The sequence below is a fragment of the Arcicella sp. BE140 genome (assembly GCF_031456255.1).
GTDB lineage: Bacteria > Bacteroidota > Bacteroidia > Cytophagales > Spirosomataceae > Arcicella > Arcicella aquatica.
In genome coordinates this window covers 1-57,671 of the sequence record NZ_JAVDUE010000019.1, presented here as the reverse complement: position 1 = coordinate 57,671, position 57,671 = coordinate 1, and the positions used below count along the sequence as shown (strand labels likewise).

Annotated in this window: 53 protein-coding genes and 1 other RNA gene (1 of these 54 running past the window's edge); 25 read left to right on the top strand and 29 right to left on the bottom strand. The window is 36.7% G+C overall.

The window, feature by feature from the left end; all coding sequences use genetic code 11:
* Nucleotides 1-363, top strand: the end of a protein-coding gene (locus J2Y60_RS21110) for a histidine kinase (RefSeq protein WP_309923428.1). 1,512 nt of this gene lie to the left of the window's left edge; 363 of the gene's 1,875 nt are visible here — the last part of the coding sequence; its start codon lies off the left edge, out of view; the stop codon is at nucleotides 361-363.
* Between the two features lies 1 nt (nucleotide 364).
* Entirely contained in the window at nucleotides 365-1,129 is a 765-nt protein-coding gene (locus J2Y60_RS21105) for a LytTR family DNA-binding domain-containing protein (protein WP_309923426.1), read from the top strand.
* A gap of 285 nt (nucleotides 1,130-1,414) precedes the next feature.
* On the opposite strand, the gene J2Y60_RS21100 is transcribed toward J2Y60_RS21105, so the two are convergent.
* A complete protein-coding gene (locus J2Y60_RS21100; RefSeq protein WP_309923423.1) occupies nucleotides 1,415-2,290 on the bottom strand; it encodes an AraC family transcriptional regulator in 876 nt (291 codons plus the stop codon).
* A 413-nt stretch (nucleotides 2,291-2,703) separates the two neighbouring features.
* On the opposite strand from J2Y60_RS21100, the gene J2Y60_RS21095 reads away from it, so the two are divergent.
* Complete coding sequence (locus J2Y60_RS21095) at nucleotides 2,704-4,368, top strand: alpha-L-fucosidase (RefSeq protein WP_309923421.1); 1,665 nt, start codon at nucleotides 2,704-2,706, stop codon at nucleotides 4,366-4,368.
* A gap of 473 nt (nucleotides 4,369-4,841) precedes the next feature.
* Here the strand turns inward: J2Y60_RS21095 and J2Y60_RS21090 are convergent, their stop codons facing one another.
* Nucleotides 4,842-5,588, bottom strand: coding sequence for an MBL fold metallo-hydrolase (locus J2Y60_RS21090; protein ID WP_309923419.1), 747 nt, complete (start codon nucleotides 5,586-5,588; stop codon nucleotides 4,842-4,844).
* Between the two features lie 248 nt (nucleotides 5,589-5,836).
* Between J2Y60_RS21090 and J2Y60_RS21085 the strand changes: the two genes are divergently transcribed.
* The gene (locus J2Y60_RS21085) at nucleotides 5,837-7,867 is read left to right on the top strand and encodes a TonB-dependent receptor (RefSeq protein ID WP_309923417.1); all 2,031 of its coding nucleotides are present in this window, start codon (nucleotides 5,837-5,839) and stop codon (nucleotides 7,865-7,867) included.
* 219 nt (nucleotides 7,868-8,086) lie between these two features.
* Nucleotides 8,087-8,484: a transfer-messenger RNA gene (gene ssrA, locus J2Y60_RS21080) on the top strand.
* Nucleotides 8,485-8,631: 147 nt separating this feature from the next.
* Here ssrA and J2Y60_RS21075 read toward each other — a convergent pair.
* From J2Y60_RS21075 to J2Y60_RS21065, 3 genes are all read right to left on the bottom strand, one after another.
* Complete coding sequence (locus J2Y60_RS21075; protein WP_309923415.1) at nucleotides 8,632-9,591, bottom strand: alpha/beta hydrolase; 960 nt, start codon at nucleotides 9,589-9,591, stop codon at nucleotides 8,632-8,634.
* A gap of 102 nt (nucleotides 9,592-9,693) precedes the next feature.
* Nucleotides 9,694-10,293, bottom strand: coding sequence for a sugar O-acetyltransferase (locus J2Y60_RS21070; protein WP_309923413.1), 600 nt, complete (start codon nucleotides 10,291-10,293; stop codon nucleotides 9,694-9,696).
* 85 nt (nucleotides 10,294-10,378) lie between these two features.
* On the bottom strand, nucleotides 10,379-11,257 hold the full coding sequence (locus tag J2Y60_RS21065; RefSeq protein ID WP_309923411.1) for a helix-turn-helix domain-containing protein: 879 nt from the start codon (nucleotides 11,255-11,257) through the stop codon (nucleotides 10,379-10,381).
* Nucleotides 11,258-11,522: 265 nt separating this feature from the next.
* Here J2Y60_RS21065 and J2Y60_RS21060 point away from each other — a divergent pair, with 265 nt between their 5' ends.
* The 5 genes from J2Y60_RS21060 to J2Y60_RS21040 all read left to right on the top strand — a co-directional run bounded on the left by J2Y60_RS21060 (nucleotide 11,523) and on the right by J2Y60_RS21040 (nucleotide 15,522).
* A complete protein-coding gene (locus tag J2Y60_RS21060) occupies nucleotides 11,523-11,780 on the top strand; it encodes a helix-turn-helix transcriptional regulator (protein ID WP_309923409.1) in 258 nt (85 codons plus the stop codon).
* A gap of 5 nt (nucleotides 11,781-11,785) precedes the next feature.
* Complete coding sequence (locus tag J2Y60_RS21055) at nucleotides 11,786-13,054, top strand: type II toxin-antitoxin system HipA family toxin (RefSeq protein WP_309923407.1); 1,269 nt, start codon at nucleotides 11,786-11,788, stop codon at nucleotides 13,052-13,054.
* A gap of 350 nt (nucleotides 13,055-13,404) precedes the next feature.
* Complete coding sequence (locus tag J2Y60_RS21050) at nucleotides 13,405-13,971, top strand: dihydrofolate reductase family protein (protein WP_309923403.1); 567 nt, start codon at nucleotides 13,405-13,407, stop codon at nucleotides 13,969-13,971.
* Between the two features lie 185 nt (nucleotides 13,972-14,156).
* Nucleotides 14,157-14,996, top strand: coding sequence for a maleylpyruvate isomerase N-terminal domain-containing protein (locus tag J2Y60_RS21045; RefSeq protein WP_309923402.1), 840 nt, complete (start codon nucleotides 14,157-14,159; stop codon nucleotides 14,994-14,996).
* Between the two features lies 1 nt (nucleotide 14,997).
* Entirely contained in the window at nucleotides 14,998-15,522 is a 525-nt protein-coding gene (locus J2Y60_RS21040; RefSeq protein WP_309923401.1) for a DUF4269 domain-containing protein, read from the top strand.
* A 61-nt stretch (nucleotides 15,523-15,583) separates the two neighbouring features.
* On the opposite strand, the gene J2Y60_RS21035 is transcribed toward J2Y60_RS21040, so the two are convergent.
* From J2Y60_RS21035 to J2Y60_RS21010, 6 genes are all read right to left on the bottom strand, one after another.
* On the bottom strand, nucleotides 15,584-16,990 hold the full coding sequence (locus tag J2Y60_RS21035) for a S8 family serine peptidase (protein WP_309923399.1): 1,407 nt from the start codon (nucleotides 16,988-16,990) through the stop codon (nucleotides 15,584-15,586).
* Nucleotides 16,991-17,024: 34 nt separating this feature from the next.
* Nucleotides 17,025-17,738, bottom strand: a complete 714-nt coding sequence (locus tag J2Y60_RS21030; protein WP_309923397.1) for a hypothetical protein — start codon at nucleotides 17,736-17,738, stop codon at nucleotides 17,025-17,027.
* 78 nt (nucleotides 17,739-17,816) lie between these two features.
* On the bottom strand, nucleotides 17,817-18,401 hold the full coding sequence (locus J2Y60_RS21025) for a sigma-70 family RNA polymerase sigma factor (RefSeq protein ID WP_309923395.1): 585 nt from the start codon (nucleotides 18,399-18,401) through the stop codon (nucleotides 17,817-17,819).
* 219 nt (nucleotides 18,402-18,620) lie between these two features.
* On the bottom strand, nucleotides 18,621-19,676 hold the full coding sequence (locus tag J2Y60_RS21020) for a saccharopine dehydrogenase C-terminal domain-containing protein (protein WP_309923393.1): 1,056 nt from the start codon (nucleotides 19,674-19,676) through the stop codon (nucleotides 18,621-18,623).
* A gap of 381 nt (nucleotides 19,677-20,057) precedes the next feature.
* Nucleotides 20,058-20,975, bottom strand: a complete 918-nt coding sequence (locus J2Y60_RS21015) for a DUF1338 domain-containing protein (protein WP_309923391.1) — start codon at nucleotides 20,973-20,975, stop codon at nucleotides 20,058-20,060.
* Nucleotides 20,976-21,295: 320 nt separating this feature from the next.
* The gene (locus tag J2Y60_RS21010) at nucleotides 21,296-22,825 is read right to left on the bottom strand and encodes an aldehyde dehydrogenase family protein (RefSeq protein ID WP_309923389.1); all 1,530 of its coding nucleotides are present in this window, start codon (nucleotides 22,823-22,825) and stop codon (nucleotides 21,296-21,298) included.
* Between the two features lie 469 nt (nucleotides 22,826-23,294).
* On the opposite strand from J2Y60_RS21010, the gene J2Y60_RS21005 reads away from it, so the two are divergent.
* From J2Y60_RS21005 to J2Y60_RS20995, 3 genes are all read left to right on the top strand, one after another.
* Entirely contained in the window at nucleotides 23,295-23,528 is a 234-nt protein-coding gene (locus J2Y60_RS21005; protein ID WP_309923387.1) for a hypothetical protein, read from the top strand.
* 348 nt (nucleotides 23,529-23,876) lie between these two features.
* Nucleotides 23,877-24,110, top strand: a complete 234-nt coding sequence (locus J2Y60_RS21000) for a hypothetical protein (RefSeq protein WP_309923385.1) — start codon at nucleotides 23,877-23,879, stop codon at nucleotides 24,108-24,110.
* The gene (locus J2Y60_RS20995) at nucleotides 24,100-24,426 is read left to right on the top strand and encodes a type II toxin-antitoxin system RelE/ParE family toxin (protein ID WP_309923383.1); all 327 of its coding nucleotides are present in this window, start codon (nucleotides 24,100-24,102) and stop codon (nucleotides 24,424-24,426) included. Before J2Y60_RS21000 ends, J2Y60_RS20995 begins: the two co-directional genes overlap by 11 nt.
* A gap of 40 nt (nucleotides 24,427-24,466) precedes the next feature.
* Here the strand turns inward: J2Y60_RS20995 and miaA are convergent, their stop codons facing one another.
* From miaA to moaC, 3 genes are all read right to left on the bottom strand, one after another.
* Nucleotides 24,467-25,384 (bottom strand): tRNA (adenosine(37)-N6)-dimethylallyltransferase MiaA, encoded by a 918-nt coding sequence (gene miaA, locus J2Y60_RS20990; RefSeq protein ID WP_309923381.1) that lies wholly within the window; start codon nucleotides 25,382-25,384, stop codon nucleotides 24,467-24,469.
* A 209-nt stretch (nucleotides 25,385-25,593) separates the two neighbouring features.
* On the bottom strand, nucleotides 25,594-26,172 hold the full coding sequence (locus J2Y60_RS20985; RefSeq protein WP_309923379.1) for an NTP transferase domain-containing protein: 579 nt from the start codon (nucleotides 26,170-26,172) through the stop codon (nucleotides 25,594-25,596).
* Between the two features lie 166 nt (nucleotides 26,173-26,338).
* On the bottom strand, nucleotides 26,339-26,809 hold the full coding sequence (moaC, locus tag J2Y60_RS20980; RefSeq protein ID WP_309923377.1) for a cyclic pyranopterin monophosphate synthase MoaC: 471 nt from the start codon (nucleotides 26,807-26,809) through the stop codon (nucleotides 26,339-26,341).
* Nucleotides 26,810-26,962: 153 nt separating this feature from the next.
* On the opposite strand from moaC, the gene J2Y60_RS20975 reads away from it, so the two are divergent.
* Nucleotides 26,963-28,159, top strand: a complete 1,197-nt coding sequence (locus tag J2Y60_RS20975; protein WP_309923375.1) for a molybdopterin molybdotransferase MoeA — start codon at nucleotides 26,963-26,965, stop codon at nucleotides 28,157-28,159.
* A 125-nt stretch (nucleotides 28,160-28,284) separates the two neighbouring features.
* On the opposite strand, the gene J2Y60_RS20970 is transcribed toward J2Y60_RS20975, so the two are convergent.
* From J2Y60_RS20970 to J2Y60_RS20950, 5 genes are all read right to left on the bottom strand, one after another.
* The gene (locus J2Y60_RS20970) at nucleotides 28,285-29,319 is read right to left on the bottom strand and encodes an alpha/beta fold hydrolase (RefSeq protein WP_309923373.1); all 1,035 of its coding nucleotides are present in this window, start codon (nucleotides 29,317-29,319) and stop codon (nucleotides 28,285-28,287) included.
* Nucleotides 29,320-29,330: 11 nt separating this feature from the next.
* Entirely contained in the window at nucleotides 29,331-30,500 is a 1,170-nt protein-coding gene (locus tag J2Y60_RS20965) for a glutathionylspermidine synthase family protein (protein ID WP_309923371.1), read from the bottom strand.
* Nucleotides 30,501-30,982: 482 nt separating this feature from the next.
* Nucleotides 30,983-31,675: a hypothetical protein gene (locus tag J2Y60_RS20960; protein WP_309923369.1), complete on the bottom strand. Its 693-nt coding sequence runs from the start codon at nucleotides 31,673-31,675 to the stop codon at nucleotides 30,983-30,985.
* A gap of 215 nt (nucleotides 31,676-31,890) precedes the next feature.
* Entirely contained in the window at nucleotides 31,891-33,285 is a 1,395-nt protein-coding gene (locus J2Y60_RS20955; RefSeq protein WP_309923367.1) for a M56 family metallopeptidase, read from the bottom strand.
* 18 nt (nucleotides 33,286-33,303) lie between these two features.
* Entirely contained in the window at nucleotides 33,304-33,678 is a 375-nt protein-coding gene (locus J2Y60_RS20950; protein WP_309923365.1) for a BlaI/MecI/CopY family transcriptional regulator, read from the bottom strand.
* A gap of 137 nt (nucleotides 33,679-33,815) precedes the next feature.
* Between J2Y60_RS20950 and J2Y60_RS20945 the strand changes: the two genes are divergently transcribed.
* From J2Y60_RS20945 to J2Y60_RS20935, 3 genes are all read left to right on the top strand, one after another.
* Nucleotides 33,816-35,369, top strand: coding sequence for an NFACT RNA binding domain-containing protein (locus J2Y60_RS20945; protein WP_309923362.1), 1,554 nt, complete (start codon nucleotides 33,816-33,818; stop codon nucleotides 35,367-35,369).
* A 507-nt stretch (nucleotides 35,370-35,876) separates the two neighbouring features.
* The gene (locus J2Y60_RS20940; protein WP_309923360.1) at nucleotides 35,877-37,550 is read left to right on the top strand and encodes a sodium/sugar symporter; all 1,674 of its coding nucleotides are present in this window, start codon (nucleotides 35,877-35,879) and stop codon (nucleotides 37,548-37,550) included.
* A 100-nt stretch (nucleotides 37,551-37,650) separates the two neighbouring features.
* Nucleotides 37,651-38,364: a thiamine diphosphokinase gene (locus J2Y60_RS20935; RefSeq protein ID WP_309923357.1), complete on the top strand. Its 714-nt coding sequence runs from the start codon at nucleotides 37,651-37,653 to the stop codon at nucleotides 38,362-38,364.
* A 2-nt stretch (nucleotides 38,365-38,366) separates the two neighbouring features.
* On the opposite strand, the gene J2Y60_RS20930 is transcribed toward J2Y60_RS20935, so the two are convergent.
* The 4 genes from J2Y60_RS20930 to rsfS form a co-directional block, all read right to left on the bottom strand.
* The gene (locus tag J2Y60_RS20930; RefSeq protein ID WP_309923355.1) at nucleotides 38,367-38,939 is read right to left on the bottom strand and encodes a GH32 C-terminal domain-containing protein; all 573 of its coding nucleotides are present in this window, start codon (nucleotides 38,937-38,939) and stop codon (nucleotides 38,367-38,369) included.
* Entirely contained in the window at nucleotides 38,936-39,727 is a 792-nt protein-coding gene (locus J2Y60_RS20925) for a UDP-2,3-diacylglucosamine diphosphatase (protein WP_309923354.1), read from the bottom strand. Before J2Y60_RS20925 ends, J2Y60_RS20930 begins: the two co-directional genes overlap by 4 nt.
* Before the next feature lie 156 nt (nucleotides 39,728-39,883).
* Nucleotides 39,884-41,935 carry an ATP-dependent zinc metalloprotease FtsH gene (ftsH, locus tag J2Y60_RS20920; protein WP_309923352.1) on the bottom strand — a complete coding sequence of 684 codons (2,052 nt, stop codon included), beginning with the start codon at nucleotides 41,933-41,935 and terminating at the stop codon, nucleotides 39,884-39,886.
* A 186-nt stretch (nucleotides 41,936-42,121) separates the two neighbouring features.
* Nucleotides 42,122-42,508 carry a ribosome silencing factor gene (gene rsfS, locus J2Y60_RS20915; RefSeq protein WP_309923350.1) on the bottom strand — a complete coding sequence of 129 codons (387 nt, stop codon included), beginning with the start codon at nucleotides 42,506-42,508 and terminating at the stop codon, nucleotides 42,122-42,124.
* 165 nt (nucleotides 42,509-42,673) lie between these two features.
* Here rsfS and J2Y60_RS20910 point away from each other — a divergent pair, with 165 nt between their 5' ends.
* A complete protein-coding gene (locus tag J2Y60_RS20910; protein ID WP_309923347.1) occupies nucleotides 42,674-43,390 on the top strand; it encodes a biotin--[acetyl-CoA-carboxylase] ligase in 717 nt (238 codons plus the stop codon).
* Between the two features lie 354 nt (nucleotides 43,391-43,744).
* Here the strand turns inward: J2Y60_RS20910 and J2Y60_RS20905 are convergent, their stop codons facing one another.
* The gene (locus J2Y60_RS20905; protein ID WP_309923345.1) at nucleotides 43,745-44,887 is read right to left on the bottom strand and encodes a DEAD/DEAH box helicase; all 1,143 of its coding nucleotides are present in this window, start codon (nucleotides 44,885-44,887) and stop codon (nucleotides 43,745-43,747) included.
* Between the two features lie 118 nt (nucleotides 44,888-45,005).
* Here J2Y60_RS20905 and J2Y60_RS20900 point away from each other — a divergent pair, with 118 nt between their 5' ends.
* The gene (locus tag J2Y60_RS20900; RefSeq protein WP_309923343.1) at nucleotides 45,006-46,280 is read left to right on the top strand and encodes a replication-associated recombination protein A; all 1,275 of its coding nucleotides are present in this window, start codon (nucleotides 45,006-45,008) and stop codon (nucleotides 46,278-46,280) included.
* A gap of 2 nt (nucleotides 46,281-46,282) precedes the next feature.
* Here the strand turns inward: J2Y60_RS20900 and J2Y60_RS20895 are convergent, their stop codons facing one another.
* Nucleotides 46,283-46,726, bottom strand: a complete 444-nt coding sequence (locus J2Y60_RS20895) for an Lrp/AsnC family transcriptional regulator (protein WP_309923341.1) — start codon at nucleotides 46,724-46,726, stop codon at nucleotides 46,283-46,285.
* Nucleotides 46,727-46,871: 145 nt separating this feature from the next.
* Here J2Y60_RS20895 and J2Y60_RS20890 point away from each other — a divergent pair, with 145 nt between their 5' ends.
* Complete coding sequence (locus J2Y60_RS20890) at nucleotides 46,872-48,059, top strand: heparan-alpha-glucosaminide N-acetyltransferase domain-containing protein (protein WP_309923339.1); 1,188 nt, start codon at nucleotides 46,872-46,874, stop codon at nucleotides 48,057-48,059.
* A 90-nt stretch (nucleotides 48,060-48,149) separates the two neighbouring features.
* On the opposite strand, the gene J2Y60_RS20885 is transcribed toward J2Y60_RS20890, so the two are convergent.
* Both J2Y60_RS20885 and J2Y60_RS20880 read right to left on the bottom strand, forming a co-directional pair.
* Nucleotides 48,150-49,382 carry an S-adenosylmethionine:tRNA ribosyltransferase-isomerase gene (locus tag J2Y60_RS20885; RefSeq protein ID WP_309923337.1) on the bottom strand — a complete coding sequence of 411 codons (1,233 nt, stop codon included), beginning with the start codon at nucleotides 49,380-49,382 and terminating at the stop codon, nucleotides 48,150-48,152.
* A 3-nt stretch (nucleotides 49,383-49,385) separates the two neighbouring features.
* Complete coding sequence (locus J2Y60_RS20880; protein WP_309923335.1) at nucleotides 49,386-49,901, bottom strand: DUF1648 domain-containing protein; 516 nt, start codon at nucleotides 49,899-49,901, stop codon at nucleotides 49,386-49,388.
* A 238-nt stretch (nucleotides 49,902-50,139) separates the two neighbouring features.
* On the opposite strand from J2Y60_RS20880, the gene J2Y60_RS20875 reads away from it, so the two are divergent.
* Entirely contained in the window at nucleotides 50,140-50,694 is a 555-nt protein-coding gene (locus J2Y60_RS20875; protein ID WP_309923333.1) for a cob(I)yrinic acid a,c-diamide adenosyltransferase, read from the top strand.
* 231 nt (nucleotides 50,695-50,925) lie between these two features.
* A complete protein-coding gene (locus J2Y60_RS20870; protein WP_309923331.1) occupies nucleotides 50,926-51,990 on the top strand; it encodes a branched-chain amino acid aminotransferase in 1,065 nt (354 codons plus the stop codon).
* A gap of 71 nt (nucleotides 51,991-52,061) precedes the next feature.
* Here J2Y60_RS20870 and J2Y60_RS20865 read toward each other — a convergent pair whose 3' ends face one another.
* The gene (locus J2Y60_RS20865) at nucleotides 52,062-52,637 is read right to left on the bottom strand and encodes a hypothetical protein (protein WP_309923329.1); all 576 of its coding nucleotides are present in this window, start codon (nucleotides 52,635-52,637) and stop codon (nucleotides 52,062-52,064) included.
* Between the two features lie 203 nt (nucleotides 52,638-52,840).
* On the opposite strand from J2Y60_RS20865, the gene J2Y60_RS20860 reads away from it, so the two are divergent.
* Together J2Y60_RS20860 and J2Y60_RS20855 are read left to right on the top strand one after the other, a co-directional pair.
* Nucleotides 52,841-53,512 (top strand): response regulator transcription factor, encoded by a 672-nt coding sequence (locus J2Y60_RS20860; RefSeq protein WP_309923327.1) that lies wholly within the window; start codon nucleotides 52,841-52,843, stop codon nucleotides 53,510-53,512.
* A gap of 116 nt (nucleotides 53,513-53,628) precedes the next feature.
* Complete coding sequence (locus J2Y60_RS20855; protein ID WP_309923324.1) at nucleotides 53,629-54,069, top strand: LytTR family DNA-binding domain-containing protein; 441 nt, start codon at nucleotides 53,629-53,631, stop codon at nucleotides 54,067-54,069.
* A 261-nt stretch (nucleotides 54,070-54,330) separates the two neighbouring features.
* Here J2Y60_RS20855 and J2Y60_RS20850 read toward each other — a convergent pair whose 3' ends face one another.
* A complete protein-coding gene (locus J2Y60_RS20850; protein WP_309923322.1) occupies nucleotides 54,331-55,716 on the bottom strand; it encodes a BamA/TamA family outer membrane protein in 1,386 nt (461 codons plus the stop codon).
* 212 nt (nucleotides 55,717-55,928) lie between these two features.
* On the opposite strand from J2Y60_RS20850, the gene J2Y60_RS20845 reads away from it, so the two are divergent.
* Nucleotides 55,929-57,266, top strand: a complete 1,338-nt coding sequence (locus J2Y60_RS20845; protein ID WP_309923320.1) for an MFS transporter — start codon at nucleotides 55,929-55,931, stop codon at nucleotides 57,264-57,266.
* The last annotated feature ends 405 nt before the right edge of the window (nucleotides 57,267-57,671 follow it).

The window sequence follows — 57,671 nt, the reverse complement described above, 5'->3', positions numbered from 1 at the left end:
TTAGACATAGAGAAAATTCGTTTTGGTGAGCGTTTGCAATTTACTGTAGCAGTAGATAAAGATTTAGAAAACCATGAAATACCTTTATTTTTAATACAGCCATTAGTGGAGAATGCTGTCAAGCACGGTATTTCAAGAAATGAAGGTATGGGTAGAATTGATTTAAAAATTGCGAAAGAACAAAATGAGATTAAAATTTCGGTAAGTGATAATGGTCCTGGCTTTCCAGAAGGTTTATTAAGCGGTCATGGTTTACAAACGGTTTTTGATTTATTACGATTAACCTATGGAGACAAAGCCACTTTAAATTGGACAAATACACCCGAAAAAATGATTATTATTACAATTCCTGAATCTATATAATATGAACAAACGCTATTCTACCATCATTATTGACGATGAAGCACCTGCCAGATTAGGCTTGCAAAATTTACTAAAAGAATTCCCTGAAACTTTTGATGTAGTTGGCACAGCACAAAACGGAACGGAAGCACAACAAAAAATAGAAGCATTAAATCCTGATATTATTTTTTTAGACATTGAAATGCCTGGCTGTACTGGTTTTGAATTATTAGCACGTTTAAAAACTATTCCAATGGTTATTTTTTGTACGGCCTACGACCAATATTCTTTAGAGGCTTTTGAAACCAACAGTATCGATTATTTAGTTAAACCTGTTAAATTAGAACGTATTGAAAAAACCGTTCAGAAATTAAAAAGTTTTCATATCAAAAGTTCTTCCGATGAAATTTTAAGAGTTTTAAAAGAGATTACCAATAGAAAAGAACATAAAAAAATGACTTCTATCACGGTTAAAAAAAACGATAAAATTATTTTTATAAAACTGGAAGATGTATCTTTTTTTGAAGCTGATAGTAATTACACAGCCATCCATTCGGAACTAGGAACATTTTTAAGTACAGAAACTATTGCAAGCTTAGAAAACAAACTGCCAGATAATTTTTTACGCATTCATAGAGGAATAATTCTTAACAAAGATTATATCAAAGAAGCCCAGAAATATTTCAACAGTAAATACATCATTACCTTAAATGATACTAAAAACACAAATATTACTTCTGGAAGAAGTTACTCAGAAAGTATAAAAATTAATCTTGGGTTTTATTAATAATAAATACACCTGCTTGCGTACTGCGTCAGGTATTCTTAGAATGCAACTTTGCTATTCGAAATGTTCCGAAGGGCATTTCGAATAGCGAGTAGATGTTCGTAGCTGAGTACTAGTGACGCTTTGCTTGATACTTTCAAATCTCACATCTTTTTAACCCACAGATTTTCGCTGATTTGATACGCTGATTTACAGAGATTTTTAGATTAGCACAACTAAAATCTTGTGCCTTCCGTCTAAAGTCTTGTGTCTAGAGTCTTGTGTCTTCCGTCCTCTAGTCTAAATCTACAAAAACCCCATTCTCCAACTCTGATTTCTATATTCTCCGGGTGTCAGTCCTGTAATTCTTTTAAAAATCCTTGAGAAATATTGTAGGTTATCAAAGCCTGTATCCAACGCAATATCGCTCATTTGTTTATTGGTCGTAGTGATAAGGTATTGTGCCCGTTCAATGCGTTTTTCAAGAATATACTTGATAGGGCTTTTACCCAAACTCTGATGAAATATTCTTGAAAAATAATCTACGTTCAAATTGGCACGATTGGCTAGATGACTGACAGTAAGCGGTTGATTGATATTTAGTTGAATATAGCTGATAGCATCCATTACCACTGACGGAGTAACATCTATTTGATTGTATTTGAAAGCAGGCGGAGCAAGGAATCGTGCAATCAATTGAAACAAAATTCCTTGGGTTTCATAGCGAATTGAAATGCTTTGTAGGTTGTTCAATTGCTGATATTCCTTATAGAAAATATCCTTTTCATACACCTTCGGGTTGTCGGATCTGTTGATGCCTCGTCCGGGATTAATGGTTAGAATCCGATGAAAATTAGCAATATCTGTCGCAGTTACCTCTAGCTCCATCACTGTTCTGGAATGCGTAAAGAGCGACAAGCCATCTGGGGATTCTTCAAAAAATTGGATAAAATATTGGCTCAGAAAATTGTTACAAGTAAGGTTACATAATGTAAAACTAGGGATAAGGTATAGATGTCCCGCTTTTAAGTGAATAGTGGTCTCAGCGTTTGAAATCGTACCCTCTCCCCCATCGATATAATATAAACGATAATAGGGACTAATTACATTATTAAAGTTCCAGCTAGCATCTAGTTTAACATAGTCTACATTTAGTAAAGAAAAATAGTTTCTAATTAACATCTTCGCTTATACACTTTAGATTTAGAAGCTGTTTAAACTTTCCCTTTCGGGTTAAACTAAGTCTTTTAGAATAGCTTGTTCCAAAATTTTCTCAACGTAGCGATGCTATGCTTCGCAAATTTTGAAAAAATCAATTCAAAAATACAATACTTTAACCTCAGAAACGGAAAGCTTAAACAGCTTCTTAATGATGAATCGGCTACCCGATATGTTTATATGCTTATCTTGCCTTCAAGAATGTGAATAATTGGATGGCTTTACACACAAAGGTATGTCATACCCTATAAGGTTTTGAAAAACAATAGTCGGAATTGTGCAAAAATCTGTCAAATTTATGCAAAAAAATAACAATTCGTAGCTGATAAATTTGTAGGTGTCAAGTAAAACAAGATTAAACCGAAAAAACGTTTAACATGAATCGAAGAAAACTTCTCCAAGGTTTTGCCTTAGGGATACCTAGTCTTTTGGCATCCAAAAGCTTTGCTAACAATATCTTGCCTTTCGCTGAAAACCACAAAGGGTTAGAACCTATCATTTCTGGTCCATTTAAACCTACGTGGGAATCTCTTCAAAGTTACCAAACACCCGATTGGTTCCGTGATGCAAAATTTGGAATGTGGGCACACTGGGGGCCGCAATGTCAGCCAGAAGCAGGCGATTGGTATGCTAGAGAAATGTACATGGAAGGTAACCGAAAATATAAGTACCATCTTGAAAAATATGGTCACCCTTCGGTTTTCGGATTCAAAGACGTTATCAATGTTTGGAAAGCCGAGCAGTGGAATCCTGAAGAATTGGTGTCGCTTTATAAAAACTGTGGTGCGCAGTATTTTATGGCTTTGGCGAATCACCACGATAACCTTGACCTATATAATAGCAAATATCAGAAAAACTGGAATTCTACTAAGGTAGGTCCCAAGAAAGATATCATTGGTGGCTGGGCAAAAGCAGCCAAGAAAAATGGTTTGCCCTTCGGAGTAAGCGTACACGCCGCCCATGCTTGGAGTTGGTTTGAAACTGCCCAAAGGGCTGATAAAAACGGGCCTTATGCTGGTGTACCTTACGACGGTAAACTTACTAAGCAGGATGGCAAGGGAAAATGGTGGGAAGGGTTAGACCCACAGGAACTCTATGCACAAAACCATCCATTGAGCGAAAATAGTCTGGACAATGGCATGATACACAGACAATGGAATTGGGGTAATGGTGTCGCTGTTCCTACCCAAGCTTATATCGAGAAGTTTTATAACAGAACGATAGATTTAATCAATAAATACAGTCCAGACCTTGTCTATTTTGATGATTCACAATTGCCAATGTGGCCTATTAGTGATGTTGGCTTACGAATTACTGCTCACTTATATAATAAAAGTATTAAAGATAAGGGTAAACTGACAGGAGTAATTAATGGTAAAATCTTGGATGAAAATCAGCGTAAGGCCATCATCTGGGACATAGAAAGAGGGCAAAGCAACAATATCGAACCATTTACGTGGCAAACCGATACTTGTATTGGCGACTGGCACTATAATCGTGAACTTTACGACCGCAAGGGCTATAAAACTGCCAAAACGGTTATCCATACATTGATTGATGTAGTCAGTAAAAATGGTAACCTTATGCTTAATATTCCTTTGCGTGGAGATGGTTCTATTGATGAGTTAGAACGTAAAGTAGTGGAGGACGTAGGCATATGGATGAGAGCGAACGGAGAAAGTATCTATGGTACACGCCCTTGGAAAATCTTTGGCGAAGGCCCTGCACAAGAAGGAGCGGCGGCATTAAGTGCTCAGGGTTTTAATGAAGGCAAAGGCAAGCCGTTTACTGATAAGGATATTCGCTTTGTAGTGAAGGGTGAAAACCTATTTGCTACGGTAATGGGATGGCCAACGACAGGAGAAGTGCTTATTAAAAGTCTTGGAGCAAATAGCCCGTATCGTTCCTCAAAAATTAATCAGGTAGTATTATTATCGACCAAGCAAGCATTAAAGTTTGAACAAACTAACGAGGGACTTAAAGTATTTTTCCCAACATCAATGCCTGAGGAATCGTATGCTAATGCTTTAAAGATTAGTTGATTTCTAAAATTATTCATGGCATGACTTTATAAGTTTTATCCTTAGTCTTTGTTAGTGTTTTTTGTCAACAACTTAAGCATCAGTAGCTTATCAACTTCATAGTTTGATTTTATTGTTTCTTTGAAGTATTGCTGACGCTTGAATTTGTTGGTCTAGGCGACCCCGTAAAAACACCAACAAAGGCGAAAATTCCTTTCTATTAGCAGGTGACTTAAGTCCTATCGATTACCCACAAGTATATAAATAACTGATAATCAAGGCATTTATTCCTAGCGAGGGACTTAAGTCCCTCGCTAGGAATAAGAGTTTCAGGTAGTCAGACTGTGACATTAGGCGACCAAAGCTCGGTTTGAAAGGCGATTTAAGCACATTTTAACCAATTTTTCAATAATTATATCCTCATTTTAAATTTTTAAAAGATGTGGGTAATCAGTAGGACTTAAGTCACCTGCTAATAGAAAAGGAAATACACTTTAAAACTTCAAAATATTATTTTCAATATCATGATAAAGCAATACTGACCAATGCTTTTCTTTGGCTTGCTCTTCCCAATGTTGCCTTAATTCTTTCGCTTTTTTACCGTCAAAGTCACTTTTATATGCGAGGTGAAATTTGAGATAATTCTCCTGTGGTAGGTCGTCTGAACCATAAAAAACAATGTCCGAGGCTTCGTCTGATGCTTCCTGAATCCAAAATACTTGATGATAGGGCGAATGCCCACCCGTTACTTCATACAAAATATAGTTATCTATAAGCCCCTTGTGGCTGTCTAAAAAATGTAAATTAGGGAGTAACGCTAATTGCGCTAAAATAGCTTGATTAAAAGAAGGGTTATCAGGTTGGGTTAAAGCATATTCCAATTCTTCTTTCTGAAGATAAATGGTAGCATCTGGAAAGTTTTGTATAAAAACATCGCCTTCAAAATATCCAATGCCTTCAAGATGGTCTTTGTGCAAATGCGAAAGCAATACTTTGGTAATTTGGTGGGCATCATACCCCGCCTGCTTTATCAGATAGATAATTTGTGGCTGATTGTCCTGCCAAAACCCCAAGCCAGCATCTAGCAGAATAACATCGTTATTGGTAATCACCAAAAACGGACATACTGCCATTTTTAAACTTTTAGCATCTATCTGCCCAGCATTTTCTTGGGTAATCTTCGTAAATTGCTTTTGTTTATTAACGGCATAAATGCCTTCGTTCAATGCTATAATATCCATTTTTATACAATAATATTCAATTTACCATCCATATATACGTCCCTCGTATAATTCCTAATCAGTCAAATAGAAATTATTAGAATACTAATTAGCAAACATAACGGTGAGGTTTACAGTTACCTTTTGAGAAAACAAAGATACAATAAATGGTAACCTTAAGAACAAGCGTCTGTTTTGAGGCTATTATTTACCCTCAAATCCTACCAAAGTATTAGGCTTTTTGCGTTATCTTTCTGAAAAACTCCGTCATGAAAAGATTTTTACCGATAATCCTTTTTCTTAATACATTTACTTTACGGGCTCAGACAGACTCTAGTTTGAAAGTTACTGAACTCCAGCCCGTAATTATCAGTTCGTCACGCTTTGTAGGAAAAGATATTCAAACCCCGCTGGCCGTTACCGTTATTGACCAAGCACGTTTACAAACAGGGCAATCCAAGCTTTCAATGTTTGATGCCCTCGGGGCTGTGCCTGGGGTTTTTGCGATGAACTCCGAAAACTTTGCTCAGGATTTACGCATTTCTATTCGTGGTTTTGGCGCTAGGGCTTCCTTTGGTATTCGTGGATTGAAGGTCGTGATGGACGGTATTCCAGAATCTATTCCCGACGGCACTGCCAAAGTCGGTAATTTAGATATGGGCTTGATGGAACGTGTAGAGGTAATTAAAGGTCCCACAGCAGGATTGTATGGTAATGCTTCGGGGGGCGTTATCAGTTTGTTTTCTGAAACCCCTAAACAGTTTTTTGCGGAGGCTCAAAGCACTTTTGGCTCTTTTGGTTTTCAGCGGCTACAATTCAAAACGGGGCAAGAAATTGGAAAGGTAACCTATTTTGTAAATGCCTCTAGGCTAACGAGTACGGGTTACCGTGACCATAGTTCCTTAGAACGTAATTTCTTGAATGGGAAATTGATTTATAAATTTTCAGACAATATAAACCTGACTGTTTTAATGAGCTATGTAGATAGCCCCAAAGCAGAAGACCCAGGAGGATTGACGCTAGCAGAGATTGATAAAAACAGACAGCAAGCTCGCCAGACCAATTTGGATTACAACGCTTATGAGACTTTTAAACAAGCGAAATTTGCCTTGATTTATGACCAAAAAATTGGCGAGAAACATCAAATTAGTGCTCGAGGATTTTACTTGAATAGAGATTTTAGTAATCAACAGGCCTTTGAAGCGAGTGGACAAATCGTCTTTAAAAGAGATTTTTCAGGCGGAGGGTTTAACTATCAATTTACTGATAAAAAATACCGGCTAAAAGCAGGAATTGATCTTGAAAATCAGCAAGATAATCGTCAGCGATATGATAACAAAAAAGGAGAAAGAAGTACACTAAGGTTAGACCAAATTGAAGAGTTTAGAAACATCGGAGCCTTTATTTTACAGGAATATACGTTCAGCCCTAAATTCAGACTCTCATTGAACACCCGCTTTGATGATATTCAATTAAAGGTTTCGGATAAATTCCAAAGCGATGGCGACCAGTCGGCTACACAATCTTTTCAGCGATTTAGTCCTATGCTTGGGTTTTCATTTTCCCCTAGTGCCAACCAATCCATTTATACCAATATTTCCAGCAGTTTTGAAACGCCCTCTTTAAACGAACTATCCAATAATCCACAGGCTACGGGAGGTTTTAATCCTGAGTTAAGTCCGCAAAAATCAAGAAATTTCGAGGTAGGTTATAAAGGCATTTTGAACAAAAAACTAAGGGTAGATTTAGCGTTGTTTACCATTGAAGTACAAGACGAAATAGTACCTTACCAACTAGCAGGACAAGCAGGTAGAACATTTTTTAGAAATGCAGGATTATCTAATCGAAAAGGCATAGAAGCGGGTATAACCTATAAAATAGTAGCAGGCTTAACAGCCTATCTGAATTATACATATTCGGCTTTTGCCTATAAAGAATACCAGACTACCGCAGGGAAATTTGATGGAAATACCTTGCCCGGCATTCCGAAACATAATATTTATGCAGAGTTCAGGTACTTTACCAAATCAGGATTTTTCACGATAGTGCAGTTAAGAAGCATCAGTAAAATCTTTGCCGATGATGCCAATACAGTAACGAATGATGGCTATTTTACTGCCAATGTAAGGTTAGGCTATCGCAAGTCAATTGGTCATTTCGTTCTTGAACCTTTTGTGGGAGTGAATAATCTAAGCAATACCGTTTACAATGCCAATGTTCAAATTAATGCTACAGCCAATCGTTATTTTGAACCTGCTGCAGGAAGATTTTTATTTGGGGGAATTAGTGTGCGGATTTAAGATAAGCTATGGGTAATTTTTAATACCCGCAGATAAACGCTGATTTTTTTCGCTGATTTTCGCTGATTCTTTTTCCTGTATTTTTCTCCGCAAATCAGCGAATTTTATCTCCATTCATCTGCGGGTAAATATTTTTACCAAATTCTTCAAAAATTATATTAACTTCGCAGTCCCAAAGAATGAAACAATTATTTTTCATTTGATGTTTATTGAACAAATGGGGGCGACCGGTATTGACAGCTTGTGCAGGTCGGTGGTAAGCACGTCGGGAGTTGGTCTGATCTCCTGTTAAAAATTAGTCCGAAAAACAACCGGCAATACTCAGTATGCCATGGCAGCTTAATCCTTAAGGGATTTCGTTTTGGATAGTTATCAACGGAGTTGGAGCTATTCGCCACACCCCACTCGGCTAAACTCTGCCGCTGGGATACGGGGTGTCGAAACGCAGAGTCGAATGTTGTGATTTCTCTAAGCAAACATTTAGTACAGAGAGGATAAGGATAGATTAAGGTCCGGCTTGAACCCTGCCTATCTCGAAAAAATAATCAAGACTAAACGTGAAGAAAGCTATCGAGTTCCTTGTCTGGACGAGAGTTCGAATCTCTCCGTCTCCACATAAAAAACCGCTTTTGCAAATTGTATGAGCGGTTTTTTTTGCCTTTGTTGGTGTTATTCCACCAACAAACCGAGTGAAATGCGTTGCTGTCGCCAATGTTGTTGGTGAACAAACACCAACAACGGCATTAACCGCACAATGAAATAATCTACTTCAAACTACTGTTAAAAAACGTTACTAGCTTATCAAACGGAATTTTATCCATTCTATCATATAAATCAACGTGAACAGCATCAGGTATTATCATTAGCTCTTTGGGCTCGACTGCTGCTTTGTAGGCATCTTCACTAAAATACCTAGAATGTGCATTTTCTCCCGCAATCACAAGCATTGGTCTCGGTGAAATTTCTTTAATGTATGTCAGGATGGGCATATTCATAAACGACAAGGGATTAGTAGCCGTCCACGACGCATTTGAATTAATAGAACGTACATGAAACCCTCGAGGAGTTTTGTAATAATCGAAATACTCTTTTACAAACTGAGGCTCGTTACCTGTTAGTTTCTCAGGTAAATTGTTAGAAGAAGGTGCAAACGATTGGTTCTCTGCATCTTTCCATCGCTGTTGTGCTAAATGTTCCAGATTTTGGGTGCGCTGTTCTGCGGTTACTACATCATTATACCCTCTCGACATCACCCGTGTCATATCATACATACTTGTTGTAGCCACAGCTTTAATTCGCTTATCAATGGCGGTGGCATTTAAGGCAAAACCTGCAAAACCGCAGATACCAATAATACCAATCTTGTTTCTGTCTATATTTTTTTGTAAGCCTAAAAAGTCAACCGCAGCACTAAAATCCTCCGTATTTATATCAGGCGAGGCTACATTTCGAGGTTCACCACTGCTTTCGCCTGTATAAGAAGGGTCAAAAGCCAAGGTTGCGAAACCACGTTCGGCCATTGTTTGGGCATACAATCCAGAAGATTGTTCTTTTACTGCCCCAAAAGGTCCGCTAATGGCCAGTGCTGAAAGTAATAGATGCTGATTTTTGGGAAGATATAAATCCCCTACCAGCGTGATACCATAACGATTTTTAAAACGTACTTTTTGTCGGGTTACTTTATCGCTTAACTGAAAAGTATAATGATTGGGTGCTGTATTCATTTTCGTTGTATTTACGTTGTTTTGACTGAACAATTGCCCTGCTATTGTCAGGAACATCATTGTATGCGCAAGTATCTTTTCATTCTTTTAAATTACTGTAGGTTAAATGGTCTTTAGTATTTTAGCAGGAATCCCCCCCACAATTACATTATCGGGAACATCTTTAGAAACCACTGCTCCAGCAGCAACTATAGAATTTTCGCCAATGGTTACTCCTGGTAAAATAGTTGCTCCTACACCAATCCAAGCCCCTTTCTTAATCAATATGGGCTTTGAAATTGTTGCTCTTCTTTCAGCAGGATTTATGGGATGATTGGTCGTGATGAGGTTTACCTTGGGGCCAATCAATACGTTGTCTTCAAGGGTAATGCCACCTCTATCCATAAAGGTGCAGGCATGATTGACAAATACGTTTTTGCCAATGGTAATATTCTCGCCAAAGTCGGTATAAAATGGAGGGATAATAAAAAAGGTTTCATCTACCTTTTTGCCAATCAGCTCGCTGAAGATAGCATTAATCTCTTGCAGATTATCTGTAACAACCGTATTCAGTTTGGCAGTAGTTCGAATTGCCTTTTGAATAACCTTAAAGAGTGCTAGATAGTCGGGGTCGTCTAGTGAAATTACCTCGCCTGACTTATCCCTTTCGAAGATGGATTTTTCGGGTCGATTGTCCGAAGTATTATTTGTTGTATGTAACATCTTAATTGAGTTTGATATGCTCTTGCAAAGGTATTGCCACTCATGGCGCTACCGTTAAAGGTTATCAAACCAAAAATTAAGAATTTCAAACTTCTATTTCCCTTAATGACTTTGGATTAGTGCCAGTATTTTTTTTGAAAAAGTTATTGAAGTAAGTCGGGTACTCAAATCCCAGCGCATAGGCAATTTCAGAAATGTTCCAATCAGTATGCTGCAATAGAGCTTTAGCTTCTGTTGTAATTCTTTCGGTAATATGGGTAGTCGTAGATTTTCCCGTAACCTCTTTTACAGCACGGTTCAGATAGTTTACGTGTATGTTTAAATGTTGAGCGTAATCCTGTGCTGTTTTTAATTGTAACGGGTTATCTCCAGTCTCAATTGGAAATTGTCTCTCTAGTAATTCAAGGAAAACAGATGTAACCCGTGAAGTACCGTTTTTGTGTTGATGATAATTTTCAGACGGTTGTAACTTTAGTGCTTCGTGAATGATTAGATTGACGTAGTTGCGAATAAGCTCGTCTTTATAGGCATAGTTGCTTTGCTGCTCATCAATCATTTTTTGGAAAATAGTATTTAGGAACAACCTTTGCTCCTCCGAAATTTTCAAGACGGGTGTTCCACCAATTTTAAAGAAAGGAGATTGACTCAAACTTTCTGAACGTTCAGATTGCTTTAAAAAATCTTCTGAAAACAAACAGGTATAACCAATATATTGAGTAGATATTGTTTCCCAAGAATACGGAATATGCGGATTGCCAAAAAATAAAATAGTACCTTCTTGGTCAAAGCTTTTATCGGCATAATGAATTTTGCTATGTCCTGTTGTTAGGCATATTTTAAAGAAATCCTTCCTGCTATATATGCGGGTGGCATTGCTATCGTCTTCTAACTGAAAAGCTTTAAACCCTTTCAGTTTAAGTTCAGTATTAAATTCAGATACACTACGTTCTACTTTTTTATTCATCTAGTAAAGTTAAGAAATTCAAACTTACTAAATACAAAGTGTTTGTTTTTTATAGCGGTTACCGATACATCGCCTTTTTGTCTTTGTTGGTATTATTCCACCAACAAATCGAGGAAATGCGTTGCTGTCGCCCATGTTGTTGGTGAACAAATACCAACAATGGCATAAATTGCATAAGTTATTCAATTAATTACTTTATATATAGCATACTATAATATACATTTATGCATATTTATAATATATTTGCATATTATAATATGCAAATATGATAGATATACTGACAATAAAAGACGTAAAACTTAAGATTGGCGAGTGGTGTAAACAAAAACGTCGTGAGTATGAACTAACACAAGAAGAACTTGCACGTGACCTTGATATGTCTCGGATTACTATACAGCAATTAGAATCAGGGAAAAATGTAACGCTTGATACCCTATTAAAGGTGGCCAATCATTTTAACAGCCTGCCTGTCATATACAAACTTTTTGAAGATGGTAGCGATATTCCCGATTCGTTATATTAATCATTATGGCAACAAACAGCATTATAGAAGTATGGGCTTTTGGTACAGAATTAGGCAAGCTTGGCTATAATATAGACCAGCGTAAATGCTATTTTCAGTATAGTCCACAATTCTTAGAATCATGGCCATATCCACGGATGTTTCCTTTTATTTTCAAGAAGATAAGAGCAGTTCAGGTATTTACTGAATACGAAGGGAGTACATTTAAGGGTTTGCCACCGATGATTGCCGATTCATTGCCAGATATGTTTGGCAATATCATTTTTAAAGAATGGTTTGAAGCCAATAATAAAGGTTTTGATAAAATTACGCCATTAGAACAATTGGCTTATGTCGCTAATAGGGGTATGGGAGCACTTGAATATCGCCCTATCATAGAAATTCCCACAACAGCAACCATAAACATTGACGAAGTGGTAACTGTTCTTCAAAAAGTGCTTGATGTAAAAAAAAGTACATCGGAGAAAAATCTGAGTCACCCCGCATTGCTCAATATTTTTAAGATTGGTTCGTCTGCTGGTGGTGCACGCCCCAAAATATTGATTTCAGAACATAAAGAAACTAAAAATATTATCCCTGGCGACATCGAATACTCAGACGATTATAACCACTGGTTGGTAAAACTATGCCTTGACGAAAACGATGGCTATAATAAAGAAAAAGTAGAATATGCCTATTATCAACTTACCCAAAAAGTGGGTATAGATATGATGCATTCCGAACTAATAGAAAACAGACATTTTGCCACAAGAAGATATGACAGGCAAAATGGCGTAAAACAGCACGTGCTCACAGCCTCTGGTCTTACTGGCTGGGACTTTATGAAACCCGAAAATGGCACTTATGAAAACCTCTTCAAATTAGCCCTCAATTTAAAAGTGCCACATAGGGATATACAGGAGCTTTTCAAAAGGATGGTATTCAATACGGTATTTTTAAACTATGATGACCACCTCAAAAACCACAGTTTTATCTATCATCAAAAGGAGGATTCATGGCGACTTGGTCCAGCTTACGACATTACTTATCCTTTTAATATCAGACTTAATTACCTTAAAAAATCTAGGGCATTATCAATCAATGGTAAGCGGACAGGCTTTATATTAAAGGATTTGTTGGTAGTCGCAGAGACTTTTGCTATCAAAAACCCCAAGGGCATTATCCAAGAGGTACAAAATGCTGTTCTCGAATGGAGGTCTCTGGCTCACAACTTAGAAATCCCAAATTTTGTTATTGAAGCTATCGAAAAGGAATTTCAAACGTTTGACCTTTAGTAGGTTTAGGGTTTTGCCTTTGTTGATGTTATTCCACCAACAAATCCAGAAAATGCGTGGCTGTCGCTCATGTTGTTGGTGAACAAACACCAACAATGGCATAAAAGCACAAGCCCCATACTTTTACGCAAATGATACCCTACAATGTCGTAAACGCACCCTAACTATAAAAAGGCGTCTGGCTATCTTTGTAATAAAAAGCAACACTACTATCTTTTAAGTAGTGATTAGTAAATAGTGATTGGTGAACCGTCCGCCGACGCAGTAGTATTTCAAATTCCTAGTTATTGGTTGTTTATGATAAATGAAAACGTTGCTTAAATGGTATTGATTTCTTAAAAACTATGGTTATGAGAAAATTAAAATTACAGGTACAAATGACCATCGATGGTTTCGTAGGTAGACCAGATGGTCAGCTAGACTGGATGTGGATTCCTGGCGGAAGAGATGAAGCCGTTTTTACAGACATCATTGACATAGCCGATAGTTGTGATACTATTTTGCTTGGCCGTAAAATGACGCGAGGCTTCGTTGACCATTGGGAAAATATATTCGACAATCATCCCGATAGTAATGAACACCCACTGGCGCGGCGAATGGTAAATATGCAGAAGATTGTTTTCAGTAAAACAGAGACTGTAATTACGGGCAGAAATTTAGAAGTAGAAAATGGAGACCTCGTTACGGCAGTACAAGTACTAAAAGAAGAATCAGGCAAGGATATTCTTGTTTATGGCGGAGCCAATTTTGTAAGTTCACTCATTAGCCAAAACCTTATTGATGAGTATTATATTTTCAGAAATCCCGTGGCAATCGGTACAGGACTTTCAATTTTTAACGATACAAGGTTTCTGAAATTAGAGCGTACTGTTACCTACAAAAATGGAAAAATGCTTTGTAAATATCTGCCTGTATAAAAGCGAATTTACTTAAAAAATGAAAGTTCTATTTTTTCCTTTTGTTGGTGTTATTCCACCAACAAATCGAGGAAATACGTTGCTGTTGCCAATGTTGTTGGTGAACAAAACACTAACAATGGCGTAAAAGGTTTGGGAAAGGTTAAAAAGATTTTCACTATCTTCAAACCCTAAATCTCCCTACCATGAAACAAACTAATATAATTCAAACCATTGAGCTTTTTCCGAAGATTGATGAAAAATTAATTGAAGTTTTAACATCTCTATCAACCCAAGACTGGGAAAAACAGAGTATTGCACCGCTCTGGCGAGTGAAAGATATTGCAGTACATTTACTAGACGGCAACATCCGTACCTTATCCATGCTACGTGATAAGTATTTCGGAGTAGTCCCCGAAAGCATTAACTCTTATCAAGATTTGTTAGATTACCTCAATAAGCTAAATCATGACTGGGTAACGGCGATGAAAAGAGTAAGTCCTGCTATCATCATAGAATTACTGACCTCCACAGGCAAAGAATATAACGATTATCTGGCAACATTAGACCCACTGGCACCCGCAACGTTTTCAGTAGCTTGGGCAGGCGAAGAGGAATCTTCTAACTGGTTTCATATTGCTCGGGAATACACCGAAAAGTGGCATCACCAACAACAAATTAGGTTTGCGGTTGGGCAAACGGCTGAACTTTATCGCAAGGAATTTTATTTCCCTTATTTAGATACCTCTATGCGAGCTTTGCCTCATCATTATAAAAATGTGAAAAGTCAGGAAGGTGACGTTATTCATTTTCAGATTACTGAGGAAGGCGGGGGCGACTGGTTTCTGGAGTATGATGGTAGTATGTGGGGTTTAACAGATAAAGCTAGTAAAAAGCCCGTTACCGAAGTAACGATTGAGGGAGAAATAGCATGGAGGATTTTTACGAAGGGAATCATCAAACAAAGGGCATCAAAACATATCAGTATTAAAGGTAACCAATTATTGGGCGAAAAAATCATTGATATGCTGGCAGTAATGGCTTAACATGATAAATTTTGAGACAATTTATTACCTAAAAAATGGTAATACAAAACAACAGAAGGCTTTTAGTGTCCTTACTCAAAATAAAGTAATGGAACAACTAATGCCTTTTCACCCTATTTTAGTTGGCACGATTCCCATAGAGATTGACATTGAAAGTAGCGACTTAGATATTATTTGCCAATGGGCAGATAAGCAAAGCTTTATAGATTTTTTGATAAATCATTTCGGGCATTTTGTTGATTTTAAACAATGGTCACGTGAGGTACATCAGCATGATGCTGTTATCGCTAGCTTTATGATAGAGGATTTTGAGATTGAAATCTTCGGACAAAACTTAGCAACAAAAGACCAATTCGCTTATAGACATATGATGATTGAACATCAATTACTGCTAAAATATGGCGAAGCCTTTAGGGCTGAAATCATTGCATTAAAAAAAGCAGGCTTAAAAACTGAGCCTGCTTTTGCAAAATTATTGGGTTTAGAAGGCGACCCTTACCTCGAATTGCTAAAGGTGGAGGTGTAAAAAAAATAGTCTGAAATATCTTCCTCAGAAGATAATCAGACTATTGACATCTATCTAAATCTTATGGATTTTGATAGACCGAAATTCCACTGGCGGGTGGAGTAGCAATTAGGGCATTGGTAAAAGTCTTCTTGTTAAAAACACCCGAATTAGTTAAAAAATATTTTATTACTTCCGATGTAACATACGGAGCCGCAAAAGATGACCCACTTTGCGCAGGACTATTAGGAATATCGTGCATACAATTGGCATCTGCCCTTACCGTAAAGTCGATATATTTCCCTGATTTTGATTGATTTTGACAAATAGTACCACTTTTACTGGTTACGGTAATGAGGTTTGAGCCTAATTCATTATCCTGTGTATAACAAGCTGGCCAATATTTTTCATCATCAATATCTAGGTTATCGTTTCCAGCAGAGGCTATTAAAACCATTCCTTTCTTTTTCAAATCATTCAATACTTTTGTAAAAATTCCATCTGGTTCTTTGATATAAGTACCCCAACTAGCATTCAAAACTTTGATGTTATTTTTATAAGCATATATCAAGGCACAAACATTATGGTATAAATCGCCCGCATAGTTTTCGTCAAAGGTTTTTAAACCTACCAACTGTATTTTATCATTTTTTCCTGCATTTTGGATAATGATTCTTGATATTTTAGTCCCGTGGATTTCGGGATTAGTATCTTTAATATCAGTGGTATTGTTCAAGAAATTGTAGTCTAGTCCAGTACTAAAATAGCCACTATTCAACGCCTCAGCATTGAAACCTGTATCGATGATGCCCACTAATATTTTACCATCAATACTGCTCGATGTGCCATCATTAGCACCTTTGGCTATTATTTTAGTAACATTTGTAGGGTCAAGCGGAATACTTCCTAAATCTTCAATAGGGATAATGGTATGGGGCGGACCACTGCCGATTCCTCCTCCATCTGGATTAGGGTTTGTTCTAATCAGGTGTAAATCTTTACCCGTCAGTAAAATAAAGTTGTTATCACATTTACAGTTATTAACGGTATCAATGGATACTTTAATTAAATCTGACACATCAAAAAGCTGGGTCACTCGGTCAGTTATCGCTGGAGATTCATTGTTAGCAACATCGTTTTTATTCACATTACTAGAATCTACGGCTAGACTTTTGTTTCCTAATAAAATTTCCCATTTCCAATATGCCTCCAATTCTGCTTGAAAGGCATCAATGATTTCTTGTTTTCTGGCTTCTGTAGTATCGGCTTCGCCAAAATATACAACCTGCTTGTCTTTCAATACATAACCCGCTCCATCTACATAAGAGTACGGAAAAACCTCGGGCTTTTCCTGAATAAGCGAATCTATTTTCGTTTTGATAGGCGCTACTATTTCTCTTCTGGAATTGCTAGGCTTTAGTCCCATAAAGAAAAAAAACAACCCTATTAAAAGAGCAATGGAAACTAGAAATATTAGAAGTGGTCTCATAGTAATCAGCTTTAGTTATGAATTAAGGTTTGATTTATAATTGTTTCAGTATTTCTATTGCTTTTTCTTTCCCTTCCAAATCGTTATTCACTACTTCGTTTAATAACCCTTCAACAGCTTTTTTATCAAAAGGTGCTACTTTCATCAAGGCTAAGGCTTCATAAAATTTGCCCGGATTAGCAAACAAGTTGGTCTGGGTGCCTAATTCATGAAAGTGTTCAGCGGCTTTTGCATAATGTTCTAATTTCAATTCGGTAATTCCTGCTACCCTTAGTATTTCAGGGGCATCGGGTTTGCGAACTAATAGGTCATCAAAAATCAACTTGGCATCTGAATAGTCTTTTTTATTAAAAAACCTTACTCCCATTTGCAAGCTATCGGCATTGCCATCCATTTTAACTGGCAGGCTATCGAATTGTTCTTGGATATATCCATCGGCAATTTCTGCTGGATTACCCGTATTATTTTGAATTAATACCCATGTAATCAAGGCTATAAAGATGGAGGCCGCAATGCCCATCATCCAAGGATTGAAACCTATCTTTTTAGTCGTCGATAAATTTTTCCTTAGTTCTTCAAAAGCTAGCTTGCGTTTTTCTTTAGCATTTTCGCGGGCAGCAATTTTAGTATTTAAGTAAAATGCTACTTCGTCAGCGAGTTCTTTATCGGTTGCCAGCTGTTTTTCAAACAATTGACGCTCCTCTTCGCTTAGCGTATGGTTAAAATATGATTCTATTCTTTCTAACATTTTGGTTCAATTTTTACAAATGATTAATGGCTTTTAGCTTTAGTAGCTGTCAAGGAATAAATTATATACGGTTTAACCTTATTTATACAAGGCTCTTAGTTTTTCCAGACATCTTAGTCGACTAGTTTTTACTACGCCTGCTGATTGATAACCCATTTCGACAGCTATTTTTTCATCCGACAGCCCTTCGCTCCAAGACATCATCATTTCTTGACATTTTTCACCTATTTGTTTAATCTTGGTTTTTAGAACATTTACTTCGTTTTCAGAAATCATTTCTTGTAAAATGTTGCTGGTTTCATCTGGAACTCCTATCAACAAGTCATCAATTGACTCTGTTTTATAGACGCTCATCTTGTTAGTCGAAGTTTTTCGAATAAAGTCAACACATTTGTTTGAAAAAATTTGAAAAAGATAGGTTTTTAAAGAAGATTTACCTTCGAAACGTTTTTTCTGGATATGTTCAATAATTACTAGGATAGCATCAGCGTATAAACTGGCTGCATCATCTTCCGTGAGTTGGTGCTTGAAAGTAGCATCTTTGATTAAATAAGCGAACTGCTCATACAACTTATTTTCAGTAGCTCTTTTCAGCACTGAATCACCCAAAATTCCCGATAAAATCTTATCATCAGGCACTGTACCACGAGCAAAAATGTTCATTTTAATAATGGTTTTTTAAGCAATTTTTTAATTGAGTTTGTAGGAAGAAATGTATAAATAAATGAGATTGGTGTGTTTTGAAGAAATCTTTTAGATGTGCAGAAAAACAAAGTAAAGCAATGAATAGCTGTTTAGCACACAAAAATAAAAAAAGTTTTCAATTGACTATACACACGATAGAATAGTCAACTGAAAACCAAGTATTTGAAGATAGTATATTTATAAAAAGAAACGCCCCGTAGTGGTCGCTAGGAAATCACTAAAGTTAATGTCTTCTTGTTTGATAAATCCTTGTTGGGGTAATGTTTTATCCGCTACCATTTCAATCACACTAACGATTGATGCCGCCGTAGTCCATGAAATAGCGCGCCACGGCTTGCCATCAATTAATATAGGTGAGTAGGCTTTATAAAATTCTTCCCGTTCGATGATGCCATTTTTCCAACCTTCCACTACAGCATATACGTACACTACATCTTCTTGTACAGGCGGTTTGGCTTCTGTCAGAATTTCTTCCAACAATTCTCGACGATTTTTTAGGATTAATTCATACAACAAAAACTTCATCAATTTACCATGACCGGGATAACGAATGGTTTTGTAATTGAGGGTGTCAACTTTCCCTTCAAAGGTTTCACACATCGTGCCTAGTCCTCCAGAAGTACTAAAGGCTTCAAATTCATTGCCTTCTATATTGATGGTTTCGAGGCCGTCTAGTGCAGATACTAATTTCAGTTTTCCATTATGGATTACCTCACAGTCATTGATGTATTCGTTGATTACCCCCGCAGGCGACCACGTAAAAGAGTATCCAAGCAGTCCGTTGGGGTATTTTGGCAATGCTCCTACCCTCAGTTCTATATCTCTAAGTTTGGTAAACCGCTTGGCTAAATCTGCCCCAACGATGCCTATTAGCCCCGGTGCTAGTCCACATTGAGGTGCTAAAACAGCGGAACTACCTTGTGATGCCATGATACGAATGGCACTGGTAGTAGGCACATCTTCAGTTAAGTCAAAATAATGTTTACCATTTTTATGGGCAGTTTGGGCTATCGTCAAATTCAGATTATAAGGCATACACGAGACTACTGCATCATAATAAGGGATGATATTTTCCAGAAAAGCGACGTCTGTCACATCTCCTTTTATTACTTCAAAAGGGACGTTTGCGGAGGGTTGTTGCTTATCTAAACCCTTTACTTCAAAACGTTTAGACAATAGGATTCCTACCAATGAGCCTACCTTGCCCATGCCGATTACTAAGATATTTTTCATATTTGCAAACTCAACCTTAGCCCCTTTCGCATAGAGAGGGTAGCCTTTGAAGAGCATTTAGTGTGATTGTTTGGTTGATTGATGACAACCTCACCCCCGACCCCTCTCCTTCAGAGAGGGGAGTTTTAAGTACCAAGGTCTGCTCCCTGTGCGGGTCACCCCTTCTCTGAAGGAGAAGGGGCTGGGGGATGAGGTTATTATGTGTTGATTATCAATTATTTATCAAATTATAGGTAATCATTAGGACTTAAGTCACCAACTAATAGAAAGAGTTATTACTATCTGGGAGAAGAATTTTATTATGCAACCTTCCACACATCGGCCGCCACCAATGTGGGAAGATTGCTTTTCACTAATGGCACATTCAACTATCAGCTAGTACTATCGTTTAGTAATTTCAAAAAGATTAGTAGCTTGTTCCCCTAAGAAACCGTCAAACCAAATCTTTTTACCGTCATTGTCCATATAATTTCTTTCTGCTAATTCATAGTAAGCATAAGACCAACGGAGTGTTCCGATACTTCCGTCCGCTTCTATTACTTCGCAGTCTTCATCAATGGCTTCGGTTGAGCTTTGGCGTAATTTGCTTCCTTTATCTCCCTCAATAGTCTTTTTAATAGGCACGCCAATGCCATATAAAGCAGACATCGTTGCTTCAATGCCACTCCATTCTGGTATATTTTGATGATTGATATAAGCCGTAAAATGGTTTACCGAATTGCCATGCAAGAGTGTCCAAGCGGCAAACTGAGACTCTTGGTTAACAGTTAATACCGTTTCCTTTTTCACTGGTCCCCAAGGACGAACAAAATATTTCACGAGCATCTCTACCAAACGGTCGGCTTCGGCAGTTATCAATTCTTTGTTGTGCTTCAAAGACGCTAACAATTGACGTGCTTCACCAGCCAATAAATCGGGCGTGTCTTTTACGGCTTCATTAATCAATACCTGCACTGGTTCAGAAAGTTCCGCTACTTCTAGTTGAGTTACAAAGAATTTTGGGAAATTGATGTTTGTCGGATGTTGATAATGAACAGAATTTAGATGTTTTGAAGGAAAAGAATAAGGCGATACTTTTTCATAACCCAAAGCTTCTAATATTTCTGCAATAGCCATAATACCAGCAGGCTGTTTGCCCGTAAGGGTATTAAATGTTCTAAAAGCACAGTGGTCATTTACAACATTCCCTCCTTTTGATAACACCAAATCTGCATATTGTTTTGCATAAGTTACTCTTTTGTAGTAGCCCTCCCAGAGCTTCTCCATCAAAGATTTTGTGATTGTTTCTTGCGTTTTCATATTTTTAAATGATTTTGAGCGAATTAATTGTGATTGAGTGAATTGTGAATGAGTGAGTTGTGAGTTAGTGAATTTTATAGTTGTGGGTTAGTGAATTGTGAGTTAGTGTTTGTTAATGGTCATCATGTAATAGGTCAAAATGCGAATTTGATCGACAATGTTTTGCTAATAGATTGACAAGTAGTTTAAACTCATTGGGATAAATCAACAAACTAATCCACCACTCACAATTCACTAACTCACAACTATAAAATTCACTAACTCACAATTCACAACTAAAAACAATCACTAAATCACAATTCACTAACTCACAACTAAAATCACTCTATATTAAATTTAATTCCTTGTGCCAAAGGCAACTGTTTACCATAGTTGATGGTATTGGTTTGTCGCCTCATGTAGACTTTCCACGCATCCGAACCCGACTCTCTTCCTCCACCTGTTTCTTTTTCACCACCAAAAGCGCCCCCTATTTCTGCACCTGAAGTACCAATATTGACATTGGCTATACCACAATCTGAACCATTGACAGATAAAAACAACTCTGCTTCTCGCATATCCAAGGTAAAAATTGAAGATGATAAACCCTGTGGCACATCGTTCTGTATAGCAATGGCTTCCTCTACCGTAGAATATGACATAAGGTACAAAATCGGCGCGAAAGTTTCATGCTTTACAATCCTGAAATCAGGTTTCACTTCTGCAATGCATGGCTTTACATAACAGCCAGACTCATATCCTTCACCATATAAAACCTCTGAAGGTACTAACATAGTTCCCCCTTCCTGCTTTACGGCTTCAATAGCCGACTGATAGGCTTCTACTGCCTTAGTATCTATTAACGGACCAACATGGTTGTTTTCATCTAAAGGATTTCCAATCCTTAACTGTTTGTATGCTTTTACTAAACGTTCTTTAACGGTTTCATAAATAGACTCATGAATGATTAACCTTCTGGTAGAAGTACAACGTTGCCCAGCCGTGCCAACCGCCCCAAAAACTACTGCGGGAATGGCAATCGATAAATCAGCATTTGGGGTAATGATGATGGCATTGTTGCCCCCTAATTCTAACAAGCTTTTTCCCATTCTAGTAGCAACGGTAGCCCCTACTATTTTCCCCATTCTGGTAGAGCCTGTGGCTGAAATCAAAGGAATACGCGTATCGGCAGTCAGCCATTCGCCTACTTGATAGTTGCCTGTAATAATGCTCGATACACCTTCGGGTATTTCATTATCCCTTAATACATCAGTAATGATATTTTGGCAAGCAATGGCAGTTAAAGGCGTTCTCTCAGAAGGCTTCCACACACAAACATCTCCACAAACCCATGCCAGCATCGCATTCCACGACCAAACAGCTACTGGAAAATTAAAGGCTGAAATAATGCCAACGATACCCAAAGGATGATATTGTTCATACATTCTATGTTCGGGGCGTTCAGAGTGCATCGTAAGTCCGTATAGTTGTCTGGAAAGTCCCACCGCAAAATCGCAGATGTCTATAATTTCCTGTACTTCCCCTAAGCCTTCTTGAAGACTTTTGCCCATTTCATAAGAAACTAATTTTCCAAGCTCATCTTTGTTGACTCTAAAAGCATCTCCCATTTGTCTAACAATCTCGCCCCGTCGGGGTGCAGGAATATTCCGCCATGTTTTGAAAGCAGACTTGGCAGTTATAATCACTTGTTGATAATCTTCAAAGGTAGTTTGTGTAACCTTGGCGATTAATTGATTATCCACAGGCGAAAAAGAACTAAGCAACTCTCCTTCCGACGCCCAAGCGTTTAAGCCCGTGCTCGTTCCAAAATTGATTGGCTTAATCGCTAATTTTTCTAAAATAGTTTGCATGATGAAAACCCCAACCTTTCTCAGGCTGATTTATTTAATTTTTCTAAGAATGATATAACCTAGATATAATCTTAACAAATAGTGATTTTTCCGAAATCTATGCCCAATTATTCTAATTTGCAAGCAAAATAACCCTTAACAATATACGTATATCATCGATAAAAATATTACTATTCCAAGTCTAAAAAATTTTAGGCCATGCTAAAATTAGCAAGCATGGTATTTTTATGAGAAAAAAAAATATTAAAAATTTCAAAAAAAATATTTTAGCTGCAACGTTTTATACTTTTTCTTCATCTTATAGACAAACCTAACTCCATTCATCCGTTTTCTTAACCATTTATATAGATTTTAACAAAATTTAAGGTATTATGTATTGCATAGTACCTAACAAAACACTTAACTTTGTATTGTAATTAAAAAGCCACTCTTGCGACACATATATAGAACATTTAAAGCTATCATAACGATGAAATCTTTTACTATTGCTCTTACATTATTTATGGTTACCGCTCTGTCTAATAACACATTAGCCATTGGGTTTCCACATAATTTGTTGTCGGGAAAGAAAGTGGAAAGAAAAGAAGGAAAATCTAAAAATATTGTTCCAGAAATTCAAAAAAAAACAATAACTGAAAAAGAAAGTCGTTTATTAAGTATCGGAAGTAGATTTTTACTCCTAGCGTTCAGACGCGAAGACTAACAATAATATTATCAGGCGAAAGCCAACATTTGCCATGTTTTGGCATTTTTTAGAACACATTATCTATTTAGTTTTGGTTTAAGGATGATTTGTAGCGAAGCCTTTTAGGTTTCGCTACATTTGTTTTGGAGGGTTTGTCATCTTTGATAGCGTTATCATCACAATTGTTTTTTCTCTTTTATGATAGTATTTATAAATCAACATGCTGATTTACTAAAAATACACCAATCTTATACTATTTTTTATGTGCTTTATGTAAATTTGTTAAGTAATGGTTGACACACAAAATTGTAAGCTCGCAAAAAGAGACTAATAAAAGACTGGTAATTTTTAAAATATTTTTAAGATATGAGATTACAGATAATACAAGATGGTAAGGGAAAAACCACTGGTGTATATATCCCTATCAATGAATGGAAAGAGCTCAAAAAACAATATCGAGACTTAGAAGCGTTGGAATATCAAGAACCAACCAAAGAACAGGTTTTGCAAGAACTTAAAGAAGCTGTTTTGGAGCTTAAATTGGTAGAGCAGGGAAAGTTGAAAGCCCGCCCCGCAAAAGACTTACTCAATGAGTTATAGTATATCTTCCATTCCGCTTTTTGATAAACAAGCAAAAAGGCTTGCTAAAAAATATCCTTCGCTTAAAAAGGACTTAATGGAACTATTAGAAAACCTTGCCAATAATCCAGAACAAGGTAAATCGCTTGGTAATGGTTTTTATAAAATTCGACTGGCTATTGCTTCTAAAGGAAAAGGTAAATCTAGCGGAGCAAGGGTCATCACTTATATAAAAGTTATTGATACAGTTGTCTACCTTACTTCTATCTACGACAAGTCAGAAAAAAATACCATTACTGATAAAGAGCTTGAACAGATTTTCAAACTTATTCCCTGACAAACTCAGTAATCTATTTATACTCTTTAATGCTTACTATTCACTTTAGGGAGTTCGCCACAAAATCCATAATCTCTGCTACATTCTTGGCATCAAACCAATGAAATTCGTCTTGGTTCTTAAACCATGTCATTTGCCTTTTAGCATATCGCCTTGAATTTCTTTTGAGTAACCTTACCATCTCTTCACGGTCATAATTGCCATCCAGATGCTCGTAGATTTCGCGATAACCTACTGTTTTTAGGGCATAATGTTCGCGATAATCCATGACGGCTTTTGCTTCTGCTTCCAAGCCCGCCCCTAACATCAAATCCATTCGTGTATCTATTCTGGTATAGAGTTCCTCTCGTGGTCGTTCTAATGCTATTTTTAGCATTTTGAAAGGGCGTTCTGCCTTCTGATTCTTCCTAAAACTCGAAAAAGGTTTTCCCGTAGCCATGCATACCTCCAAAGCCCTTAATACTCTTTGCGTATTTTGGTCGTCTACTTGCTCAAAATATACAGGGTCTAGGGCGCGCAATTCTTCTTTTAATAAACCCAATCCTTCTTTTTCAAAACGTTCGGCAAGTTGCTGACGTATCTGTAAATCCGCCTCAGGCATTTCATCTATTCCGTCTGTAATCATTTTTATAAACATCCCCGAACCTCCAGTAAGAATGGCAGTATCTTTACGAGTAAAGATTTCTTCCAAAACCTTCAAACAATCTCGTTCAAAATCTCCAACAGAATAATAATCGTGAATAGAATGAGAATCTACAAAATGATGAGGTACGCCGTCCATTTCTTCAATAGTTGGCTTGGCTGTTCCAATAGCTAGTTCACGATAAAACTGACGAGAGTCTGCGGAAACTACTTCTGTATCTAGTTCCTTAGCGAGTTTTACACAAAGGTCTGTTTTTCCAACAGCCGTAGGGCCTACGATGATGATGAGTGTTTTATGTTTGGGTTGTATGTTCATTTGTATTTAGTAGTGAGCCTTGAGCAGTCATCTATGAGATTTGAGCTGTGAGCAATAAGTATTTTAAAGTAAAAAAGCTTACAGCTTATAGCTGACAGCTATGAAATTTGTTTTTTATGCTAAATTAAATATTCATGGCTCATTGCTACTTGTTCGTTCCTCATAACCGACTGCTCATGGCTCAAAGCTCACTGCTCATAGCTGACAGCTTAAAGTTTAAAGCTATTATACTCTTCTGTTGTATTGACATTTTTTAACATTTGTATGTCGGGTACTTGTAATAACGCTATGTCTAAACTTTGTAAAAGTCGCATCGTAGCTTTTTTACCTTGCTTCAGAAATTCTTGTAGCGGTTGATAAAACCTAGGTTCAAAAATTGTCAGTAAAGGTTCTGGGAAATGCTCTTCAGGGTTTTCAAAAGCCGTTGCGTACTTTTCAGGATTACGGTTTTCCAATAAGAAAGTAATCGTTTCCTGATTTACCAAAGGCATATCGCAAGCTATTACTAGCCATGCTGAGTCAGGGAATTGTTGAAAAGCAGAAAAAATACCCACAATCGGACTCTTCACATTAATCTCTGGTACATCCTGAATCGCAGGCAAAGTAGTTTGCTGATTTTCGTTGATTGATACAAATACTTCATCACAAAAAGGCTTCATCAAATCATACAAATATTGCTCCTGAGTTTTGCCGTGATAGTTCAGAAGACGCTTTTCTGTTCCCATTCGGCTACTCAGCCCGCCAGAAAGGATTAATCCTTTTATGTTTGTTTTACTGTTTAATGGCATTTGGGGAAGGCATTTTTAAGAACATATTTTTATTATTTATCCAATCTATAGTGAGGGACTTAAGTCCCTCGCTATAGATTGCGTCGTTGGGGTTGACTTACTCATGGCATGACTTAAAGTCATGCCATGAGTGAAAGCCGATGACCGAAACCCGAAGACTGACAGCCTACACCTTATAATCACTCTTCCCGCCAGTCTTTAAAATCAGTTTTGTTTCTTTAATAACAATATCATGAGAAAATGCTTTACACATATCATAAAGCGTCAAGGCAGCAATGCTTGCACCTGTCAAAGCCTCCATTTCTACCCCAGTTTTAGCCGTTAGTGAACATGTACAGGTAATAATCACCTCATTGCCAGCTATTTCTGTAGTAAACTTACATGAATCCAGCCCTAATGGATGACAAAGTGGAATCAACTCAGACGTCTTTTTGGCACCCATTGTTCCAGCAATAATAGCCGTTTGGATGACAGAACCTTTTTTAGTTTTCAAGTCGCCGTCTTGGAAGTTAGCCATTATTTCGTCCGTTAATACCACGATGCTTTGTGCCGTAGCAGTACGCTTGGTAATAGCTTTTTCAGAAACATCAACCATCGCAGGCTGATTGTCGGCATCTAAATGAGTAAAGGTTTTCATATACTGTTGATCAAGAAATTCGTTTTGAACAAATTCAAAAGAATAAACCATTCCCAACGGAATCCTGTTTATTTTTGCACAAAGGTAAATATCTAATCTTGATTCCCTACATTTAGTTGAAATACAGTTTCGACCAAAATCTCAAAAATATTTATGATTTCAGTAGCAGAAGCCCTCAACATCGTAATGTCTAACCCCTACCAAACTACGGTTTCTGCAATACCGTTGTTATCATCCGTTGGCAGGACATTAGCCGAAGATATTCTAGCTGACCGCGACTTCCCTCCCTTTAATAGAGTGGCGATGGATGGTTTAGCTTTTTGTTTTGATGAAGTAGATTTTCAAAAGATAATCATTGAAAACATTCAGTTTGCAGGCGAAGCTCAAAAGGCATTGCGAGATAACACAAAGGGCATTGAAGTAATGACAGGAGCAATTTTGCCGTTAGGTTGTGACACCGTGCTGCGTTATGAAGACATTAATATTGAGTCAATTAATGACATGAAGGTAGCTTCAATAACGATTGTTAAAGAAGAAATCAGAAAAGGACAAAATGTGCATCTACAAGGTTCTGACCGAAAAGCAGAAGATGTTTTATTGCAAAAAGGTATCAAAATTAGCCCTGCTGAAATAGCCGTAATGGCGACTGTAGGAAAAAGTGTAGTAAAGGTAAATAGCACACCAAAAATTGCTATTATTTCCACAGGAGATGAATTAGTTGATATTGATGTTTCGCCTTTACCTTATCAAATCCGTAGCTCTAATGCTTTTATGTTAGCGGCGGCTTTACAGCAAATCGGGATTGAAGCTTCTACTTTTCATCTGATTGATGAAGAAGCGATACTCTATCAAAAACTACAAGAAATTATTACTTCACACGATATTCTGTTACTGAGTGGAGGAGTTTCGGCAGGAAAAAAAGACTATGTTCCTGCTATTTTAGCTGATTTAGGACTTGAAAAGCTATTTCATAAAGTAGCTCAAAAACCAGGCAAGCCCATGTGGTTTGGCAAAACCCAAGAAGGGAAAATCGTTTTTGCCTTGCCCGGCAATCCTGTCTCTACTTTTTTATGTTTTTGTAAATATGTATTGCCTACGCTTAAAGGGGGCATAAAAAATGAGCAAGTAATCTTGGATAAAGATATTGTCTTCAAGCCCGACCTTAGCTACTTTGTACCTGTAAAAACCTATTTTGAAGCAGGTAAAATGCTGGCTACGCCTTTTGAAGGCAGTGGCTCTGCCGACTTCGCTAACTTAACCGATTGTGATGGTTTTGTGGAATTACCAGCAGATAAACAAGTGTTTAAAACTGGGGAGGTGTTTGGATTTGTAAGGTTTAGAGGGCTGTAAGCTTATAGCTTTGAGTTATGAGCTTTGAGCTTTCAGCCTTAAGGTGTAAGCTTTGAGCCATCAGCCATAAGATTTAAGTATTTAAAACTCATAGCTCAAAGCTCATGGCTCAAAGCTATAAGCTATTACACAACAATCTTCCCCTCCACAAATTCCAACATCCGTTTATCACCATAATATAAGTCATCGGCATTGGATAGGTAAAAACCACAATGGCCGCCGTAATTTGGGTATTCAGAGAAGATATAATCTGAATGCTTGGCAAGGTCTAGCATCGCACAGCTTTCAGATAATACAGGGTCATTCTTGGCATTCAGGATAAACGAAGGCACCCTTATTTTATCTACATAAGGCATCGCAGCACATTGCTCGTAATACTCCTCCGCATCTTTCATACCATGCAAGGGTGCTATGTAATTATTGGTAAAGTCTTCTAAATATTTATACTTTTCAAATTCTTTAAATATCTGACTATCAATCAACTCCCATCTATTTTTCAAGAATTTCAGCAATTTCACTTTAAACCTTTCGGCATAAAAGCCTGCTTTTCCCATCGCTACGATGCTTCCCTGCAAATCAGTTGGGCAAGATATAGCGACTACTTTCTTGATTTTATCAGAAATCCCCTCCCCTTTTTCTCCTGCATATTTCAGCGCAATATTCGCTCCTTTGCTGTAGCCTACCAATACAATTTCTTCGTAAATACCTTTGGCTAAAGCATGGTTTACTACAGCTTCTAGTTCATCACTACTCCCGTGGATAGTCATGCGCTCTAGTCGATTTTTTTCTCCGCTTAGTCCTCGGTGGTTCCAAGCCAACACATCCCAACCAATAGAATTAAATGCTTTTACACCTCCTAATAAATAAGGGCGAGTAGTATTGCCTAAAAAACCGTGTGATAGTATCGCCAACGATTTACTAGGCTGTACGTTACTTTGTTCCTCTACTGCTGCTATAGCCTTCTTTTTTGTTTTTACTTTTTTAGTAGCTTTTCCTGCTTTCGACCAATCTAAGTCCAGAAAGTCGCCATCCCATAGTTCTAATCGTTCGCGGTCGTATTCAATTCCAGTTACTTTTCTGAGTGTACTTGGATAAATTGTTGAAAAATGAGCATCCTTCCAGATATGTGAAGTTCTGTAAGACGTTTGAATAATGGGCATATTAATAATATTTATACAACAATGTGCCCACAAAATTGGGCTGTATTGTCGATGATTTTTCCACCTTTTCTAAAACCTAAACCACATGCTTCGCCAGCAAAAAAAACACCTGCTTGGTAATAATTCCCAGTATGGTCGCTTAGAAATTGGGTATATTCTTGATAAACGGCAGCTTGTTCAAAATATTCTCCGTCTTTTGCATCAATTGTTGCACCTGCTGCCGAAAGTATTTTTACATTGGCTCCTTCTCGCCCAAAAAGCACTTTTTGTACGGAGGCTTTATTAGCCAAAGGTTTGCTATCTGTTTCCAATAACAACGGATGATTGGGAAATAATTCCCATAAAATACGCAATAGTCCTTTCGACTGGAACAATAACGTATAAGCTGGATTCAATACAATGGCTTTATTGTCATAGACTATTTTGGTGAGAATATCAGCCAATTCGGGTTCGTCCCATCCAATGTATTCCCACGGCACTAGCTTAAACCAGAAATCATATTTTGTAAAACTCCCATTTCCTTTATTTTGCTGAAATATACCATCAATCGGCGAGAACTCTACATTTTCGATTTTCTCGTAGGCTATTTCAAAACCTGCTTCCATAGCTGCTTCGCCCAATACTTGCATATTGGTATCGTCTTCGGGGAAACCTTCCATCGTTGAAATCAACAATGAAGGTGTCAATACAGGATTTTGGCGTTTTAGTTCTTTGAATTGTTCAATCAAAGATTCATAGAGGGTATTAAATTGCGAGCTTTCATCCAGTCCATTGGCCTTTAAAGAAGCCCACTGTACAATGGCAGTTTCTGGAATACAAGTAGCAGTATCGGCATTAAATTCTATTAGTTTGATGGGCTTTCCATCCAAACCTCCGCTCAAATCAAAACGCCCGTAGATATGCCAATGGTTATCGTTTTCCCAAGAGTATTTCACTAGCTTGATTAGGTTTTCGGGAATGCCTATTTCTTTAAAAAGCTCATTTTCAACCACATGCTGTGCTGCTTCAATATACATTTCGTACAATTGCATCACCGCATCATAGTAGTTTTCTGCTTCTTTTTCTGAAACGACAATCATTTCATCCGTAATATATGGAAGCGTACTTTCGCCAAGCATCCATTCCCAACCAGCATTTTGCAAGGTACGCGTAGGTGAAATATTTAATTTTTTGAGCTTCATTGTTAATAGCTATAAGCTAACAGCTTTGAGCCGTCAGCTTTGAGTTTTTTTATTGTATACCCGAAATTTAATATGTTATAAAGTTATGAGTCGTTAGCTTTGAGTTATCAGCTTCTTTATTAAATACGTAAAATTTAATATGCTATAAAGCTGTGAGTCGTCAGCTTTGAGCTATCAGCTTATTTATTGAATACGGGAAATTTAATATGCTATAAAGCTATGAGTCATCAGCTTTGAGCTATCAGCTTCTTTATTGAATACGGGAAATTTATACATTACAATGTAATTAAAAAGCTCAAAGCTTACTACTAATAGCTTAAATACGCTAAAATAAAAAGCTCAAAGCTCACTGCTCATAGCTTAAATAAAAAGCTCACTGCTCATAGCTGATTGCTTAATCATTATAAAATCTATGCCACTAAAAATGACTGAAGAGTGGGAAAAAGCTGACAGCTTAAAGCTCACTACTCATAGCTTAAAGCTTATCCATGATACCCCCCATGACTAGAACTATGAAAGAAACCACTTCTTCCCGATACTGGTCTGGAAGTAATTGTCCTTGAATTCCCAATGCTCTGATGAATAGTATTTGATTTTTGGAAAGCACTTGCTGTGACATAATAACGACCCAAACCTCCTCCGTAATATCCAACATGGCGTCTTCTTCGTGAGCTGTCTTGGTTTGCACTGCTATAAGATGAACTTGATGAATTAAAACCATTCGACATATCTGGGCGATAGTTAGTGTACGTCGGGCTCAACGTTTTGGCTAATAAATAGCCCATTCCACCATATAATAAAGCATTCGATAGATTATTGGTATGTCCTACATTCGCTTGATTAGTAGCAATTTCATTATCAATCAATGCCTTTACTGCTCGGGGTGAAAGTGTATCTTTTTTGCCATCCAAATACTTAACAATAGCCACGGAACTATCGGCAGGCACTTCTACTTCATCTGTAATTTTGAATTCACCTTTAGAAGTCTCAGTAATATAAGTTTTTACTCCTTTTGTATAAACTTCCACTTCTTCGTAGTCGCCTTCATCCTCCTCATTAGAACTTCCACAGCTTTGTAGCATCACGGTATTACCCAACACAGCTAAGGCCAAAGTACTTCCGACGGTTATATCTTTGACTTTGCGAATAAATGAACTTTTGCGTAAGGGCGTCATTGTCTTTGATAACGATTATAAAAATCGTGAAATGTTATTTTGGTTTGTCCATCAAAGATATTCTGGATTTTTGCAATAAGAAAATACTTAGGAAGAATGGTATTTTATTTTTGGGAACGGTAAAAGCGGTATGTAAACGAGGACATTTCTTGATAAAAAACAAAATGTTTGAATCAAAAAAAAGCTTGATAGATAATACTATCAAGCTTCTATATTTATTTTTTTACTTTCGTTGGCATTGGTCGTGGCGATGGTGGCATTGGCGGCGGCGGGGGTGGTGGACCAAGGGGAGCTACAAAATGTTCGCCCGTGTTTTTATCAGCAAAAAGGACAATCATAGCATCTAATTCTTTAGGATTTTTATTAACCATTTTGCTAAGGTCAAAATTGAAATGGGATGGCAAATCAGCTACTTTTACTTTCTTTTTATCTCTTGCATTTTTATTCTTCTCATTTTCATCAAGGCTAATTTCAATGCGGGTTAGCTTTTTGTCTTTATTATACGCTACATTTTTTACTTTTATCAAATAACCGTAGCTTTTAAAATGTTCGGCAACGATTCCATTGACCAAATCTGGAGTAACTTTTCTAGGACTTAAAGTCATAAAAATTTGGCCTTTTTTATCATTTGTGTTCACCGTGAAAAGTTCTTTGTTATCAGAAACATTAACATCTGGATAGTTATTCACAGCACTATGTTGTGGGCTCTCAACATTTTTATTAGGCTTTTCTTGAAATTTCTTGACGACAGTTTCAAAAGAAAACGCCATCATAATTAGTCCCAAAATGGGCAGAACGGATAAGTAAGCTAACTTTTTCATAGGTATTGATTTTTGTTTAGTAAATAAAAAATGAATGCGGTCGGAAAGGGGTTTTCTACTAAAAGAGTGTATCATCAGGGGTTGAACTTTTAAACCTGCTAATTTCAACAATAAGTGTGCGTAAGTCTGAGGGTGATACTGTTTTATCATTCGGCTATCTACTTCATATTCATGCACTTCTGCTAATGAACGCTGATAGAAGTAAACAATAGGATTGAACCAAAAAGCGATCTTTACAAGCTCGACAAAAAGTAAATCATAAGAATGCAACAGCCTAATATGCCAGCGTTCGTGCGTTAGAATTTGTTCTACTTCGTGGGCTTCTAGCCGGCTGTCATCAATAAAAATCAGGTTAAAAAAAGATGAATTGGCAAATTTGCCAGTATTTGAGATATAAGATTGAGAAGGTTCTTTTTTAAGATTTGTCAACTTAAAAATTAAAACAATTATTTTTCCTAACATCAACACAAAGCCCAACCAGTAAGATAAAAAGAGTAAATTCATCCAATTAAACCCTACTACGCTTTTATTTGCTGTTACTTCTGAACCGATATTTCCGAATTCATTGAATTGTCTTAATGAGTAAATTCTCACATAATTGGCTAACTCTTCAGCGCTATAAGCCAATTCTTTCACCTCCCAAGTAAAGGTTGGAATCAGCAAACTAAATATTAGGCTAAGCAATAGATACACCCGATTCAGCCGTATGAAAGTAAATGTTCTGAAAACAAAGAAATACAATCCATACAAAAGCATCATCGAGATACTTGATTCTATTAGATAATTCATCGTTTGTCGCTTTAAAAATTATGACATTTTATCCGTTTTCCCATCAATAATACTTTTCAACACATCCAGTTCTTCCGAAGAAATAGACTCTTCTTTCACCAAAAATGATAATAAACTGCTGGCAGAATTATCGAAATAATTATTCAATATTTTCTTAAAAGTCTTTTTGGCATATTCTGCTTTGGCAATTATCGGAAAATATTCATAGGTCTTTCCATAAGCCTTATACCCAACATACCCTTTCTTTTCGAGTATCCTGACTACCGACGAAATCGTATTGTATGGAGGTTTGGGTTCTTCGTCCATTTTCTCGATAATGTCTTTTACAAAAGCACTTTTCAACTCCCAAAGTGCCTGCATGATTTTCTCTTCTGTTTTTGTCAATTCTTCCATGAATCAAAACTATAACTTATTTTTCAGTTTTACAACTAAATAATAAGTTATTTAACGTATTTATCAGTTCATCGATACAATAGGTAAATCAATTACCTTTGTTATCCAATAAAAAGCCTTATGCTTTCCATAATTTTATGCAAACCAATTATTATTTTCTTCGTCAATTATCCAAAAAGCTTTCAACCGAGCTGACTGGTTTAGTGCTGGCAGAATGTTTTACCCAAGAAAAAGACGAAATATTATTAGGCTTTTGTAGCGAAGGCAAACAATGGCGTGACCAAAAAGATTTTTATATTAAAGCTGTTCTTCATCCAGATTTTGCTTGTTTAGCTTTCCCGAAAGACTTTAAAAGAGCAGGGCGTAATTCGGCCAATCTTTTTAAAGAAATCATCAATTTAAAAGTGTTGAGTGTCCGCCAGTTTGAAAACGAACGTGCTTTTTCCCTTTATTTTGAAAATAACTTTGTATTACTGTTTAAAATGTATGGCAATCGTTCAAACATTATTCTTTTTCAAGAGAACGAAGTGATTGACTTGTTTCAGAATAAACTGGTGATTGATAATAATGTAGCAATAGATAAACTAGACCGTCCGATTGATCAAAGCTTTGAAGCTTTTCAGGAAAAAGGTTGGAAGACCCTCTTCCCTACTTTTGGCAAAGAAATCACCAAGTTTCTAAGCAAAAATAGACCAGAAGCCGTTACTTGGGAACAAATCCAAGCGATTACAGCACAACTTGAAAACCCTACTTATTACTTAAAAACGATAGACTATCAGCCTGTTTTATCACTAATTGCAGAAGATGGCGAGATTATCAATACTTTTACCGACCCACTAGAAGCTAGTAATGCCTTTTATTATGCCCATAACAAAATCAATGTAATTGATAAAGAAAAAGGCGTAATCATTAAAATACTCCAGAAGCGAAAAACACGGACACAAGCTTATATCGATAAGTGTTATCAACAGTTGAATAGCTTGGACACGGGCGTAAAACATGATGAAATTGCGAACATTATCATGGCGAACCTTCACGCTATTCCTGAGCGAACTGAGGTAATAGAATTGTATGATTTTTATCGTGACCAGCCCATTAAGGTACGCCTAAAACCAGATTTGAGTCCGCAAAAGAGTGCTGAGAATTATTACAGAAAGTCCAAAAATGAGAAAATCGAAATTGAGAAATTGATGGAGAATCTGGAGGCCAAAGAAATGGATATGACCGAAATCGAACAACAGATTAAGGATATTGAATGCTTTGAAACGTTAAAAGAATTCAGAAAATATTTAAAGGCTAATCAGTTAGAACCTTCCCAAAAAGTAGTGGATACAGTTCAAACACTTTTTAAATATTATCAATTTGAAGGGTATGAAATATTAGTAGGCAGAAATGCCAAAAACAACGATTTACTTACACAACGCTTTGCTAGAAAAGAAGATTTGTGGTTACACGCCCGTGACGTGGCAGGTTCGCACGTAGTGGTACGTAAACAGGCTGGCAGGAATTTCCCTGTAAATGTCATCGAGAAGGCAGCGGGGCTAGCGGCTTTTTATTCAAAACGCAAAACTGATACCCTTTGTCCTGTGATTGTTACACCCAAAAAATATGTCAGGAAAACTAGAGATTTGGGCGAAGGGCAAGTAATTATCGATAAAGAAGAGGTAATAATGATTGAGCCTAGTTTGTAGGTAATACTCAACACTTTTCTTATTAGCAGGCGACTTAAGTCGCCTGCTAATAAGAAAGGTTAGACATTTATACAAATGTTAGCTGAATTTGCACACCATCTTGTATTTAATTAAAAGACTGTCTACATTCTAATTATTTATCTCATACTAGTGTTCAAACCATTAAAAGCAATATTTCACAAAAGGATATTTTGTTTTTTATAATACAAACCAAATTTTTTAAAGAGAATGGCTTATAATTCACCAATTTTTCAGACTTTACTATTTTAAACCAAAAACATAGTATTATTTATCTACTTTATTGAAAAAAATTACGGGCAAATGTGTCAATTTGACATGATTAAAATACAACATAACATACTAAAAATCAGATAATTATAAATTTATCGCTAAACATAATATAGTTTTTGCAATATATTTTATAGTATTTAATCTATTTAATTTTGAATTAATGCAGTATCTTTCGGAATGAAAAATAATATATAACCTAAAAAATAAATAAACCCAATGCAAAAAGGACTGCAATCCATTGATTATTTAGTATTCTTCTTTTATTTTATCGTTGTAGCAGGTTACGGCTACTGGATTTACCAACAGAAAAAATCAAAACAAGCATCATCTACAGACTTCTTCCTTGCCGAAGGTTCACTTACTTGGTGGGCAATCGGTGCATCGATGATTGCTTCAAACATTTCAGCCGAACAATTTATCGGTATGGCTGGTAATGGTTTCAAAATGGGCTTAGCTATTTCTGCTTACGAATGGATGGCTGCGGCGACGCTTGTAATTGTGGCGGTATTTTTTATGCCAATCTATTTGAAAAATAAGATTTTTACAATGCCTCAGTTCTTGAAACAGCGTTATAATTCAACAGTAAGTACCATTATGGCTGTTTTCTGGTTGATTCTATATGTTGTTGTTAACCTTACCTCAATTTTGTACTTAGGGGCATTAGCTATCACCACTATCTCAGGTATTGATTTCACCTTGTGTATGTGGGGTCTTGCGTTTTTTGCTGTAATTATTACATTAGGTGGTATGAAAGTTATCGGTTTTACAGACGTTATTCAAGTGTTTTTCTTAATCTTGGGTGGACTTTGTACTACTTACTTAGCGCTTACATTGGTATCACAACAATTTGGCGAAGTGGGAGCTATCGAGGGTATGAAACAAATGTTTACACGCGCTGATGACCATTTCCACATGATTTTGAAAAAGGATAACCCTAATTATACTTCATTACCGGGCTTAGCAGTATTGATTGGTGGTATGTGGATTGTAAACTTAAACTACTGGGGTTGTAACCAATATATTACTCAGCGTGCCTTGGGTGCATCGCTTCCGGTGGCTCGTGAAGGTCTTTTATTTGCAGGTTTCTTAAAGTTATTAATGCCTATCATCGTAGTTATTCCGGGTATCGCAGCGTATGTATTATACCAAAATGGCTTGTTCCAACAAGAAATGTTGGGAGCAGATGGCACAGTGAATCCTGACCACGCATATCCTGTATTATTAAACTTACTTCCTGTTGGGTTAAAAGGACTTTCATTTGCTGCTTTAACGGCTGCTATCGTGGCTTCTTTGGCTGGTAAAGCTAACTCAATCTCAACTATCTTTACGCTTGATATTTATCAGAAATTCTTCAAGAAAGATGCTACTGAAAAAGAACTAGTAAAAACTGGTAGAATCGTGATTGTTGTTGCCATGATTCTAGCCATTTTCATCTCTCCTTTCTTGGGAATTGATAAAAAAGGTGGTTTCGACTTCATTCAAGAAATGACTGGTTATGTTTCTCCGGGTATTTTTGCAGTGTTCTTGTTAGGTTTCTTCTGGAAACGTGCTAACTCTGCTGGTGCTATGATTGCTACCATTGGTTCTGTGGTTATCTCATTGGTATTGAAAGAATTTCCAGATTGGACAGGTCTTTATCAAACGCCAATTTACACTTCTTTCTTAGATGCAGAAGGTAAACATATTATTCCTTTCCTTGACCGTATGGCAATTACTTTTGTCGTGTGTGTTATTGTTATGGTTATTTCAGGTTTATTAGACCCAGCAACTAAAGAAAACCCTAAAGCTTTGGAAATAGATGCTACTATGTTCAAAACGACAAAAGGTTTTGCTATTGGTGCTGCTGCTATCGTTGCTATTTTAGTAGTGCTTTATACTACTTTCTGGTAGTAAGTAAAAGTCGTGAATTATGAGTGATGAATTATGAATAAAATATCGTTATAAAACACTTTAAATTCACAATTCATCACTCATAACTCTTACTTATAGTATGTCATCACACCACGTTATCAGAGAACAACAAGAGCCTGCTCTTATCATTGCCAATGGCGAAGCCTGTAATTTTGAGCTATTGGGTCAACTCCTTGAATGGTCACCCTTGGTGATTGTCCTTGATTCTGCCATCAATCGTGTGCTAGAATTAGGTATTAAGGTAGACGTCCTCTTGGGCGATTTTGATATTCTTAGAAACACTTCTGACATCACCCTACTAGACGAACAAAATCTTAAAAGAGCCATTAATTTAGAGAAAATCAGAGAAGACCAGTACCCTATCGAGATTGTTCATACACCAGACCAAGATAAAACCGACTTGGAAAAGGCCTTTGATTATTTAGTGGAGAAAGGATTTCCTGCCGTAAATGTTGTTTGGGCTACAGGCAGAAGGGCTGACCATACCATCACCAATATTACGAACATCGTACGGTTTAGAGAGCAATTAAAAATAGTGGTGATTGACGATTACTCTAAGATTTTTGTACTACCCAATACTTACGAAAAATGGTATCCAGCCAAAACCAACATTTCGTTGATTCCTGTGGGTGAAGTATCAGGAATTACTACACACAACTTAAAGTATGAATTATCCGCCGAAAACCTCACCATTGGCTATCGCACGGGTAGTAGTAATGAAGTAAAAGAAGACGGTCTGGTTAAAATCACCTATGAATCTGGTGATTTATTGATGATGGAATGTAATGACTAACCTTATTTTTTGGTTGGAAAGCCTTCTAAGTCCCAAATTTTCAAAGATTCAACAAAAACTTTTTTTCGCTTTGTAAAAATTGAAAATATTAATGCTTCAGGGCTTGGGGCGATAGAATCTGCTAACATTACTTCATTATTATTGGCATAAAAACGAACATAATTGTTCTTGACAATTATCTGCATTTTTATCTTTTTATTCACAAGGTGGTAAGGTGCTACTAAATCTTTCTTAGCAGGTATTGACGACTTTGTTCTATCAATGTAAATTTCTTTATCGTGCACATCATAGCCAAGCGTTAACTCTTCAAGTACTTTTTTAGGATGAGCTTTGTCTTTCCATTGGGCTACCTTAAACCCAAAATTCTTAGCTGATTTGCATATTAATTCGGCCTCTATCAGGTAATTATTTTTAGAAAAAAGATCAGCGCCATTGAGGGCTATTTCCTTAGCAACTACAAAATTTTTCTTTTCGAAATATCGGTAGGTATTTTTCGGAATTAAGGTATCAAATGCAACGTTTTGCCCTAACACTGTACAATTTATCAATAATAAGAGTATCGCTATTATTTTCATCCCTGAAATTGTTTTACACTAAAATTAATCCCGTCGAATATGGCATAATGATTACTTGCTGGTTTATCATAACACCATTCCCCTAAATTAATATAACGACTATTTTCACCTACTTTTAAATCTAATAACAAATGACGATGCCCAAAGATATAAAAATCATGGTGTTTTTGTTTTTCTACTTCTTTGGCATAAGACCACAGCCATTCTCCCTCGCCTCTGAACTGTAGTTCTCGTTTTAGCCTTTCTTCATCTTTTTTAGAAGCAGACCACGCCATGGCCAGTTTCATACCAACTTGGGGGTGTACCCAGCCAAATGCCCATTGACTAAGCTTGCTTTCAAAAACTCGTTTCAGTTTTTTATACCCATAATCTCCTGGGCCGTATCCATCGCCATGCACTAGGTAAAAAGAAGTACTATTACTGCCTTGATTAACAACATATTCAGTGGGTTCTCTCAATACCTTAATACCCATTTCTTCTTCAAAATAATCGAAAATCCATAGGTCATGATTGCCCTTAAAAATGATTATTTCAATGCCCGCATCCGACAGTTCTGCTAATTTACCCTGAAACCTCGCAAAACCTTTGGGTATCACATTTTTATATTCAAACCAAAAATCAAATAAATCGCCCATCAAAAAAATCATTTGCGCATCTTTTTGTATTTGATTGAGCCAAGCGATGATTCTTCGTTCGCGAATCAAACTAGTTTGATGGTCGGGATATCCTAAATGAAAATCAGAGGCAAAGTATATTTTCTTGTCGGCTTGTAAATTAATAGTAGTCATTGAAACATATTTAAAAGACAAATATACAACAAATCTAAGCGCTAGGTAAGAGACCCATCAACTAAAAGCTTGTTATGTCCTAATAAGACAAAACAGCAAAAAAAAGCCTCCTTTCTATCAAGAAAGGGGGCTTAGGATTGAGGTTAAAACCGTCTATTACTTTTCAGCAGGTTCTTCACTTTCTTTTGCAATAGCTTTTTCGGCTTCTTTTGCTTCCAAATCTGCTGCTTTTCTATCTTCGTTTCTTGTAAATTCCTGATAGGCTGTCAATTGCTCAAAAGGTCTTGGTCCTACCAAACGCTCTAAATCATTTTGGAAAAGCACTTCTTTCACTAATAATTCTTGCGCTAAAATTTCCAACTTATCTTGTTTTTCAGTCAATAAAGCCTTCGTTCTTTCGTAAGCTAGTTGAATAATCTTACGTGCTTCTTCATCTATTTCGCGGGCTGTTTGTTCAGAATACGGTTTGTTAAAATTATATTCCGAGCCTTTCGAATCATAGAATGAAACATTACCAAGCTTATCGTTCATACCATAAATGGTTACCATACTATAGGCCAATTTGGTAATACGCTCTAAATCGTTTTGTGCACCTGTTGATATTTTACCAAAAACGATGTCTTCAGCTACACGACCACCCAAGGTAACACACATTTCATCTATCAATTGCTCTGTTCTGTATAAGAACTGTTCTTTAGGCAGATACTGTGCATAACCCAAAGCAGCTACACCACGTGGTACAATCGTTACTTTTACCAATGGATTGGCATGTTCCAAGAACCATCCAGCAATCGCATGGCCAGCTTCGTGATAAGCAACAATTTTCTTTTCTTCAGGAGAAATCAATTTGTTCTTTTTCTCTAAACCACCAATTACTCTATCCATTGCCTCTTGGAAGTCTTTCATATCTACCGCAGTTTTGCTACGACGTGCCGCTATTAAAGCCGCTTCGTTACAAACATTGGCGATTTCAGCACCTGCAAAACCAGGAGTCTGAGCAGACAATTCTTTAGGGTCAATATCAGCCGCTAATTTCAAAGGTTTTAAGTGTACTTTAAAAATAGCTTCTCTTCCGATAATATCTGGCTTATCAATTGAAATCTGACGGTCGAAACGTCCCGGACGTAATAAAGCTGAATCCAGTACATCAGGGCGGTTTGTTGCTGCCATGATAATAATACCTGAGTCAGTAGCAAAACCATCCATTTCAACTAACAATGAGTTCAATGTATTTTCACGTTCATCATTTGAGCCTGGCATCGCACCACGACCACGAGAACGACCTACCGCATCAATCTCATCAATAAAGATGATACATGGTGCTTTCTCTTTCGCTTGTTTGAACAAATCTCTTACACGTGCCGCACCCACACCCACAAACATTTCAACAAAGTCTGAACCAGACAACGAGAAGAAAGGTACGCCTGCTTCGCCAGCAACAGCTTTTGCCAATAAGGTTTTACCTGTTCCCGGAGGGCCTACTAATAAAGCTCCTTTCGGAATTTTACCACCTAAGTCAGTGAATTTTTTCGGAAACTTCAAAAACTCTACAATCTCTTGAATTTCTTCTTTAGCTTCATCCAAACCTGCTACATCGTTGAAGGTAATCTTTACTTTAGCTTCGCCGTCAAACAATGTTGCTCTAGAACGACCAATATTAAAGATTTGTCCACCCGGTCCGCCTGCACCACCCATTCTAAAGAACATGAAGTAAATAGCGATGAACATCACGATAAAGAAACCAGGTCCCATCAAGAATTCAAAAATCCCGTAATGTTCTTCTGTAGTAGCATGTACTCTCTTATCACGAGGAATATCTTTCTGCAATTCGTTGAGTTCCGTTTCAAAAGAATTGATAGAAGTAATCTCTTTTTCGAATTGAGGACCAGCATTCTGATTAACCACAGCGTTTGGTTGATCACTTAATTCGTTTTTATATTTTGGAAGTGCCTCTGGTTTGAGGGTAATCTCAACAATATCTTTTCCTTTGATAATGGATAATTTAGCAATTTCCTGATTGAGCACCATTTGTTCGTACTCGGTTTGCTGAATAGGTTTTAGAACTTTTGTTTTACTCAAAAAGTAAATACTTATTAAAGCAACTATCAATCCTATAACCAACCATCCTTGAAAACCATTGCCAGAAGCATTTGGGCGACGCTTCGGAAAGCCTTGAGGTTTATTATTCTCACTATTATTTTCTGCCATTTTTTCTTTAATTAACTTTTAAACAGTATCCAATTTATTCTAAAAAGTAATTGGTTTTACATAATTTGAGATAAATTGTAAACTTTGGTTATCTATATTGTGAACACAAGGTCTGATAACTTTGTTTCGAACTTATGTTTTTCATGAAAAGTGGTATGATAAATTTATGAAAGGAGTGTTATTACTTTAAACGGCATCGTCGTCAATATAAGTAAATTCAGCGTCACCCCACAATTCTTCTAGTTTATAAAACTCACGTTTATCTTTTTTAAATACGTGTACTATTACATCATAATAGTCAACTAATATCCATTCACGGTTGGCTTTCCCTTCCATACTTTTGGGATGAGAACGAGTTGCTTCCCATACTTCTTTATCAACAGATTCTGAGATAGCATCAATTTGCGTGTCAGAATTACCAGAACAAACGACAAAAAAATCAGTGAAAGCGTTTTTTACTTTTCTTAAATCCATCACTACAATATTGGTTGCCTTTCTTTCCTGCATCCCTTTCACCACCAATTGGCTAAGTTCTTGTGAACTAATTTCTTTTTTTAATTTAACTTCTGCCATGCTTTGTTGTTTGTAAATTCACAAGTGTTTGTCACAATGTTTAGAGATAAATCTCATAACTTCATTACTCAATAACACAAAAAATAATTTGAACTTTAAAATTACAAAATAACCTTGTACAAAATTCAACCCAATACATTATTTACTGGCAAAACAATAAAATACATGCCAGTCTGTCACTCTACTAACGACATAGCGGCTGAAATAATTCAGTCGGGTAATAACGTTTTTGAGGGAATGGTCATAATTACCGATAATCAAACGGCTGGTCGCGGACAAAGAGGCAACGTTTGGGAAGCCTCTGTAGGCGAAAATTTAACGTTTTCATTAATCCTAAAACCCAATTTTTTAAAAGCCAGCGAACAGTTCAAACTCAATGTGGCAGTTTCGTTAGGGGTTTTAGACTGCCTATCGGAATATATCGACGACGACCTAAAAGTAAAGTGGTCGAACGATATTTATTTCCAAAATCAAAAAATGGGTGGCATTCTTATTGAGAATACCCTGCAAGGTTATCAGATTGGTTTTTCTGTAATTGGTATCGGATTAAACATCAATCAAACCCAGTTTCCAATACCCAATGCTACCTCACTGAGGAATGTAACGACGAATCCGCTAAAATATGATTTATCCGACCTACTTTCTGAATTATTAGCTTGTGTAGAGAAAAATTATTTGGCTGTAAAAAACGGAGATTATGAAGTATTGAAAGAAAGGTACTTGTCTAATCTTTTCAGAATAAACGAATTTCATCATTTCAGAAAGAACGGGCAACTATTTCTGGGGAAAATAGTTGGTATCGACGAAAGTGGGCAATTGGGTATTGAGTCCGACGGACTAGTCGAATATTATGGTTTCCAAGAAGTAGCTTTTGTAATTTAATAAAGAGCCTTTAATGTTTTTTAAAGGCCACTACGTGATGTGCAAATGAATCAAAACTTTTCAAAAAAATGTATCCTAAGAAAACTACCAGTGAACTAATAAACAAAATTCGAAGCATCGATCTTAGATTCATGACATTTTAAGGGGTTAATGTGTGGTTAGTTTTGGGAATTATTTATCAAATATAATTAAAATCTTGAAATAACCATATGTTATAGTGAATTATTTTTATTTGATAGTTTTTCTTAATACTTCCTCAAAAAGCTGATAATCAAGCACCTTATAACACCCTTAAAACAGCATTTTGCGCTTGTTTATGGAGGTAACTAGGTGCTTGATTCTTTGAATTTTCACTTAAAATTTACCTAAGTCATAATCAGCCGTTTCTACTGTTTCTACCTTCCTTTTCATCTTTTTCTGGATGATATGAAAATGGTGCTGGTCTTCTGGACAAATCAGCGAAATAGCATCTCCTGAGGCTGTAGCACGCCCCGTCCTACCAATTCTGTGAACATAATCCTTTGGCGAACGTGGCAATTCATAGTTAATCACAAAAGGTAAAAACTCAATATCTATCCCTCGCGAAGCCAAATCTGTAGCCACCAATACCGTAGTTTTTCCAGCTTTAAAGTTCCTCAAGGCCTCGGTTCTAGCACCTTGTGTTTTCTTACTGTGAATCGCCAAGGCATTAATGCCATTTTTCTTTAATTTATCTACCAAATTATCCGCCGTCCGTACTGCCGAAACAAATACCAATACTTGCGGCATAGCTTGGGTTTTGATAAGGTATCTTAGCAAAGGTCCTTTTCTTTCGGGACTTACCAAATAGGCAATTTGCTTAATTTGGTCAAGGTTCTGTACTTCTGGTTCAATCTCTATTTTTACAGGTTCGCTCAAAAGGCTCTCCTTGATAATTTCTAAATCAGTATCTAACGTGGCCGAAAACAAAATGTTCTGGCGTTTTTTGGGTAATAATTTGAAAATGTTATTGGCTTCTTCTTTAAACCCTAAATCCAACATTTTATCGGCTTCATCCAGTACCAAGATTTCTATCTTAGCTAAGTTAATTGATTGCGTCGAAACCAAATCTAATAACCTTCCCGGTGTAGCTACTAAAATCTCCGTATTTTTTAGCGTCACCATCTGTTGATTGAGTGGCACACCTCCAAAAACGGCAATGTTTTTTACAGGATTATTTAAGTGCAAAGAAAACGAATCGATGACTTCCTTAATCTGAATGGCGAGTTCACGCGTAGGGACTAGAATTAATACTTTTAGGTGTAAATTTCTGGTAGGACTTTTACGCTGAAACATCTCTAAAATAGGCAATACAAAACTCGCAGTTTTTCCAGAACCCGTTTGGGCAATTCCTTGGATATCTTTTCCTGCTAAAATTGCGGGAATAGCCTGTTCTTGAATCGGGAAAGGTTCGGTATAATTTTTTGCTTCTATTCCCTTTAAAAGAGATGCTGATAAACCAAGTGATGCGAAAGTCATGTAATTATTTTAGGATGAAAATATTTTACAAAGATAATATTTCTTTTGCACAAAGCTTTGGATTAGCCCTAGCGTCTTGAAATGAATGTATATTTGCTTTAGAATTAACAATACAATTATGCAACCATTAGCCGAACGAATGCGTCCACAAACGCTTGATGAATACGTGGGGCAACAACATTTAGTAGGAGAAAAAGCCGTTTTACGCCGTGCTGTAGAATCGGGCAGGATTCCCTCTTTTATTTTGTGGGGGCCTCCGGGCGTCGGCAAAACTACCTTGGCAAGTATTGTGGCACAGACACTGAAACGTCCTTTTCATGTATTGTCTGCTATTAGTGCAGGGGTAAAAGACATTCGTGAAACCATTGAGACCGCCAAAAAGCAAAAGTTTTTTGATACGCCCTCTCCTATTTTGTTCATCGACGAAATCCACCGTTTTTCAAAATCTCAACAAGACTCGCTCCTCGGCGCAGTGGAAAAAGGCATTATTACGCTGATTGGTGCTACTACAGAAAACCCTTCTTTTGAGGTAATATCCGCCTTACTTTCTCGCTGTCAGGTGTATGTATTAAAACCTTTGGTGAAAGATGAATTGATTTATATGATTAATCAGGCTTTGGAGAAAGATGTTTTCTTGAAGAATCGAGGCATTGTCGTAAAGGAGTACGAGGCTATTTTGCAGTTTTCGGGTGGCGACGGGCGAAAGTTGTACAACATCTTGGAGCTGGTCTGCAATTTTATTCCAGAAGGCGAAGGATTGGAAATCACCAACGAAATGGTCGTTGAAAAACTACAGCAAAATATAGCACTTTATGACAAAGACGGCGAACAACATTATGATATTATCTCTGCCTTTATCAAATCTATCCGTGGCTCCGACCCAAACGCTGCCGTGTATTGGTTGGCAAGAATGCTAGAAGGTGGCGAAGACATAGAGTTTATAGGAAGACGAATGATGATTTTAGCATCCGAAGATATTGGCTTGGCGAATCCGAACGCTTTATTGATGGCTAACACTTGTTTTCAGACTATCCGAGCAGTAGGCATGCCCGAAGCCCGTATTGTGCTGTCGCAAACGGTTATTTATTTGGCGACTTCTGCCAAAAGTAATTCTGCTTATTTGGCGATAGACCAAGCCTTGGCAACAGTGCGTGAAACGGGCAACTTACCCGTACCGCTGCACCTTAGAAATGCCCCAACCAAGTTGATGAAGCAATTAGACTATGGCAAAAACTACAAGTATGCTCACGGTTATGAAGGCAATTTTGTACAACAACAATTTATGCCTGACGAAGTAAAAAGCACAAAATTCTTTGAGCCTCAACAAAATCCTGCTGAGGAGAAAATCAAACAGAAACTTCGTCAAGACTGGGGGGACGAATACGGTTATTGATGTCAGGTACTTTGTTTTACCACTTTATATTCAACTGGGCTCGATAATATCACCGAGGTGGTAGGCTCGCCATATTCAGAGAATTTATTAATGATGTTTTCTAAATCATTAGGATGTTTCACGATTACTTTCATCACCAAACAATATTCGCCCGTGATTCTATCGCATTGATACACTTCGGGCATTTGGCTGATGTGTGCCAAAAAAGATTGCATTTTGCCATTGTGCGCTTTAAACAAAATACTTGCCTTTAGGGAATATCCCAGCTTTACGAAGTCGAGGTCTACCCCAAAACGTTTGATGACGCCTATTTCTTCTAACTTCTGAACACGCTCAGCAACCGCAGGTGCTGAAAGTCCTACTTTTCTGCCTATTTCGGCAAAGGAATAACGGGCATTTTCCTGCAATAAAGCCAGAATATTCCAGTACAATTTATCTAACTCCATAATCGAAGGTATTTAAGCAAAATAAACATTGAATCAAAGGTTATAACCCATAAGTTCAATGGTTTATAAAGCATTTATCTTATATCAGCAAGGTATCTTTGTTTCAACAAAATTCCAAAAGATAATTTTATTTTTCACGATAAAGATGGAAACTATACAACAAAATCGGAGAATTGAGTCGATAGACTTACTAAGAGGTATTGTCATTATCATTATGACTTTAGACCACGTCCGTGATTTTTTTCACGCTGATGCATACTTATTCGACCCTACAGATTTAAGCAAAACCAATCCATTGCTGTTTTTAACCCGTATCATTACACATTACTGTGCGCCAATTTTTATTTTTTTGGCAGGCACTTCAGCCTATCAGGTCGGTCAGAAAAAAGGCATTAGCGGACTATCGTCCTATTTACTAAAAAGGGGTATTTGGTTGATTATCTTAGAATTAACCGTCATGAATATTGCTTGGTTCTTTAACCCCAATTTTGGGATTATTTCTTTTCAGGTAATCGGTGCGATAGGTTTAAGCATGGTTTGGCTTTCAGCTATCGTTTATTTACCTATGCCTTGGATTATTGCTGGTAGCTTAATCATGATTTTCGGTCACAATCTTTTAGATGGCATTACCATTAAAGAGGATAACTTTCTGGCTTTTATTTGGTCGCTTATCCATCAACAAAGAATGTTTAACTGGATTCCTGACCACGTTATTTATATCGGATATCCAGTTGTTCCGTGGGTGGGTGTCATGGCACTGGGCTATGCTTTTGGGGTAATTTACACGGCTAAATTTAAAGCAGAAGAGCGTAGAAAAATTTTGTTAACATACGGATGGCTTAGTATAGTGCTGTTTATTATTATTCGTAGTACGAATTTATATGGAGATGCTCGTTTGTGGGATACTCAGGCTAGTGGTATTAATCTTTTGCTTTCGTTTATTAATGTAAGCAAATATCCGCCTTCCTTATTATACATCTTATTGACGATTGGTCCTGCACTTTTACTATTAGCTTTTCTTGAAAATGCCAAAGGGGTATTCTGGAACAAAATATTGGTTTATGGCAAGGTATCGATGTTCTATTATATTTTACATATTTATGTTATCCACACATTGGCGATGTTGGCAGCAAGCCTAACGGGATTTGGTGCTGATGCCATGGTTTTAGATACATGGGTTTATATGTCGCCACGGTTACAGGGTTATGGTTTCAGTCTAAGCTTTGTGTATTTATTGTGGATTGTGATAGTAGTGGCTACTTACCCGATATGCCGTTGGTATGGGGCTTATAAAAACAGACATCAGGGGTATTGGTGGTTGAGTTATGTGTAGAGGCTAATTCTTTCCTATTTTAGGGAAGGATTTTTAGATTTTTTTATCTCTAGCGAGGGACTTAAGTCCCTCGCTAGAGATAAAAAAGAATTAAGGCAATAACAAAGATGAATCCCCATAACTCAAAAAACGATAATCGTTTATCATGGCTTCTTGATACACCTTTCGCCAGTCTTCTCCAATTAAAGCTGCTATGAGTAGAATCAGCGTACTTTCGGGCTGATGATAGTTAGTAACAATACCTTTACAGATTTTGAACTGATAGCCCGGGAAAATAAATATTTCGGTTTCGCCCGTAATTTCCGTTTCGCCCAAGGCTTCCATTTTCGATAAAATTGTCATTAAAGACGAAGCTGTACTTGGTAAATCCTCCACAACGTGCTGATAAGGATATAATTTTTCAATGAAAAAATCGCTTGAAATATCCGTACTCAGTTTTACACCATACCAATACAAACTCTCTAAAGCCCGCATTGATGTTGTACCTACAGGAATAGTATTGCCGATATTTTCTAATAAGACTTCAATATTCTTTTTCGTAAACACTATTTGCTCATTGTGCATACGGTGTTCTACGATGTTTTCAACTTTGATAGGTTGAAACGTACCAGCCCCCACATGAAGCGTAATAAACTCCTCTTTAATGCCCTGTGCCGAAAGATTTTGTAGTACCTCATCAGTGAAATGTAAACCCGCAGTAGGTGCGGCAACTGCTCCCTTTTTCTCGCTATAAACAGTCTGATACGTTTCATAGTCTGCTGCTTCGGCTTCTCGATTTAGGTAAGGTGGCAATGGTATTTCGCCCAAGGCTTGGATAATATCGACAAACTTCGGGTTAGGAATGGTACTTTCTTCTGAAATTACTCGCCAAGATAGTTTCACTTGGTTGTTTTCAACATCATACAATTCGGCTTTTACCTGAATAGCTTCCCCTGCAACGTTTAGTACCTTCTCTAAAACATCTTCCTTCTTCCAACGTTTTCTATTACCAATCATGCATTCCCAGACACACTCATCGTTGGCTTCCATCGCTAGATTAATGACAGAAGTAGGAGCAATAGGATGTAATAAAAAAATCTGAATGACAGCCCCAGTTGATTTTTGGAAATGAATTCGGGCAGGTATTACTTTTGTGTTATTAAAAACCAAGAGGGTATTTTGGGGTAAATACTCATTGATTTTCTTGAAAACAGTATGGGTGATATTACCTTGCTGATATACCTGTAGTTTAGATTCATCACGCTTTTCCAAAGGGAATTTGGCAATTCTCTCGTCGGGTAAATCATATGTATAATCAGCAAGCTTTAAATCTTGAATATCCATCAATTAATCTTCTTCTACTTCAATTTTTGGACTTGTAAATAACAATTTGATAGGCAAATAAAATAACCAAGCTATCATCAAAGCTATCCCTAATACTAATAAATAAGAATAATCTGTTTGATAAGTTCGTTCATCATTTAGAATCAATAATGCTCTGAGAATAAGCAATAAAAAAGTATTCACAATGGCAGGCAAAAAATTTAGCCAGTTTACTATTGCGACTTTTAGTTGTTCGCCTTCTTTCAACCATATTTTGTTAGGAATCCAAGTAAAGGCTGTTACGGGAACACGTTTTACGCTATTGGCTAACAAAATTGATAATATATTGAATACAAACATGACTGTTCCAAAAAGGTAGAAAACTTCGTTTTTGGGAAGAAAGCCATCTCCTCTACCATTCGGTCCAAAATGCACGGCGGTGGTGTCGGGCAAGCCACGGTAGGTAAATAATAAGACAAGGATGAAGGCTAAAATTGATAAGTAACGCCAAGTTCTGGAAATGAAAAATTCTATACTCATTGATATTGGTTGTTTCAGGGTGCAAAATTACGCTAGAAAAGGCAGGATTTCTAATGAAATGGCTGATTAATCAAGAATAAAAATCGTTCTTTAGACTAAACTTCATCTTTTTAATCCTAAAAATACTTGTCATGACAATTATTTTTTTAAGGATTAATGAGTAAAACTTCTCAAAAAAAATTAGCTTTGTAAAATGAACGACTTCAAGGGCTAGAAAGCCTTGAATATGAGTAACATTATGAAAATTTATACCAAAACTGGCGATAAAGGGACAACTTCTTTAGTTGGTGGCACAAGAGTATCTAAAACCGAGTTGCGGATTGAAGCTTATGGCACAGTGGATGAACTAAATTCATACATAGGTTTGGTGCGTGATCAAACGGTAAATGAAAAGCGTAAAAATATTTTAAAGGAAATTCAAGATAGATTATTCACGATTGGTTCAATACTGGCTTCTGAGCCTGAACAAACCAAAAAGCGTTTGCCTGATTTATTAGAAAGTGACATAGAGCTACTGGAAAATGAAATGGACACAATGGATCATGATTTAGAACCTATGCGATATTTTATTTTACCCGGAGGACACCAATCTGTTTCGTTTGGACATTTGGCCAGAACAGTTTGCCGACGAGCGGAAAGAATTGTGCTTAGACTTTCGGAGGAATCAGAAGTAAATGATTTAGTCATCAGGTATTTAAACAGATTGTCCGATTATATTTTTGTATTATGCAGGATGATGGCAAAGGAACTTGGGATAGAGGAAGTAGCTTGGAAACCGAGGGTTTCTTCTTGAGACTTTAGGATTAGGGGACTTTAGGACACAAGACTTTAAGACTTGAGGAATTAGGACTTTAAGACTCTGGAGGTGAGATGTTAGATATAAGATTTTAGGAGGATAGGATTTAGGACTTTAAGACTCTAGATTTTAGACTTAACTTAAATTCTTGACCTTTTACTTTAGACTTTAAACTTTTGACTCAAGACTTTAGACTTTGAATATTAGAATAACAAATAGTATATATATATGACAGATACCTTGCAGATTGATATCCATCAGATTGAAAAATCTAGGATTGATGCGGTTGATTTTGACAACCTTGTTTTTGGGCGTTCTTTTGCCGACCATATGTTGGTGGTCGACTTTAAAGATGGAGAATGGCAAACGCCACAAATTGTGCCTTATGGGCCTATCTCATATTCTCCAGCGATGATGTCTCTTCATTACGGACAAGCGATTTTTGAAGGCATGAAAGCCTACAAAAATGCAGCGGGTGAAATACTGGTCTTTCGTCCAGAAGAGAACTGGAAACGTCTCAACAAATCTGCTGTCCGTATGTGTATTCCTGAAATTCCAGAGGATATTTTTATGGAAGGTCTTTCACAACTTTTACGCTTGGATGCCGACTGGATTCCTGCGAAAGAGGGTTGTTCAATGTACATTCGTCCTTTTATGTTCTCAACGGATGAATACGTTGGTGTGAGTCCATCAAAAACATACAAGTTTATTATTTTCAACTGCCCAGTAGGTTCTTATTATACTAAGCCTCTACGTGTACGTGTTGAAACACAATTCATTCGTGCTGCTCATGGTGGTGTTGGTTTTTCTAAGAATGCAGGTAATTATGGTGGGTCGTTGTATCCAACTAAATTAGCGATGGATGCTGGTTATGACCAAATTATCTGGACAGATGCCGCTACGCATACTTTTGTGGAAGAAGCAGGAACGATGAACCTTTTGTTTATAATAGATGGTGCTTTAGTAACGGCTCCGACTGGCGATACAATTCTTGATGGTATTACGCGTAAATCAATTTTACAAGTAGCTAAAGAATGGGGAATGGAAATTCAAGAAAGACAACTTTCTGTCAAAGAATTGGTGGAAGGCATTCAGTCTGGTAAGGTAACTGAAGCATTTGGTGCTGGTACGGCCGCTGTAATTGCCCCTATCGCAACGATTGGCTACGAAGGTGTTGATTACCAATTACCAGAACGCAAAGACGACGCATTCTCTAAAAGAGTATTTGAGGAAATCAATGATATTCGTTTAGGCAAAAAAGATGATACACGTGGATGGGTAATGAAAATATAGTTTTCATTATTGTTTACAACTAAAAACAGCCTTTAGAAATATCTAAAGGCTGTTTTTAGTTATATCGTAGCTTACTGTAAAATCTTATTTTCTTTATTGGCGAAGATAATCTTTAAGCCTGGGTCTTTTTCAGTACTTACATTTTGAAGTAATAAATTATTTTTGCCATCAGCCAATTGCCAAGTCGTAGCTTTCTCGGTGCTAGTTCCTTTGCCATATTTGGTGTTGAAATAGCCTTTAAACTCAGTCATTAGGCTATCTACGGCCGTTTGACGTTCGATATAAACATCAATCGTAATAGCTTCTACTTTGTTTTGTGCACTCCTAACATACAAAATATCAGCAAAGTTTAAATCTGTATCATCAAAATACTCCGTAAAGCTTTTTCCATTTTCTGCTGGCGTTTCAGAAGGCAAAGTTGTTTCATTAATTGTATCAATGTTATCCCCTATTTTCACACCACGAGCCATGCCTGCGTCGGTTTTAAGAATTGCCTGAAAAATTGAGCTATAATTTTCTAAAGCAGACGACGAGCCAGCAGCACTACTTTCGGGACTACTTGTTTCGGTTTGGGTACTTTCTTTTTTATCTTGACAAGCAATCAATAGTATAAATAATAAAAGGAAGTAAAGATTATATTTTTTCACGAATTGTATGTATTAAGATTTCTAAACACAAAAATACAAAAACTTTCTGAGTAGCTACCACATTCTGATTGATGATATAAGTTTCCTCACCCAATCATGTGATACCACCTGATAAATATATTTTGTAAGTTTACAATAAAATTAGTAGTAAAATAGTATCCTCCTTAATCAAGCATTTATTCAAAACCAATAGCTTCAATGTCATGTCTCTAAATTTTACGCAACCAATGAACCAGCCATCCATTAAAATCGTAATTTATGAAGATAACCCCGATTTAAGAGAAAGCCTTTCTGTATTACTCAGAGGGTCAATGGGTTTTGAACTTATCGGTGCCTTTGTAAACTGTGAGCAAGTAGCCCGTCAAATTATTGATTTAAGGCCAGATGTTGTATTAATGGATATTGATATGCCTATTGCAAATGGTTTAAAGGGACTCAAAGTAATCAAACAATTGGCACCACAAGTAAATGTAATCATGTTTACGGTGTTTGAAGATAATGAAAATATTTTTGAGGCAATCTGTTCAGGAGCAGTGGGTTATTTATTAAAAAGGACTCCTCCTATTAAATTACTTGAAGCAATTCAAGATGCTAATAATGGCGGTGCGCCAATGACTTCGAGTATTGCTCGTAAAATTTTACAGATGTTGCCTGCTCAACAAAAAATTACGGAAAACAACGACTATAAGTTAACAGAACGAGAAGGCGAAATTTTAAATCTTTTAGTAAAAGGCAATAGTTACAAAATGATTGCCGATAAATGTAGTATTAGCATAGACACTGTGCGGTCGCACATCAAAAAAATCTATGATAAGCTACATGTTCATTCACAAACAGAGGCCGTTGCGAAGGCTATTCATGAAAGAATTGTATAATCAATATCATCCTTTCATGTGATTGACAATAGTGAAATTAGTCCCCAACTTTGTAATCAAGAAACCAACCATGCTATAGAATCAATTTATGGAATAACCTTAACTAAATAACTATCATGGCAAGTCCATCATTAACAAACAATACATATCTAATCAATAATTTAAGTCGTGATTTACATTTTAAAAGAGAGAATATTCTTAGTAATGAATCGAACATTATTTTATCGATTTCTTGTAAAAAGAACATTATTGTAGCTTGGAAAGACATTAGTCATTTAGAAGCAATCGGCAATTATACCATGTTTTACTTCACTGATGGAAAAAAATTGCTAGTTTCTCGTACAATGAAAGTTTTTTTGCCTAAATTAGATGCCGAAATGTTTGTAAGGATTCATAAGTCTTTCACAATCAACTTGAACTACGTTTCTCAATTTGACATTAAAGAAGAAATGTTTGTACAATTAAGGGATGGTAGTAAAATTTCTATTTCGAGAAGAAAAAAGAAAGAGTTTATTGATAGAGTGAGAAAACACTTTGGGTATTCTCGCATCAGTTAAAAAGAAATTAGTGGTTAGGTATTTATGAAACGGGGGTGAACTTTGTTGCCCCACGTTTTTAACTCCTAATCTTCAAAAATATTTAAGATAATAGGTGTAGAACTATTAATTTGCACAGGGGGATGTTTTTAACGTCTCCTTTTGTCTTTTATAGCCTTCCCAAACTTTATTAAGTTATTATAAATTCAAATCCCTTATCCCTAGCGGTGGAATTAATTCCATTGCTAGGGATAAGGGATTTAAGCATTATATCTTTACTAACTAAAACTCTCGTCCTATATTGAATACAAAGTGTCCTTTATTAAAGCTATTAATGGCATAATTAAAGCGTACTACTAAATTATAGTATGTTACTACATCTAGCCCACAACCATAGCTATAGAGCATCTTATTCGCAAGCTTACTTTTGTTTTCGTCCGAAAAGCGATTTTCAACATATCCATAATCGCCAAAAAGCGTTGGATATAAACCAATAGGTATTTTATTAAACTGCTTTGTCTTAAGGAATTTCAAATTGATTTTTTTATTAAAAAGCTCGTATCTCAGTGTCTGCTTGCCATAAAAATACTTACTGCCATCTACTACAAACAATTCGTACCCTCTTACAAGGCGACTCCCATATCCCAAGCCACGGGTATTATAAAAAGGTTGACGATCAGGAAACGATATTTTCGCTTCAATACTCATCCCGAAAAACCACTTTCTTGATAGCGGTCTATAATAGGAATAGTCGCCCGTAATTTCTAGCTGATTAATATCATCGTTGGGTAAAATACCCAATTTATTAATTAATATTCCATAGCGTTTTCCACGTAAGGGATATGCTACGTTGTCTCTGAAATCATGATTAAAGGAATAACTAAGCTGGGCATAACGTTGGAGGGTTCCATGATTTGCAAAATAATTAGGATTGAGTTTCCTGATAGTATCATTGATGCTGATACTATTATACCTTAGTTCAACAGTATGATTATCATAAAAACCTATTCTTTTTTTCAAGAAAATAGCCGTAGAAAAGCGTTCTCGCATGGTAAGCCCTCTACTTCTGAAATAAAACAACGTATCGTTCAAACTCCTAAAAGCTACGTTATTATTTGTCATATATGATACACTAAAGCCCATTCCTGTTTTTTGGGCTTTGTTGATATAGGGAATTTTATACCCAACATCAACACGTTGTGTAAAGCCATTTTCTAGATGTAGTGAAAGTCTCTCAGCCCGTCCTCTAAAATTACTATGGATTAAATCTATTCCATAAATGGTACGATTAAAATCATGCCCTCTATCCCACCACTCCGAAAAATTCCTATCAGCCAATAGAAAAACAGGATACCCTAACAAAAACCATTGCTCTTGCAGTTGAATCTGGATATTCAATTGCCCATTTTCAGTAACTTGATGATGAATTTCAACCGAAATAAAGAGGTTAGTATTAACAATTTTTCGCCTATTAATTTCTAAACGCTTATTGACAGCATTGATGAATAACGTATCACCTATTTTAAAGTCCAATTCACGAAAAATAATGCTCTCCTTTGTTTTATGATGGCCATTAAGAACAATTTCATTCACCACCACAATAGAATCCGCCTGAATAGGCTTAAAAGAAGTACTCAGTAAAGAAAATAGAAAAGTGAAAAGTAGCATATATCAAAGTTAAGCAATTATCCCCATAAGATACTTCAAGCAATCTTCGTACCATTAGTATCATACCGCTGTTCTTATTGCTAAATTCAAAAATATTGTATCTGTTCGATAGATAGAAATAATTAGTTACTCCATCCTGATAAAATATAAATTATTCTAAATTAATTAGTATTATTGCAAGTAATATTGACCATTTTTATCAATCATAATTTATGAACATTATCAAACCAAGATTATCATTTTCTCAAATCATTAACATGAATGTCGGTTTTTTTGGCATTCAATACAGTTTCGGTTTGCAACAAAGTGCCATCAATCCCATTTATGATTTTCTAGGGGCTAGTCCTGATGAAATACCCCTTCTCAATTTAGCAGGACCTATGACGGGTCTTTTAATCCAACCAATTATCGGAGCAATGAGCGATAAAACGTGGCATCCACGTTGGGGAAGACGCAAACCCTATTTTTTAATAGGAGCTTTATTATGTAGCATTGCTTTGTTTATTTATCCCTTTAGTAGTTCATTATGGATGGCTGCGGGGTTATTATGGATACTTGATGCAGGAAATAATACAGCAATGGAACCCTATAGGGCTTTTATTGCTGATAAATTACCCACCGATCAGCAAGCTACAGGATTTCTCTCTCAAAGTTTTTTTACTGGCCTTGGTATTACCTTAGCCAATGTATCTTTATTCATTTTTCAGAAATTCATTACTGGCGAACATGGCAGTATTCCTTATTGGGTATTTGGCTCATTCTTTCTGGGTTCTGTTTGCTCGATAAGCTCTGTGCTTTGGTCTATGGCTAAAACGCCTGAAATTCCGCCAACTCTTGAAGAATTAGCGCATATCAAACAAAGTAACAGGGGCATCTTTTCTCCTTTTATTGAAATCGCTGAAGCTATTAAGGATATGCCAAAGATAATGTGGCAATTGGCACTAGTTTATTTATTTCAATGGTATGCTTTATTTTGTTATTGGCAGAATGCTTCTAAAAGCATTGCACAGTCGGTTTGGCATACTACCCCTAACGATAACAAACAGTTATATCAAGAGGCAGTAGGTTGGACTGGCTTGGTGAACGGTTGGTATAATATTGCCACTTTCCTATCGGCATTTGCTTTGGTAGGGCTTTCTAAAAGATTCACACCGAAGTCAGTTCACACAATATGTTTATTAATAGCAGGGGTTGGCTTACTCATCTTTCCACATATTGAAAACAAATATTTATTATTTGCCCCTATGACAGGCTTTGGAATAGCATGGGCAAGTATGATGGGAATACCTTATTTAATGGTAATTTCAGAGATTCCTAAAGAACGTTATGGGGTATATATGGGAATTATCAACATGATGATTGTAATACCTATGATTATCCAGAACCTAACTTTTGGCTATGTATTAGAACACTTTTTAAATAATGATGCAGGTAAGGCTATCACTTTTGCAGGTGTCTTTTTATTACTAGCTTGCGGCGCCACCATGCTGATGAAATCTGAGAAAATAAAAGAAGGATTGGAAATACCAACGAGTGGTGGTGGGCATTGAAAGAGGACTTTAGGACTGTAAGACTTAAGGATTTAGGATTGTAGGACTAAATGATATTAGACTTAAAGACTTTAGGATGATTATCATCTTATAGTTTTTAAGTCTTTTTCACTTAGGGGCTGACTTAAGTCAGCCCCTAAGTGAAAATAGCAGAGCCACACCATAAATAAGATGTAGCTCTGCTATTTTTTTGTTCTTCCAAAGGGCATATGCAATATGCCACTGTACTTACCTATTCTTGTGTCTTTTCTCTTGTGTCTTATCGTCTCCAAATCCTCAAGTCTTTCAGTCCTCAAGTCTTCAAGTCTTAAAAACAGAAAGAGCCACCCTTTCGAGGTAGCTCTTTTCTAATATTTTTGGGGTTTATTTACTTTCCCGCATGTGATTGCAGTATCATCAACGGAA

Excerpts from the sequence above, each read along its gene's own strand:
- J2Y60_RS21105 (WP_309923426.1), top strand. The coding sequence starts at position 365 with ATGAACAAACGCTATTCTACCATCATTATTGACGATGAAGCACCTGCC.
- J2Y60_RS21100 (WP_309923423.1), bottom strand. The coding sequence starts at position 2,290 with ATGTTAATTAGAAACTATTTTTCTTTACTAAATGTAGACTATGTTAAA.
- J2Y60_RS21095 (WP_309923421.1), top strand. The coding sequence starts at position 2,704 with ATGAATCGAAGAAAACTTCTCCAAGGTTTTGCCTTAGGGATACCTAGT.
- J2Y60_RS21090 (WP_309923419.1), bottom strand. The coding sequence starts at position 5,588 with ATGGATATTATAGCATTGAACGAAGGCATTTATGCCGTTAATAAACAA.
- J2Y60_RS21085 (WP_309923417.1), top strand. The coding sequence starts at position 5,837 with ATGAAAAGATTTTTACCGATAATCCTTTTTCTTAATACATTTACTTTA.
- J2Y60_RS21075 (WP_309923415.1), bottom strand. The coding sequence starts at position 9,591 with ATGAATACAGCACCCAATCATTATACTTTTCAGTTAAGCGATAAAGTA.
- J2Y60_RS21070 (WP_309923413.1), bottom strand. The coding sequence starts at position 10,293 with ATGTTACATACAACAAATAATACTTCGGACAATCGACCCGAAAAATCC.
- J2Y60_RS21065 (WP_309923411.1), bottom strand. The coding sequence starts at position 11,257 with ATGAATAAAAAAGTAGAACGTAGTGTATCTGAATTTAATACTGAACTT.
- J2Y60_RS21060 (WP_309923409.1), top strand. The coding sequence starts at position 11,523 with ATGATAGATATACTGACAATAAAAGACGTAAAACTTAAGATTGGCGAG.
- J2Y60_RS21055 (WP_309923407.1), top strand. The coding sequence starts at position 11,786 with ATGGCAACAAACAGCATTATAGAAGTATGGGCTTTTGGTACAGAATTA.
- J2Y60_RS21050 (WP_309923403.1), top strand. The coding sequence starts at position 13,405 with ATGAGAAAATTAAAATTACAGGTACAAATGACCATCGATGGTTTCGTA.
- J2Y60_RS21045 (WP_309923402.1), top strand. The coding sequence starts at position 14,157 with ATGAAACAAACTAATATAATTCAAACCATTGAGCTTTTTCCGAAGATT.
- J2Y60_RS21040 (WP_309923401.1), top strand. The coding sequence starts at position 14,998 with ATGATAAATTTTGAGACAATTTATTACCTAAAAAATGGTAATACAAAA.
- J2Y60_RS21035 (WP_309923399.1), bottom strand. The coding sequence starts at position 16,990 with ATGAGACCACTTCTAATATTTCTAGTTTCCATTGCTCTTTTAATAGGG.
- J2Y60_RS21030 (WP_309923397.1), bottom strand. The coding sequence starts at position 17,738 with ATGTTAGAAAGAATAGAATCATATTTTAACCATACGCTAAGCGAAGAG.
- J2Y60_RS21025 (WP_309923395.1), bottom strand. The coding sequence starts at position 18,401 with ATGAACATTTTTGCTCGTGGTACAGTGCCTGATGATAAGATTTTATCG.
- J2Y60_RS21020 (WP_309923393.1), bottom strand. The coding sequence starts at position 19,676 with ATGAAAAATATCTTAGTAATCGGCATGGGCAAGGTAGGCTCATTGGTA.
- J2Y60_RS21015 (WP_309923391.1), bottom strand. The coding sequence starts at position 20,975 with ATGAAAACGCAAGAAACAATCACAAAATCTTTGATGGAGAAGCTCTGG.
- J2Y60_RS21010 (WP_309923389.1), bottom strand. The coding sequence starts at position 22,825 with ATGCAAACTATTTTAGAAAAATTAGCGATTAAGCCAATCAATTTTGGA.
- J2Y60_RS21005 (WP_309923387.1), top strand. The coding sequence starts at position 23,295 with ATGAAATCTTTTACTATTGCTCTTACATTATTTATGGTTACCGCTCTG.
- J2Y60_RS21000 (WP_309923385.1), top strand. The coding sequence starts at position 23,877 with ATGAGATTACAGATAATACAAGATGGTAAGGGAAAAACCACTGGTGTA.
- J2Y60_RS20995 (WP_309923383.1), top strand. The coding sequence starts at position 24,100 with ATGAGTTATAGTATATCTTCCATTCCGCTTTTTGATAAACAAGCAAAA.
- miaA (WP_309923381.1), bottom strand. The coding sequence starts at position 25,384 with ATGAACATACAACCCAAACATAAAACACTCATCATCATCGTAGGCCCT.
- J2Y60_RS20985 (WP_309923379.1), bottom strand. The coding sequence starts at position 26,172 with ATGCCATTAAACAGTAAAACAAACATAAAAGGATTAATCCTTTCTGGC.
- moaC (WP_309923377.1), bottom strand. The coding sequence starts at position 26,809 with ATGAAAACCTTTACTCATTTAGATGCCGACAATCAGCCTGCGATGGTT.
- J2Y60_RS20975 (WP_309923375.1), top strand. The coding sequence starts at position 26,963 with ATGATTTCAGTAGCAGAAGCCCTCAACATCGTAATGTCTAACCCCTAC.
- J2Y60_RS20970 (WP_309923373.1), bottom strand. The coding sequence starts at position 29,319 with ATGCCCATTATTCAAACGTCTTACAGAACTTCACATATCTGGAAGGAT.
- J2Y60_RS20965 (WP_309923371.1), bottom strand. The coding sequence starts at position 30,500 with ATGAAGCTCAAAAAATTAAATATTTCACCTACGCGTACCTTGCAAAAT.
- J2Y60_RS20960 (WP_309923369.1), bottom strand. The coding sequence starts at position 31,675 with ATGACGCCCTTACGCAAAAGTTCATTTATTCGCAAAGTCAAAGATATA.
- J2Y60_RS20955 (WP_309923367.1), bottom strand. The coding sequence starts at position 33,285 with ATGAATTATCTAATAGAATCAAGTATCTCGATGATGCTTTTGTATGGA.
- J2Y60_RS20950 (WP_309923365.1), bottom strand. The coding sequence starts at position 33,678 with ATGGAAGAATTGACAAAAACAGAAGAGAAAATCATGCAGGCACTTTGG.
- J2Y60_RS20945 (WP_309923362.1), top strand. The coding sequence starts at position 33,816 with ATGCAAACCAATTATTATTTTCTTCGTCAATTATCCAAAAAGCTTTCA.
- J2Y60_RS20940 (WP_309923360.1), top strand. The coding sequence starts at position 35,877 with ATGCAAAAAGGACTGCAATCCATTGATTATTTAGTATTCTTCTTTTAT.
- J2Y60_RS20935 (WP_309923357.1), top strand. The coding sequence starts at position 37,651 with ATGTCATCACACCACGTTATCAGAGAACAACAAGAGCCTGCTCTTATC.
- J2Y60_RS20930 (WP_309923355.1), bottom strand. The coding sequence starts at position 38,939 with ATGAAAATAATAGCGATACTCTTATTATTGATAAATTGTACAGTGTTA.
- J2Y60_RS20925 (WP_309923354.1), bottom strand. The coding sequence starts at position 39,727 with ATGACTACTATTAATTTACAAGCCGACAAGAAAATATACTTTGCCTCT.
- ftsH (WP_309923352.1), bottom strand. The coding sequence starts at position 41,935 with ATGGCAGAAAATAATAGTGAGAATAATAAACCTCAAGGCTTTCCGAAG.
- rsfS (WP_309923350.1), bottom strand. The coding sequence starts at position 42,508 with ATGGCAGAAGTTAAATTAAAAAAAGAAATTAGTTCACAAGAACTTAGC.
- J2Y60_RS20910 (WP_309923347.1), top strand. The coding sequence starts at position 42,674 with ATGCCAGTCTGTCACTCTACTAACGACATAGCGGCTGAAATAATTCAG.
- J2Y60_RS20905 (WP_309923345.1), bottom strand. The coding sequence starts at position 44,887 with ATGACTTTCGCATCACTTGGTTTATCAGCATCTCTTTTAAAGGGAATA.
- J2Y60_RS20900 (WP_309923343.1), top strand. The coding sequence starts at position 45,006 with ATGCAACCATTAGCCGAACGAATGCGTCCACAAACGCTTGATGAATAC.
- J2Y60_RS20895 (WP_309923341.1), bottom strand. The coding sequence starts at position 46,726 with ATGGAGTTAGATAAATTGTACTGGAATATTCTGGCTTTATTGCAGGAA.
- J2Y60_RS20890 (WP_309923339.1), top strand. The coding sequence starts at position 46,872 with ATGGAAACTATACAACAAAATCGGAGAATTGAGTCGATAGACTTACTA.
- J2Y60_RS20885 (WP_309923337.1), bottom strand. The coding sequence starts at position 49,382 with ATGGATATTCAAGATTTAAAGCTTGCTGATTATACATATGATTTACCC.
- J2Y60_RS20880 (WP_309923335.1), bottom strand. The coding sequence starts at position 49,901 with ATGAGTATAGAATTTTTCATTTCCAGAACTTGGCGTTACTTATCAATT.
- J2Y60_RS20875 (WP_309923333.1), top strand. The coding sequence starts at position 50,140 with ATGAAAATTTATACCAAAACTGGCGATAAAGGGACAACTTCTTTAGTT.
- J2Y60_RS20870 (WP_309923331.1), top strand. The coding sequence starts at position 50,926 with ATGACAGATACCTTGCAGATTGATATCCATCAGATTGAAAAATCTAGG.
- J2Y60_RS20860 (WP_309923327.1), top strand. The coding sequence starts at position 52,841 with ATGTCTCTAAATTTTACGCAACCAATGAACCAGCCATCCATTAAAATC.
- J2Y60_RS20855 (WP_309923324.1), top strand. The coding sequence starts at position 53,629 with ATGGCAAGTCCATCATTAACAAACAATACATATCTAATCAATAATTTA.
- J2Y60_RS20850 (WP_309923322.1), bottom strand. The coding sequence starts at position 55,716 with ATGCTACTTTTCACTTTTCTATTTTCTTTACTGAGTACTTCTTTTAAG.
- J2Y60_RS20845 (WP_309923320.1), top strand. The coding sequence starts at position 55,929 with ATGAACATTATCAAACCAAGATTATCATTTTCTCAAATCATTAACATG.